Below are 54976 nucleotides of genomic sequence, written 5' to 3'. Positions count from 1 at the left end.
ACACGGTGCCGAAGGGCAAGGTGTTCGGCGTCACCGACATCGTCGTCGCGAACTTCCAGGGTGACGAAGGGGTGCTGACCATCAACTTCGGCGAACGCAAGATCACGACGATCGCGCTGGAGACCTTCCGGAACCAGGACTATCACTGGGTCACCCCCATCAGGATCGCCGAGAACGACACCGTGACCGCCCAGGTCACTTGCGCGAAGCCGGGTACACCCGCCACGGGCCTTCGTGCGCAGGAGTGCCACGAGGTGCTCAACGTGAGCGGCGTGCTCAGCAGCACCAGGTGATGCAGCATCAGGGACATGCTCCGCGAGAGAGGTCCGGATGCAAAGCGTCACGAGTTCCCGGCGTCCGGAAAGTGAACCTTCCGAACCAGCGAACACATGACCCATTTACGGCTGTATGTTCGCGTGCCATCGTCCAAATAGCCTGACAAGGCGTGAGGACGGCACCGCTCGACCCGGCGGAACTTTGGCCGAATACAGGTTTGGGCCGCGTGGGGGCACTGCCCGGGAGGGGCCGTCGGATCACATGTACCGTACGGAACACAGTTTGGACAGGGCCGTGAAGGCAGCTCAGGGGGCGGGATCGCCGTCCCGGGCCGCCCGCCGGCCCTGGTCACCCGGGTCGGACATCTCGTCGTAGAGGGTGGGCCGGTCGGTGTGACGGACTGTCAGCCCTGCCGGTCCGGCCCCCGGCCGCGGCCGAGCGCCGTCTCCAACACCCGGGCGAACACCGGGTCGTCACGGCGCCAGGTGCTGATGCGGTGCGGATGGACGCCCGTGTGCTGTGCCGCACCGGCCAGCGTCGAGCCCATCCGGATCCGGGCGAGCACGGCCCGCTGGACCCGCGCGGTCCCTTGTGCCGCGGCCTGCGCGACGGCGGCCTTGAAGGCGGGGTTGTTCCGCAGCCACGAGGCCAGCGTCGAGGCGGGTACGCTCAACTGCTCTCGCGCCTGCCGTACTTCCACGTCACCGGTACGCAGCAGGTCGAGGAACTGCACCTGCAGCGAGGCCCGTTCCTCGGGCTTGCGTGTTCTGGTGATCGGCAGGGTGAGCGCGTCGGTGACGCGCATGCCGGACGCGATGCGCTGGACCAGGGTCTGTGCCGTGACGGAGAAACGGGGGTCCGCCGCCCACGCGGCGGCGCTCTTGGTCTCGCCGAACGCACTGATCCGGGCCTGGATCCGGCGCCTGCGGGAGCGGCCGAGTTCGGTGAGGGTGACCTCCAGTTCGGTGAAGGCGGACGCGGCACGCCACGAGGCGAGGTGCTCGGCCGAGGTGGCCGGCTGACCGCCGTGCAGGAGAGCGAGCAGATGCGCGGCGGCGCCCTCGATCAGCTCCGGCGCCGGGGGCGCGCCCGGCACTCGTGGTTCGTGCGGCCGCGAGGAGAGGTGAGGAGCGCGCCCGGTGGCGTGCCCCTGGTCAGGGGCGCTGAGGTGCGTGTCGTCGGCAGTCATCGCCCGTCCAAGGTAACCGGCGTGGCGGGTCCCGACGCATGGGCCGGGACAGGTCGGGGAGGGGAGGGGGCGCCGGCATCCGGTCGCCCCCCGGGTGTTCGTCACCGGTGCTCCGCAGTGGCCGTCATGGCCGACGCCTCAGCTGATGCGAACTCCTGTGCCGCTGACACGGACGCGCGGGTCACCCGCCCGCAGTGTCACCGTGAGTTCACCGGGACGGCCCAGGTCCTCCCCCTGGTGCAGCGTGAGGACGCAGTCCCCGGAGACCAGGCCGAGTTCACGGGCGTACGCGCCGAACGCGGCCGCCGCGGCGCCCGTCGCCGGGTCCTCGACGACGCCGCCGACGGGGAACGGGTCACGCACATGGAAGACGGTGGCCGACTCCCGCCACACCAGCTGGACCGTGGTCAGGTCCAAGCGGTGCATCAGGGCTTCGAGGCGTGCGAAGTCGTACGCGAGATCCGCCAGGCGGGCGCGCGTCGCCGCCGCGAGCACGAGATGGCGGGCTCCGGCGTACGCGATACGGGGCGGGAAGGCAGGGTCGAGATCGGCCTCGGGCCAGCCGAGCGCGGCGAGTGCCTCCTCGACGTCGGCACCGGCGACCTCGTCGATGTGCGGCTCGACGCTGGTGAGCGTGGCCCGCAGCGTGCCGCCGTCCTCGGCCACCTCCACCGGCACGGTGCCGGCGCGCGTCGCGAACACCAGCTTTCCGGGACCCGTCCGTTCGGCGAGGGCGACGGAGGCCGCGACGGTGGCGTGACCGCAGAACGACACCTCGGCCTTGGGGCTGAAGTAGCGGATGGTGTACGCCCGCCCCTCACCGCCGTCGAGGTCCTCCGGGGGCGCGGTCAGGAACGCGGACTCCGAGTATCCGAGGCCGGCGGCGATGGCCAGCATCTCGTCGTCGTCCAGGGCGCCGGCGTCCAGAACGACGCCGGCGGGGTTTCCGCCGCCGGGGTCGCCGGAGAAGGCGGTGTAGCGCAGTACTTCGGCCTGTGGCTCATGTGTCGTCATGTCCGGGGCAACGCGGGCCGGACGCCCGGCTATTCCGAGCGGCACCGCCCCGCACCCGGCACCGGGGACACCCGCGTCCACCTCGGCGCCGCCGCCTTACGTGGCGACGTGCCGGGGTGGGCCGCCGTCATGTGAGCTGCTGTCCGGGCCCGGGCGGATAGTGCCCGGCGTACAGCCGAAGGCGGTCGATCTCGGTTCTCGCCGCGTATTTCTCGCACTCCGCGAGGAAGTGCCGGACGTACGGCTGGCGCCCGTGCTCCTCGAAGGCACCGCGGTCGGCATAGAGTTCGAAGAACACCCGCCGGTTCGGCGCTCCCTCGACCTCACCGCACGCGTACACCAGAGTGCCGGGCTCCTGCGCACGGATTGCCGCGGTGGTCTCCCGGACCAGGTCGTCGAATGCCTCCGCCGCACCCTCGCGCAGCGTGAAGCGGGCGCAGATGGCCACCTGGCTCATGTTCTGCCTCCTTCCTCTCCTGCCGGCCTGCCGTCCCGCCGGCCTGCTCTCAGCCGACGAACTGCTGACCGCCGTCGATGTCGTAGGTGGCACCGGTGACTGCCGTGTTGGTCATGAGGTGAACGGCGAGCGCGGCGACGTCGGCCGGTGCGACGACACGGCCGATCGGCAGCGTGGCGCGCAGTTCCTCGCGACGGGCGTCGAGGCCGTCGCCGAGGAGCCTGGCCGACAACGGCGTGTCCACGAAGCCGGCGGCGATCAGGTTGACACGGACCGGTGCGAGTTCGAGCGCGAGACCGGCGGTGAGCGCGGGCATCGCGGCGGTGACCGCGGGAGCGGTGCCGAGGCCGGCGCGCACCCGCCGGGCGCCCGTGCCGCCCAGGAGCAGCAGTGTGCCACCGGGCCGCACCCTGCCGACGACGTGCCGCGCGACCTCCACCGCGAGCGCGATGTGCCCGCTGACCGCCCGGCGTGTCTGTTCGGCGTCCATGTCCAGGAGGCGTCCGTAGGACGGGTGCCCAGCGGTGACGAGTACATGATCGATCTGTCCGGGCAGTTCCTCGAAGAACCGCTGGAGCCGTGCCGGGTCGTCGGCGTCGAAAGCGGTGGCCCCGAGTGCCCCGACCTCCGCGGCCGCGGCGCGCAGCCGTTCGGCGTCCCGCCCGGTGAGAATCACCCTCGCGCCCTCGGCGCGGGCGTGCCGGGCCGTCGCCAGCCCGATACCCGCGCTCCCCCCGATGACGACAAGGGTCTGCCCGAGCAGGGCCGGGTCACGGGGGCCGGCCGCCGGCGCCGGATCGGAACTCATGCGTACTCCTCCACGGCAGCAGCGCGGATGCGTCCAACGGGAGTGATCGGATCCTCCACCAGTGCGTGCGTGAAGAGGCGGTGATGTCGCTGTCAGCGGGCCCGTCGAGCACGTCGTCTCCACTGCCAGCCTGCACCTGATCCGGCCGCCCCGCACCTGATCCGGCCGCTCCGCACGCCCGGACCGCGTGCACCGGCGAGGCCCTGACGTGCGTATACGCCACCCGTACGGGCGAACCTGGCGGACGGGCGCGGCTGCGCCACGGCCTCCCCGTCCGGGACCCGCCCTCCGCCCGGCCCGACGCCCGCGAAGGGCGCGACCAGGCCGCACGGACCCCGGACGGACGGGTCGTGGCGCGGCAGGGAGCGGGGAAGTGAACAGCCACCCCCTTCCCCGCGTAGTACAGGGGGCGTAGTACAGGGGCAGGACGTGACGACGACGCTCGGGCGGGGACGCGCATGGTCAGCCGCGAGGAAAGCCGCCCGGCCGCATGGCACCATCTGTCCCCATGACGGCGTCCCCGGCGGTGCGGAGTGTGCGCGCGGCGGTGTTCTCCGCGCTGTGCGTGCTGCTCGCCGCCGGAGGGCATGCCCTGGCCACAGGTGTGGCCCCCGCGGTGTGGGCGCAGGTCGCCGGGTGCGTGCCGGTCTTCGCGGGCGCGTGTCTGCTGGGCGGCCGTGAGCGGTCTCCGGCCGGCATCGGCGGCGCCGTGGTCGCCGCCCAGGGCGCCCTGCACTTCCTGTTCCACGCCGCCGGGCCCCAGCACGCCGCGACGGTCATGCACGGGGTGCGGATGGCCCATGAGCATGCGCACGCGGTGACGCCCCACGCGACCCTCGCGCACATCGGGGCGGCCCTCGTGCTGACCTGGTGGCTGCGGCGCGGGGAGGCCGCGCTGTGGTCGCTGCTGCGACGGGTGGCCGCGTTCGTGCCGGGGCTCGCCGCCTGGTGGCAGGTGACCCGAGGGGCGCGGCGCCTGCCGGGCACCCGCGAGCCGGTGCGGTGGCCCGGCGCCGGGCCATGGGCGCCGAGAGGGATGCGGCTGCGGTACGCAGTCCACCGGCGGGGGCCGCCCGCGGGGGCGTTGCTCCCGGCCACTTCCCCGACAGCCACACCTCTCAGTACGGAGATCCATCCACTCATGTCCCAGAACCGCATCACCCCGCGCCGGGCCTGCGCCGTCACGGCCCTGACCGCCGCCGGGCTCTTCGCCGCCGCGGGTGTCGCCTCCGCGCACGTCACCGTCCACCCCGACAGCTACGCCAAGGGCGCCACGGACGGTGTCCTGACCTTCCGTGTGCCGAACGAGGAGGACGGCGCGAGCACCACCAAGGTGCAGGTGTTCCTCCCCACCGACCACCCGGTCCTCGGCGTGCTCGTCTCCCCGCGGGACGGCTGGACCGCGAAGGTCACCGACACCAAGCTCAAGAAGCCGGTCAAGACCGACGACGGCACCATCACCGACGCCGTCTCGGAGATCACCTGGACCGGCGGCAAGATCGCCCCCGGCCGGTACGAGGACTTCGACGTCGCCTTCGGCCAACTGCCCGCCGACACCGACCGGCTGACCTTCAAGGCCCTGCAGACCTACTCCGACGGCAAGACCGTCCGGTGGATCGAGGAAACCCAGGGCGACGACGAGCCGGAGAACCCCGCGCCGGTGCTCGAGCTCACCGCCGAGGACGCGGCGGACGGCGGAACCTCCGCGGCGGCCTCGACCGCTCGTCCGGACAACGCCGCGACCTCCGCGGCCGACACGTCCGACGACTCGACCGCCCGGGCGCTCGGCATCGCCGGCCTCGTGGTCGGCGCGGTGGGCCTCGCCGCGGCCGTGTTCGCCCTCGTGCGCGCGCGGGCCACCAGGAGCGGAGCCGCGTAGCACGCGTGTCCGTCACGCGGCCCACGTCATGAGCCGACGCCGGAACTCGGCGTGGCCGCCCGGCTCCGCGACCACCTGGTCGTCCCGCACGAGGGAGCCGTGGTGACGGCGGGCCCGGTCGTGGAGGTGGTCCTCTGCCCGCGGCTCCTGGCCGACGTCTTGGGCGTACGGGCCCATGCCGAACGCCATCCGACGGCGTCGTCCGGATCGGCCCCACGATGTGGAGATCCAGGTTGGTTGAGGCGCGGAGGCACCGGTGCAGGGCCGGGCGATCACCCGGCACCGCACGGAGATCCGTACGGCCTGCGGATTCCGGCCGTGGTCCCAGTCTCGGGGTGCGGCCTCGCGCCGAAGGTCGGTGGCTCCTTACGCTTCTCCGTCAGCGGAATGGAGCTGGAAGTCGACGACGACGCAAACAACCTGTCCGTCATCGGTGCGGCCGATCCAGACGGGGTAGGACCCGTCGCCCTGGCCGGCACGGAAGGCGATGAGGTTCGGCTCAGACTCCGTGCTGGGCAGTTCGACGCTGAAACGGCTGTCGAGGGGTATGAACAGGACCTCGTCCAATTGGTCTTCGATCACCGTCCGAGTCGCGTCCATGAAAGCCGCTGTGCCGGTGTCCACGCCCACCCCGTAGAACTGGCCCTCGCCGAGCAGCCCGAGGTCCTCGTCGGGCCGGAGGGTCATTTCGTCCACATCTCCGAAATGTTCCGCCTGGAGCCCGCCGAGCGCGCCACACTCGCCCAGGGCGTGACCGTTCGGCGCGGTCAGGGCCACACCCTGCGCATCCAGGCCGTGGGCGCAAGGCGTGTCGCGAGTACGGGAATCGTGTCGACCTGCATGCCCCCGCTACGGACCTCGGAAATCAGTCACCCGTGGCCGTGGCGAGGAGGGCGGCGGCCGGCCGGAACGGCACGGAGGACGACCGGACCGCGAAGACCGCTGACCACCGAAGCTCCACCGAAGCTGCGCCGAAGCCGGGCTGCCGGTGTGCCGTGAGCTATGCGGACCGGAACGGGGTAAAGGGACGGCGACCGGCCGACGAGCTGTGACGAGGAGACCGCCATGACCGACGACGCTTACCTGATTCTCGTGGACGACGCCGCTGAGACGCTCGGTGTGCCACCGGCCGCGGCGGGACCGCTCGCCTGCATGGAGACGCCCGCGGTGCGCGCGTGGCTCGACGCCCACGGCGCGTCGGCGCTGTCCCCGCGGCTGCGGCTGGTGCCCCCTGAGGAGACCGGAGCCATCCAGGCGGAAGTGGAACGGCTGCCGGTCCCGCTGGGCGAGGAGGAGCTGAGCCGGCTGCGCCACCGGACGGCCCCGGAACCCCTGGTGGGGGTCGAGAGCGAACTGCTCGCCTACCGGGACTGCGCAGACGGACGCGACGAGCTGCTCACCCGTGCGCTGGCCGCGGGCGTCGCACCCCACCGCATCGCCGAGCTCACCGGCGAGGACTTGAGGGTGGTCCGGGCGGCGGCGGCCGGCTGAGCGGGACCGCTGGAAGCCTCGTCCGCCCGGGGCCGGTACCACCCGGACGGACGAGGACGCGGGAAGCCTTCACGCGGTGGCGCAGGCCGCTCCGCCGAGGCTGAAGCCGCCGGGCTCGGCGAAGCTTCCGCTGTAGCTGCCCTGCAGTCCGAAGGTGACCTTGCCGCCGGGCGGGATCTGCGCGTTGTAAGGCAGGCCGCTCGCCGTGACGGCTCCCGAGGCGGGGGAGACCGTCGCGTTCCAGGAGCTGGTGATGCGCTGCCCGGCGGGCAGGGCGAAGGCGAGCCGCCAGCCGTCGACCGGGGCGGAGCCGGTGTTGGTGACGGTGACGTCGGCGGTGAAGCCGCCCGGCCAGACGTTCGTCGCGTACGTCACCGCGCAGGCCGCCGGGCCTGAGGGACCTCCGGGGCCACCGCCGGTGTCGACGGTGGAGGAGAAGGAGGTCACGGCGAGGCCGGTTCCGTTCTGCCAGGGTTCGAATCCCGCCTGGACGCTCGTCAGGTACCAGCTGTTCTGCGCGAGCCCCCGGGCGACGGCCTGCCGCGCGAAGTCCATGACGTCGAAGTTCCAGCTGGTGATGGCCGACGGGGCGACGAAGGAGAGCACGTCGTTGGAGCCGTTGTTGCCGGACCACACCTGCCACTGCCGCCCGGCGACGCTGGCGCTGCCGACCTGCGAGCCCACGGGCTGGACGGGCCCGACCTTGTTGAACCAGACCATGATCTCGGTCCGGTTGACGCCGTCGGTGCGGGGCGTGGGGTCGAGCCAGATGTCGTACGCGGCGTCGTACACGGCGTCGCTCACGTAGGTGTACGAGATCGCGGTGGGCGCGCTGGAGACGGTGCTGAGCTGGGCCGGGAGGGCGGTGCCGGGGGAGCAGTTGGTGTAGTGACAGCCGTTGTAGACCGACGGGTAGGACTTCGGGGCGCCGTTGGTGGGGACCGAGCCGTCGGCCCGGGTGACGCGGAATCCGCTGTCGGTGGCGTTGATGCACTGGGCTTCTGCTGTGCCCCAGCGGTTGTTCTGGACGACGTAGCGGCCCTGGATCGTCGTCGAACCGAACTGTTCGCAGATCGCGGTGTCGGCCTGGGCGGCCGAGGTGGTGGTGAGCAGGGCCGCCAGGGTGGCGAGTGAGGCGAGCAGCGCGCCGAACAAGCCACGCGCGCCGCGGACATGGTGCTGTGACGGTCGCATGCGGGTCCTCTCCGATGAGGCGGGGAGTCGGTAGGGGGTCACTCCCCGACTTCACATGGGAGCGCTCCCATTGGTGCCGTTGCAGGGGACTGTAGGGACTGGGTCATGGCCCTGACAAGAGTGGGGGAAGCGGCTTGTCGAATCGACCGCGAAGGCGCTGGTCACAGTGGTGTCATCGCGTGGGTGTCCCCGCGGGAGCGCTCCCGGCGTGACGGGTCACGGCAGCGGGACTCAGGCCGAGTCGCGGAGGACCAGTTCCGTCCGCAGGATGACGTGACGCCAGGCCACGGCCGGCTCCTCCAACTCCTCCACCAGCAGCCGGACCATGACCCGGCCGATCTCCGTCAGGGGCTGACGGACGGTGGACAGCCTCGGCTCGGTCCGCTCGGCCAGCGGAAAGTCGTCGAAACCGATGACGGCGACGTCCTGGGGAACCCGGCGCCCCGCCGTACGCAGCGCCCGCAGCGCACCGGCCGCCGTGGTGTCCGACGCGGCCAGCACACCGTCGATCCCCGGATGCCGTTCGAGGAGCCGGGCCATGGCACGCTGACCGCTCTCCTCGGTGAAGTCGCCCTGCGCGACCCAGGAATCGTCGGCGGCCAGGCGGGCCGACGCGAGGGCTTCGCGGTAGCCGCGCAGCCTGCACTGGGCGACGTACATGTCGAGCGGCCCGGTGATCGTGGCGATCGCCCGCCGGCCCGTCGCCAGCAGGTGCGCGACCGCGTCGCGGGCGCCTCCCGCGTTGTCCGCGTCGACATAGCTGACGCGCTCGTCGCCGGAGCGGCGTCCCAGCAGGACGGTCGGCAGCCGGGCCTCGGCGAGCATGTCGGGCAGCGGATCGTCGGCGTGCACGGACATCAGCAGCACACCGTCGACCCGGCCACCGCGGGCGTACTCCAGGAAGCGCCGCCGTTCGGCGTCCGAGCGGACCAGCGTCAGCAGCAGCTGCATCCCGGTGTCGGCCAATGCGTCACCGAGCGAGCTGACGATCCCGGAGAAGAACGGCTCGGCGAACAGCCGCCAGTCCGGCTCGGTCATCACGAGCGCGACGGCGTCGGCGCGCCGCCCGGCCAGGGACCGGGCCGCGAGATTGGGCACGTATCCGAGTTCGGCGATGGCCTGCTGCACGGTCCGGCGCGTCGAATCCCTCACTCCCGCCGCGTTGTTGACGACACGCGAGACGGTGCCCCGCCCCACTCCGGCGCGCGCGGCCACTTCCTCCAGTGTCGGCGTACCAGGGCGGCGCCTGCCCATGACCCATCTCCCCCCGCTGAATCCCCGGTTCCCCGGGCTCCACTCCACCGGCCCCGCGACCACCGTATCTCCGGGCCGCCCGGCTGTTGCCTCTTCGGCCCGGCCGCGGGTACCCGCGGCGCACTGCCTGTCGCAGGAGGCCGCATGTCCGCAGGCCGGCTCTTCGCCGGCGTGCGTACGGCGGTGCGCGACCTGCCCGTGGCCACCGCGGCGTTGATACCGTGCCCGGCCACATCGCCGACCACGAGGGCCACCCGGGCGCCGGACAGTTCGATCACGCCGAACCAGTCACCGCCCACGCCGTGCTCCATGTCGGCCGCCACATGGTGCGAGGTGACCTCGACGGCGGCACCGCCTCGCATGCGGTGGGGGAGCAGGTCGCGTTTCGGCGCGGCGCGGCGTGGCGCGTGCCGTGGCTGGGGGCCGCTCCGCCCAGTTCTGATAGGCCCTCGGAGCGGATCGCGTGGTCACCCGCGCGACGGAGCGCGGGGCGGCTTCACAGCTGGACGAGCAGGTGGCGGGGCCCGCGCAGCATGGCGTTCTGCCGGTACGGGGGCGGGTCCTGGACCAGGGCGGCCGTGCCGAGGCGGGGGAGCAGGGCGCGGAGCGCGGCCTGGGCTTCGAGGCGCGCGAGCGGGGCGCCGTAGCAGAGGTGGACGCCGCTGCCGAAACCGAAGTGCTGGTTGTCCGGCCGGGCGGGGTCGAACCGGTCGGCGTCCGGGAAGCGCTTGGGGTCGCGGTTGCCCGAGGCCAGGACCAGGATGACGGGGGTGCCCTGCGCGAGCGTGCTGCCGGCGACCTCGATGTCGGCGCGGGGGGTCCGTTCGCGCATGTGGACCGGTGGTTCGTAGCGCAGGAGTTCCTCGACCGCCGGCGGTAGCAGGTCGGGTTCGCGGCGCAACCGGTCCTGGTGCTCGGGCTGGCGCAGGAGGGTGAGGACGCCGTTGGCGATGAGGTTCACCGTGGTCTCGTGCCCCGCGATGAGCAACAGCACGGCTGTCTCGGCGAGTTCCTGCTGGGTCAGGCGCAGGTCCGGGTCCGGTTCGTTGACGAAGGCGGAGAGCAGGTCGTCGCTCGGCTTGCCACGGCGTTGCTCGGCGAGGTCCAGCAGGTATGCGCCCATCTCGACCCGGGCCTTGTCGCCCGCCTCGTGCGGCTGCGTGGCGTCGGCGTCGGGCCGGACGTCGGCGGCCGCGACCAGGGTGTTCGACCAGGCCCGGAAGAGCGGCTCGTCCTCGCGCGGCACGCCGAGCAGGCGACAGATCACCGTGACGGGCAGCGGGTAGGCGAAGTCGTCGACGATGTCGATCTGCCGGCCTGCCTCGAAGGGCTCCAGCAGTTCCTTGGTGATCCGGTCGATCTCGCCGCGCATCGCGTCGACCCGGGCCGGGCTGTGCGGGGGGCCGAAGGGGCGCATGGCCAGGGTGCGCAGCCGGTGGTGTTCGGGGTCGTCGAGCCGCAGGAACGGCGGCTTGTGCGTCGCCTCGCCACGGTTACGGGGCTCGGCACTCATCCGGGGGTCGTGGAGCAGGGCGGCGATCTCGTAGTAGGTGCCGACCAGCATGCTGCCGTCCGCCTGCCGGACCACGGGACCGGCCTCCCGCAGCTCCCGGTACAGCGGGTAGGGGTCGGGACGGCTGGCGTAGTCGGTGATGCGGGCCAGCAGGTTCTCGGAGTCCATGGACGGCTCCTCGTCGTGGGGGAGTGGATCAGCGCGCGGGCGGCACCACGGTCAGCCGGCGGTCGGGCAGGTACCCGGTGAGCGCCACGGTGGGGCCGTGGTAGAGCACGGACGGGTCCGGAACTTCGGAGGGCACCGGTACGTCGGCCGCGATCGCCCGGTCCGCCGCACCGGGCGGGGGCGGGAACGGGGCGGCCGTCTCGATCAGGTGCCGGTAGTAGTCCAGCGACTTGGCCATGTCGACGGTGACGGCCGCGGTGACCCGCCCCTTGTAGCCGTAGACCATGGCCAGGCGGCGCGCTTCCAGGGAGCCCTGGGCGATGACCACGTGGTCGGAGTAGGTGGGCACGCCGACGGACTTGATGTTGAGCCCGAACTGGGTCGACCAGAACGTGGGGATGGCCAGGTGCGGGCGTCGCAGAGGCCCGGGGCTGACCATGTTGTGGGCCGCCACCTCGGCCTGCTCGACGGCGTTGCCCCAGTGTTCCAGGGACAGCATCTGGTAGCCGAACAGCGGGTGCGGGAACCGGGAGACGTCGCCCGCCGCGAAGACGTCGTCGGTGACGATCCCGTACATGGTGAAGGCGCGGCAGCCGGCGTCACAGGCGATCCCGCGCGGGCCCGCCGCCAGCCCGGCCTCGGCCAGCCACTCGACGTTGCGGACCGCGCCCAGCGCCACCACGCACACGTCGGCGTCCACCCGGCTGCCGTCGGAGAGCTGCGCGCCGGTGAAACTGCCGTTGCCGTGCAGGGCGGTGACCGTGACTCCGGTGCGCAGGTCCACCCCGTGGTTGCGGTGCATGACGGCCGCCAGCTTCGACAAGGTGCCGCCGAGGGCGCCGACCAGCGGCGCCGGTCCGCGTTCGGCGACCGTGACCTCCAGCCCGAGTTCCCGGCAGGCGGAGGCGATCTCGGAGCCGGTGAAGCCGCCGCCGATCACCAGCACCCGCTCCGGCCCGGCGGCCAGCCGCTCGGCCAGTCCTCCGGCGTCCTCGCGGGTGCGCAGGGTGAACACCCCGTCCAGAGCAGCCTCGTCCGGGTTGGGCCAGGGGCGGGCGCGGGTGCCGGTGGTGATCAGCAGCCGGTCGTACGGCAGTGACTCGCCGTCCTCCAGCAGCACCCGTTTGGCCAACGGGTCCACACCCGTGGCGCGTACGCCGAGGCGCCACTCGGCGTCCGGGTCCCGGCGCATCGGCAGCCCGGTGGTGTCCGCCGTCGCCTGTCCGAGCAGGACCTGCTTGGACAGCGGGGGCCGGTCGTAGGGCGGGTGCGGCTCGTCCCCGACCACGGTCAGCGAGCCGGTGAAGCCCTGCTCGCGCAGCGCCTCCGCGGCTCTCAGCCCGGCCAGCGAGGCGCCGACGATGACGATCCGGCCGCTCTTGAGGTCATCGGGCACCGACGCTCACCTCTTCCCCGAGGAGAATGGCCTGCACCGGGCACGCCGCCGCGGCCTGGCGCACGCGTTCCACCTGGCTGTCGGGAACGGCCGTGGCGTACAGCAGTCCTTCCTCGCCGTGCAGCTCGAACACCTCGGGCGCGTGGAACACGCACTGTGCGTAGCCCTGGCAGCGTGTGAGGTCGACAACGGTCTGCATCGTCCACCAACTTCCTCCGTTGTCCCGCCCCCCTCCTCTCCAGCATGGCGGCAGGACCCGGGACTCGCACGGCCGCGCGGAGCAGCCCTCCGGCGCAAAGGCGAGGGGGGTTTCTGGTCTCGCGGACCGGGAGCCACCGCAGGCGGGGGCCGTGCACTCGAGGTGGGGTGGCGTGAGCCGACGCCCTGCGCGGGCCGGTCGGGCACCGCCCGGCACGCCCACGGCCTGTGCGAACGACATACGAGGTGATCATGGAAGACATCGTGGGTGCCCGGGCCCTGTCGGCCCTCACCGCCGACTGTGCACCTCACCAGGTCGCCCCGGCCCGCGGCCGGCAGGTCCGGACTCGGTTCCGCGCCTGCCCGTGCCCCGCGCCGGGGCCGCCCGACCGCCGTACTTCCTCAGGCCGCGGCGTCCGGGGACCACGGACTCACCGGCGGCCGGCCTGCCCGTCGCGGTCGGCGGTGAGCCGGCTTTCCAGGCCCGTGACGAGCGTGTCCAGCACCAGACGGAAGACGCGGTCCTCATCGGGCCCCGGCCGCTCGGATCCGCTGTCGTCGGCGGTGGGAACGGCGGGGGGCTCGATGCTCGCCCACTGGTGGAGCGCACCGTTGAGTTCGGCGGTGAGGACACCGGTGACGACGGAGCACACCAGAGCGATGGTCTCCGGGATCTCCGGGAGCGGTACTCCGGCGGCGCCCAGAATCGCGGTCAGTGCCACCAGGAACGGGTCCTCGTGCTGGATGAAGTCGGGCTGGTGGCTGAACGAGTAGGCAATGAGCCTGGGGTGGCGGTGCGCCAGCGTCCGGAAATCCGTGGCGAGCAGGCGGATCCGCTCTTGCCAGGGGGCGTCCTCCAGGGCCACGGTGCGGAATTGCGCGCCGGCCATTCTCGCCACACCGCGCAGCAGCGCCTCTTTGTTCGGCACGTGGTGGTACAGCGACATCGGGTTCGCGTCCAGCGCCGTCGCGAGCTTGCGCATGGTGAGGGCCTCGACCCCGTCCGCGTCGATGAGCCGGAGTGCGGCGGCGTAGATCCCGGCCTCGGTCAGCGGCACATCCCTCTTCCTGGTTCCCCGCGGGGAACGCTTCGGCTTTTCCATACCGTGTACGGTAGCAGTTCCGTACGGCGTATGGGGTGTGCGCGGCGGCGGCGCGCCGCTCGCGGGTGCCGAGGCCGCACTCGACTTTCCGTACGTCGTCTGGTGCTGAGCATCCCGCCCTGAGCGCGCCGTTCGGGGAGAGCTCCCCCTCGCAGACGGTGACCGGGATGCCGTGGACGTGCGGGACGCGGGCGAGCGAGCGGCCGCCGAGTCCGGTGCCGACGAGTCGACCGGCTCACACCCGGCGGCGGGGCCCGAAGACGACCAGCCGCAGCAGGGAGAAGCGCACCACGGTCATCAGGGCGAAGCTCGTCACCAGCACCAGGGCTTCCGCGGCCGGCGAGGCCGTGGGCCGGTAGTGGCGGAAGACCAGGACCGTGCCCGTGGTGACCAGGTAGGCCACCACGAACAGACCGCCTGCCGCCAGATGGGCACGGAGGGCCCGGACCGGGGAGCCGCGGAAGGTCAGCCGGCGATTGGCCTCGGTATTGAGGACGGTGACGGCGAGGAGCGACGCGAGGTTGGCCACCGGGGGCGACGCCCAGTGGCGCAGCAGCCAGTACAGCAGGGCCTGCCCGGCGGTGGAGGCGACGCCGATCACGACGAACCAGCCGGCCTGTCTGTTCAGCGTGGTGCGGCCCGGCCGGACGGAGACGCTGTGCCGCGTGCTGAGGCGTCGCACGGGTCCATCGTGAGGCCCGGCCCGGCGGCCCGGGGGATCACCGGAGGCGGCGGTTCGACCATTCGGCTGGGCACAGGCGCCCGGATGGACCTCTCGCCACGGGCAACCGGCCCCGCCTGTGTCAGCTTGTAGGTGACCTGTCGTCAGGCGTGACGCGCGGGGACGGAGCCGTCCCGACGCGAGAACCGCTCGGGAACCGGAGGAGGCGGCCGATGGCGAGTGGCGCACGGCCCTCGGGGCCCGCTCCATCGGGCGGGCGGCGGCCTCGAAGTCCGCAGGACGGGCGCACCGCCACGCGTCGTGAACGCGCCGGAGCCGCCGCGGGAGCCGCCGTGGCGGCAGTCGCCGCCCGCACCCGGGCGGCCGTGCGAGGCATCGGCCGAACGCCCCCGCCGCCCGGCCCGTTCCGTCCCGGGTTCTGGCGCAGCCCCATCCGCGGGCCCTGGCTGACATCGGTGTTCGGCCTGGTGCTGCTCATCGGCATCCCCCTGCTGTTCATCACCGGACTGCTCTCCTACGCCTCCTACAACCCCGGGCTGAGCCCCCTCAACGACGAGACGCCCGACAAGGGCGTACTGGGTTTCTACCTCTTCAGCTGGCCCACGCACCCTTACTGGCTGTACCGGCTGCTCCAAGGCGTGCACGTCACGCTCGGTGTCGTCCTGGTGCCGGTGGTGCTGGCCAAGTTGTGGTCGGTCATTCCCAAACTGTTCGAATGGCCGCCGGTGCGCTCGGCCGCCCACGCCCTGGAGCGGCTGTCCCTGCTCATGCTGGTCGGCGGGGTCGTCTTCGAGTTCGTCACCGGCATCCTCAACGTCCAGCTGTACTACGTCTTCCCGGGCTCGTTCTACCGCCTGCACTTCTACGGCGCCTGGGTGTTCATCGCCGCCTTCGTCGTCCACGTGTGCCTCAGACTCGGCAGGATGGGACGGGCGCTGCGCTCGCGCGGCCTACGCGCCGAACTGCGCACAGGCCTCGCCGGAACCGTGCCCGAACCACCCGACCCCGACGGTCTGGTGGCCGCCGCTCCCGCCCCGCCGACGATGTCCCGCCGTGGCGCCGTGGGCATGGTGGGGGCGGGGTCGCTGCTCCTCCTCGTCGTGACCGCGGGACAGAGCGTCGGCGGCCGGCTGCGAGGCACCGCGCTCCTGGCACCGCACAACCGAGACCCCCTCAGCGGCCCGAACGGCTTCCAGGTCAACAAGACCGCGGCGGCCGTCGGCGTCACGCCCGCGCTCGTCGGCCCCGACTGGCGGCTGGAGGTGCACGGAAGCGGAGCCCCACTGGTCTTCACCCGTGAGCAGCTGCTGTCCATGCCCCAGCACACCGCCGCGCTGCCGATCGCCTGTGTGGAGGGATGGTCCACCGACGACCAGCACTGGAGCGGCCTCCGGCTGGCCGACCTCGCGGCCCTGGGCGGCCTGCCCGACGCCGGAAGCGTGCTGGTCGAATCCATCCAGCCGCCCGGGCCGTTCACCAGGGTCATGCTGCGGGGAAACCAGATCCGCGATCCCCGGGCACTGCTCGCCCTCCGCGTCAACGGTTCCGCCCTCTCGCTCGACCACGGATACCCGGCCCGCGTCATCGTCCCGGCCAACCCCGGTGTGAACAACACCAAGTGGGTCCACCGGCTCACCTTCAGGGCGTGACCATGCCACGATTCGTCCGCTGGTACGGCTCCGGCCCCCTGCACCTGCTGGTGCTGATCGCCTCGTTCGCCCTCACCGGGTACGCCATGGTGCGGCTGTTCGACGTCCAGCCACTGGAGGCGGCGCTCTGGTTCGTCGGTGCGGCCCTCCTCCACGACCTGATCCTGCTGCCCCTGTACTCGCTGGCCGACCTGTCGGCCCTCTCCGTACTGCGCCACCGCACCGCCGACGGACCGACGGTGCCGTGGATCGACCACCTGCGTGTCCCCGCCTTCCTCTCCGGCCTGCTCCTCCTGGTCTGGTTCCCCCTCATCCTGCGTCTGGCGTCCCCCTACCCCGGTGCCACCGGGCTGTCCGACGACGTCTACCTCGGCCGGTGGCTGGCGATCACCGGCGTACTCTTCGCCGCCTCCGCGATCGCCTTCGCTCTGAGACTCCGCCGCGCCCGGCGGGCAGACCGCGCCGCACAGACTCCGCCCGTTCCCGGGCACGGCACCACCCCGTGACGACCGGCGAGGAGACGGCGTACGGCCCCGACGGGGACCCCTACGCGCTGGCTCTGCTGCCGGGCCGCGCACCGGTGTACCTGCGGCTGGCGGACGGGCGCCGGCTCCGGATGCCGGTGCACCGCTGGTTCGCGTCGCCCACGGCGGCCGACCGGACCGTGCTGGAGTACTGCGCCGGCCCCGTCCTCGACGTCGGCTGCGGACCGGGCCGGCTGTGCAGAGAACTCCTGAACCGGGGCGTCTTCGCCCTCGGCGTCGACATCGCACCCCGCGCGGTCGCCCTGACCACCGCCCTGGGCGGGCTCGCCCTCTGCCGTTCGGTGTTCGACCGGCTGCCCGCCGAGTCGGGCTGGCAGACGGTTCTGCTCATCGACGGCAACATCGGCATCGGGGGCGATCCGCGCGGACTGCTCCGCCGTTGCGCCGGGCTCGTCAGTTCGACGGGACGCCTCGTCGTCGAGGTCGACCGCCGCGACGTCGAGGAGTTCTGCACCGCCCGGATCGAGGACGTCCACGGCAACAGCGGTCCCCCCTTTCCGTGGGCGCGGCTCGGACGGCGAGCGCTCCACGGGGTCGCCGAAGACCTGGACCTCGACGTCACCGCTCAGTGGACGAGCGGACACCGGTGCTTCGCCGCCCTCACCCACCGGGCACCTGCCGGGACCACCGGTGCTGCGCCACGGCGGGAGCACTGACCCGATCCCGTCGAGGCGCGCCGGCCGGCAGCGCGTCCGCGTTGCCGGCGGCCCGGCGGATGGGCTAGCAGTAGCCGATCTTCTTATAGCCGACGTAGAACTCGCCCCTGTTGTTGACACTCGCGTTGGTGCCCAGACCGGTGACGTTGTGGGCACCGACGATGCGGCCGATCAGCCCTCGGGAGGCGCTGTTGATGTCGACGGTCGGTGGGGCGGCCGCGTGGAAGACGAAGGTGGCCGAGGCGTCGCCGGCGGCGCGTGTGCCGCTGGCGTAGCAGGCGCTGCCGTTGGAACGGCGCAGGACGAGGTCGCCGTTGTCCTGCATCGTCAGTGCGTAACCGCTGTTGCAGATGGCCTGGTTGACGCCCAGCGTTCCGGAGAACGAGGTGCCGACGCAGGTGACCGCCGCCGCGCGTGTGGCGCCGGTCGTCGCGTGTGCCGGGGCGCCCCCGCCGGACCAGCTCAGCGTCGCGGCGAGGGCCGCGAACCCCATGGCGGGGATGCGTGGCTTGCGTTTCATCACACTGTCCTTTCCTCGGGGACGGAAGCGACGGGGCATCCCGTCCGGCCGTCCCGGTTCGCCTGAGGCGTGGTGCCCCGTTTCGCCGGGCGGGGAGGAGCGGATCGCACGAACGATGTCCGCGCCGTGCTCAGGTCGTCGTGCAGTCCCGTTGCCCGCCCCGCCTCAGACACCGGTATAGCCCGCGGGCGTTGTGCGGCACCGGCGGAAGGCCGCCGAACAATCGAATGCCGTACAAAAGGCACTGGCCCGTGGGCCGTCGGGGTGGTGCTGCGGCATGGTCCTCCGCGCGCCGGGCTGAGCCCCGGTCCGGCCGCCTGGAGCTACGTGCTGAGGGAGAGGGCCCGGGGCCGGGTCCCAGAGCAGCGCCGTCCCGTCCTCGCCGCCGGAGGCGATGAGCCGGCCGTCGGGGCGGAAGGCGCCCGGGGCGGGACAGGGCGGCTCGAAGAGCCCGGGCCGCCGACGCCCGGGCTCTCCTCAGGCTGACGCTGGGAGAGACGGCGGTCTGTTCAGACGACCTCGAACAGCAGTGCCGCGTTGTCGTGGCACACCGCCCGCAGCCACTCCTCTCCGAGGTCCAGCCGCTCCAGGGCATGGAGCTGATGCACGTACGGGTAGGGAATGTTGGGGAAGTCGGAGCCGAGCAGGACGCGGTCGCCCAGCCCGGCGAGCAGGGGCAGCGCCTGGCGGGGAAACGGCATGAAACCCTCGGTGAAGTCGGTGAACGCCATGGTCGTGTCCAGCCGCATCTCCTTGTACCGCTCGGCGAGGCGGAGGAAGTCCTCGTACTCGGGCATGCCTAGGTGCGCGACGATCAGCCGCAGTTTCGGGTGCTGTGCCATCACCCGCGCGATCGGCCCTGGGCCGGTGTGCTTGCCGGGGGCGGGCCCGGAGCCGCAGTGGATCACCACGGGGATCCCCGCCTCGGCCAACACCCCCCAGGCGGGCCGGAGAAGTTCGTCCGCCGGGTCGTATCCCCCCACCTGGACGTGCGCCTTGAACACACGCGCGCCGGCCTCCACGGCCTCGCGGACGTACGTCTCGACGCCCGGCTCGGGATAGAGGGTGGCGGTGTGCAGACAGCCGGGGGTGCGGCCGGCGAAGTCGGCCGCCCATCCGTTCAGCCACCGGGCCATGCCGGGCTTGTGCGGGTAGAGCATCGCGGTGAAGGCCCGGACCCCGAACTCCCCGAGAATGGCTGTCCGTTCCGCTTCCTCTCTCCGATAGGTGATCGGCCACTCGAGCCGGCCGGTCAGCGGTCCCTGGGTGTCGAAGTAGTCCCAGACCTTGTGCAGGACTCGCTCGGGCATGAAGTGCGTGTGGACGTCGACCAGCCCGGGAAGGCCGAGCCGGGCCCAGAAGCGGCGGACCTCACCGGCCTCCTCGCCCACAACCATGCGGTGATCGTTCATGCCGCCACGATCGGCCCGGGCAGGGCGCCGGGTCCACCCCCTTTTTCCGTGCACGACGGAACACAGGAGGGGGCGGCACGCGAGTGTGCGGCAGTACGACGAGATCGGCGAGGAGTTCTGGGCGGACCTGATCGCGAAGCCGCCGCTGGAGACGCTGCGCTGCCGCGCCTGACCGGGAGACCGGCCGGGCACCCGGCACCGACGTGACATCAGGACCGGCCTGACGTCCGCGGGCGGGTGGGCCGTCACCCGAATGCCCGGTCAACTCCACACCGTGTTTGCGCAATGTCCCAGATCAAGGCGCTTTCGAACGTGCGAGCGGGGCTGATGTGCCGTCAGGCGGGTAAGCGCCAGTTCTCGACGGCCTCAAGGAAGGGGTAAGCCATGTCAGTGGAACCCGAACCTGCCGAAGCCAAGGTGGCGGCGGAACACGTCGCACGATCGATGATCGAGCTGTGGCAGCGGGCCCATGAAGAGGTGGCCCCGACGGTCTCCGAGGAGCAGATGCGCGGTCTGCTCGCCCTGGAAAGGGAACAGGCGGACCCGGACCGCATCGCCAGGGACATCGGTGTCAGTCCTTCGTCGATGAGGCAGCTGTTCCACCGACTGGAACAGCGCACCCTGGTGCGGCGTGTCGCGTCGGGGGAGTTCTGCCTCACCGGAGCCGGAAAGTGCGTACTCGAGGCGACGCGTCAACGCCGCCGGCAGCTCCTGGAGCAGGTACTGGTGACGGCCGCGCCGGAAGACCGGCCGGTGTTGCGTGACGCCTTCCGTCAACTGTACGGACTGGTGAGCCCGTTGGCCCGGATCCCGCGGAGCCGTTCACCCCTGTGACGCGCGTCCCGCTGTCGAGGTCCTGGCCGAGCCCCGGCAGCGGGCAACTCACCGCCGCTGAGCCTATTTCGGAATCACTTCCACTCTCGGCCCGCCGCCAATCGTGTTGATCATCACACTGTGAGTAAGTGATCGATTACACTATCTTTACGATCGTGACCGAATCTCGCCTTCCGCATGGACAAGGGATATCCGCAGACCTCACACGCATCCTCTTCGGGCCTCACGCGGAGCAGGTCCACGGGCCGTGGAAGCGCTTGTTCGACGGGCCTCGGTTCGCCTTCCAGGAGGGCCTGAGCCCGCAGGAGCGCACGGCGCTGTCGTATGCGCGACTGCGCTTCGTCAACGAAGCGGCAGCGGACCCGGTCGGTCTGGCCTCGGACATCGAGTCGCTCACGGCGATGCACGAGTGGGCCGGAGTCGTGGACCCCGGTATGGCGACGATAGCGAGCATCCACTGGAACCTGCACATCGGCAGCCTGCTGGACCATGACCCCGGCGGAAGGGACCTGTACCGGTATGCCCGTATGGATACCGTCGGGACCTTCCTGTGCACCGAGTTGGACCACGGCAACGACGCCGCGTCGCTGGAGACCACCGCCAGGTTCGATCCCGAGACCAGCGGCTTCCTCCTCGACACTCCCACCCCCGGCGCCTGCAAGTGGATGCCGAACACATCCGGCACCGGTGGCGCCAAGAACGCCGTCGTGGCGGCCCGCCTGGTGGTGGAGGACGTCGACCACGGCGTCTTTCTCTTCCTCACCCCGCTCACCGACGGCGAGGGCCGGCACTACCCGGGCGTTGAGGTGCGGCCCCTCCCGCAGACCGCGAGCGCACCGGTCGACCACTGCGCCACGTCCTTCCACGGTGTGCGCCTCCCCTTCGAAGCCATGCTGCAGGGGGAGCACGGACGCCTGTCCCGCGACGGCACGTTCGTCAGCGCGCTGGGAAATCCGCGCAAACGATTCCTCAGGTCGGTCAAGCGCGTCCACGCCGGCAAACTGTGCATGAGCGCCTACAGCCTCGGCGTGACGCGGCACGCCCTGGCCGTCGCCATGCGGCACTCCCACCGGCGGCTCACCTCCGGAATGACGACCGGCCGCAGGGTTTCCCTCATCGAGCACCGCAGCCACCACGTCTCGCTCCTCTCCGCGGTCGCCACCACCTACGCCGCGACCCTGCTGCACCGCGACGTGGTGCGGCGGTGGACGAGCGGTGGCGAGGCGCAACGTGAGGAGACCGAGCGCCTGGCAGCCGTGACCAAGGCCTGGATCACCTGGCAGGCCAGATCGGTCATGACCGAATGCCGTGAACGCTGCGGAGCACAGGGCCTGCTGCTGTCGAACGGCATCGCCTACCAACTGGCCGCGAATGAGGGGACCGTCACCGCAGAGGGCGACAACCGCGTCATCTGGGTGAAGGCGGCCGGTGAGATGCTCCTGGGCGGGTTCACCCCGACGGCGCCTTCCGAGGCGCCCGCGGCGGGCCGCTCCCTGGACGACTCGGGCTACCTGCAGGAACTGCTCGCGGACATAGAGCGCATCTGGCACAGCAGGGCCCGCGGCCGACTGCGGAACGGACGCCGCGGGGACCCCCTCGCACGGTGGAACGGAACCGTGACGCCGGCCTTGCAGCTCGTCGAAGCACACGTGCACCGCCTTGCCGCGGAGGCACTGCTGGGCGCCGTCGGCAAGGCGTCCGGTTCCCAGGCCCGGGCGGTCCTCGGACAGCTGCACCGCCTGTTCGGCTTGCGACAGGTGAGAGCGCACAGTGGCGACCTGCTGGCCGCCGGCCGCATCACCGCGGACCACGTTCACCAGCTGCCCGACGCGGAGGAGGACCTGGTCGAGGCCCTCGTACCGTATGCCTTGCAGCTGACCGAGGGCTTCGCCGTGCTGGAGGGCGTGATGGGCGGGCATCCGATGCTGCGCACCTCGGTGCCCGCCGCCGAGATGGTGCCCGCGTAGCCGAGGCGCGCCGGCGGCGGCGCGACCAGGTGGCCGCTGTGCATGCTCCCCGCCACTACGGCCGCGCAGACGCCCCCGCGGGAGACGCGGGCCTGCGGCCGTGGAAGGTGCGGCGCAGATCGCTCACCCAGGCGTCCGGGTTCTCCCAGGGGATGAAGTGGCCGCCGCGGTCGTGGGCGTTGACGTTGACGTGGTTGAACCAGTCGGCTTGCGGGCCGGTCTCGAACGCCCGGACGCGCTCCTCGGCGGTGTGGATGCCGGGCGGGTTCTCGTACGTGACGAAGGTGAGACCGACCGGGGCCTGCACGACCGGGGTGCGGTCGTGGGCGGGGGTCCAGGGGTAGCGGTTGGCATTGGCGTAGTAACGCATCGACGTGGCGATGGAGTTGTTCACCCAGTAGATCGTGGCGTGGGTGAGCAGGTCGTCCCTGGTGAAGACGGACTCGACGTCGCCGCCGTTGTCGCTCCAGGCGTTCCAGCGCTCAAGCAGCCAGGCGAGCAGTCCGGCGGGTGAGTCACTCAGCCCGTGGGCCAGGGTGGCGCCGTCGAGCATGTGCACGGCGAGGTGGGACGCCGAGCGGTGGTCCAGCTCGATGATGCGGGCGCGGACGTCGGCGGGCTGGTCGTCGGTGAGGGGCCGGTTGCGGGCGAGGTCCCAGGCCCTGGGCCCGTTGAAGAAGTCGAGCGGCAGCCCGGAGCCGATGTGGATGCCGTACAGCTGGTCGGCGTACTTGTGGCCGAGCTGGCTGGAGACGATCCCGCCGATGTCGCAGCCCCCGGCGGCGTACTTCTCGTACCCCAGGGTCTCGGTCATCAGGGTGTGCCAGAGGTCGGCGACCTTCCAGAAGTTGACGTCCGGGAAGCCGGTGAGCGGCCCGGGGAAACCGAAGCCGGGCAGGGACGGCACGATGACGTCGAACGCGTCGGCGGGGTCACCGCCGGACGCGGCCGGGTCGGCGAGCGGGTCGATCACCTTCGACCAGTGCCAGAACGTCCACGGCCAGCCGTGGGTGAGGATCAACGGGACGGGACGGGGGCCGCGGCCGGGCTTGCGCATGAAGTGCACCGGGACGCCGGCGACGCTCACCTGGTAGTGCTCGTGGGCGTTGATGGCGGCCTCGGCCTCGCGCCAGTCGTAACCGTCCCGCCAGTAGGCGACCAGCTCACGGAGATAGCTGTCCGGGACGCCGTAGGACCAGTCCCTGTTCCCCTCGTCCAGCGGCGGACGGGTCGACGCGAGCCGGGCGCGCAGGTCGTCCAGGACGCTGTCGGGCACGTGGACCGGGGTGGGCTCCAGGGGGAAGGCGTGCGGGGTGGCCATGGCGTGGTTCCTCACCGGGTAGGGGAAGCGTTCTTGTCGGCCTGTCGTCCGGCCGGGGGGCGTCGCACGGGTGGTCGCTCCCGGAACTCCGGCCGCGCGGTGACCCACCTGTGGCGAACATGGACCCGGGTCTCCCGGCCTCCTGTCAGGAGACCCGCGCCACTCCCGCGTAGATGCCGCTGCCTTCCGGCTCATGAGCGGGGCGAGAGGTGACCCACTCCGTCGCCGTCACCATGCCGGGCGGAACGAGCTCCAGCCCGTCGAAGAACCGCTCCACTTCCGTCCGCGTCCGGAAACCGAGCTGGATGCCGCCCTTGGCGTACTCGGCGGTCACCTGTTCGGCGAGCTCCGGGTACAGATCGGAAGCGGCGTGCGAGAGCACGAGGTAACTGCCCGGGGGCAGAGTGGCCACCAGATTGCGGACGATGCCGTGTGCGTCCCGCTCATCGGGGATGAAGTGCATCAGCGCTATCAGCGACAGCGCGATCGGGCGGCTGAAGTCCAGGACCTGGCGGGCGTGTTCGACGATGTCTTCCGGCTGTCGTACGTCGGCCTCGATGTAGTCGGTCGCGCCTTCGGGGCGGCTGACCAGCAGGGCCTCGGCATGTCGCAGGACGATCGGGTCGTTGTCGGTGTACACGATCTTCGCCGTCGGCAGGATCTTCTGCACGATCTGGTGCAGGTTGGGCTCGGTCGGGATTCCCGTGCCGATGTCCAGGAACTGGTCGATGCCCTGCCCGGCGAGCCAGGCGGCCGCCCGGTGCATGAACTGACGGTTCTGCCGTGCCGCGTCCTTCGCCTCCGGCGGGAGCTGGTTGCCCACCGCCTCGTCGACCGGATAATTGTCCTTGCCGCCCAGGAGCCAGTCGTAGACGCGTGCCGGGTGTGCCTTGCTGGTGTCGATCGGCACAGGCGGCTGAGAGGCGGTCGTCATGGCAACTCCAAGGCGCTTGCGAACGGTTCGGACCTGTACCTGATCACCTTACTGATCGTTTCAGAATGAGGCTGCCCTTCGGCACCCAGGTCCTCCTGGTGCGGTCCGACGCCATCAGCTGTCTGCGGCACGCCTCTTCGCTGTCCGGGGTCGGCCACCCGGCGCATTCGCCGTGGCCCAGAACTTCCGCACCATACGCTCGGGTGGTTTATCCGGCGCACCCGTCCGGCGACCACCCGCCCTCATCTAACTTCACTGCGTAGTCATACGACTGCGAAGAGTGAATGGAGACTGCGGATGCGTTCGACGTCTACGGGCCGACTGGCAGCCCTCACCTCGACGGTCCTGCCGGCCCGTCCCAGGGGGGCCATGCGGCACTCCGTCTCCCGCCTGCGAACGGGTGCACTGGCCGTGGGGCTCGCACTGGCGGTGTCCGCGCTCGTGCCCTCGGGCTCCGCTGGTGCGGCTGACAGGTACGAGTGGGCCGCGCTGGGGGACTCGTACACCGCCGGCGGGTTCGTCGGGGACCCGCAGCCTCCGCTCGGCGATGCGGCGCGGGACGGCTGCGACCGCACCAGCGACGCCTACCCCGGCGTTGTCGAGCGGGAGCTCGACGAGTTCCCGCCTGGCAAGTACGTCCACCTGACCAACGTCAGCTGCGGCAACGCCACCATCACCGACATCGCCAACACCAAGCAGACGCCGATCAGCCCGGTCCAGCCCCCCGTCGGAGGCTGGCCCGCAGTGGACCCGCAGATCAAGCGAGCGAAACTCAACGACGAGACCGACGTCGTCACCATCGGCGTCGGCGGCAACAGCCTCCCCTTCGGCGGCATGCTCCTCAAGTGCCTCGAACTGGGCGCGACGCCCGGCAAGTCCTGCCGCGAGTACTACACCAGTCCTCCCGAGGGGGAGGAGAGCATCCAGGACAAGCTCGCCCGGGTCCAGGACGAGTACGTCGAGATGCTGGCCAAGGTGCACCAGGCCGCGCCCAACGCCAAAGTGATCACGGTCGGCTATCCGGCCGTCCTGCCGGAGGAGGGCGGTGACTGCAACCGCCCTGCCCTCACCGAGCTGGGCTCGATCAAGCACACCGACGTCGACTGGCTCCGTGACGACGTCCTCAAGCAGCTGAACAACACGATCCAACGGGTCACCTCGTTCTTCGGCGACTCCTACGTCGACGTCTACTCCTCCAGCGTGGGCCACGACGCCTGCCAGCCCGCGGGCACCAAGTGGGTCGAGGGCATCTGCGGCGACGCCGCGGACTACTGGCCCGCCAAGCTCCCCGGCACGCTGCTGAACTGCGGTCTCATCGGCAAGCGTGTCACCCTGGTCCACCCCAACGCCGCAGGATACGAAAACACCGCCGCCCACGTCGAACGAGCCATCCGCATCGCCCTCCTCGATCGCTGACCAGCGGGCGTCAGGGCGTCAGCACGCGGGCGCGGCAGACGGCGGGGGTGCCCCAGGCGTCGCGCAGGGGACGCGCCTTGCGGATCCACAGGGACAGGTCGAGTTCCTCCGTGTAGCCGACGGCGCCGTGGAGCTGGAGGGCGGTGCGGGCGGCACCGTACGCGGCCTCGGCCGCCGCAACCTTCGCGGCGGCGATCTCCCGGGCGGCGGACGCCGAATCGCCGGTCCTGCCTGTGCCGGCGCCTCCCGCCGGGACGCGGGCGGCCGTTTCCCGAGCCAGGGCCAGGGCGGCCGAATACAGCAGGGGCTGGGCGAACTCCAGGGCGATGAGCGTGTCGGCCAGGCGGTGCTTGACCGCCTGGAAGGAGCTGATGGGGACCCCGAACTGGGTGCGCCGCTTGACGTGGGTGACGGTCCGGTCGAGCAGGGCGCGCCCGAGGCCGAGACACTGGGCGGCGGTGGCCAGGCCCGCGACCCCCGCGGCGTGCGCGGTGGCGGCCGCCACCGCCGGCCCACGCGCGAGCACGGCTCCGCCGAGGGGGCGGGCCAGTCGGCGTGCCGGGTCGGCGGACGGCTGGACGGGGCCGGCGCTCTCGGCCAGGCGCAGGGTGTCATCGGTGACGACCAGTACCGCGTCGGCGGCGTGCGCGTCGAGGGCGTAGGGGCCGCCCGGGTCCGGCGCGCACAGGGAGAGAACCGCCTTGCCGGAGGCGATCCGGGGCAGCCACGCGGTCGCCGTGGGAACGTCGCCGAGGCGGTCGAGGAAGTCGAGGAGAGCACTCGCGGCCACGGTCTCGACCAGCGGCCCGGGAACGGCATGGCGGCCCAGCTCGGTGAAGGCGACGGCCAGCTCGACCGGCAGCGGGCCTAGGCCCTCGTGCCGTTCCGGTACGGCGAGCGCGAGGACACCCGCCTCCGCGAGCCGGGTCCAGAGCGCGCGACCGGGCGCGTGGTCCCCGCGCGACCAGGCCCGGACCGCACCGGGGGTGTCCGCCGCCGTCAGCATGCCGTCCAGCGAGCGGGCGAACTCCCGCTGTTCGTCGTCCAGGAGGAACCGCATCACCGGCGTCCCTTCGGCAGGCCGAGCAGCCGCTCAGCGATGATGTCCCGCTGGATCTCGTTGGTGCCGGCGTAGATCGGACCGGCGAGCGAGAAGGTGTGGCCCTCGGCCCAACTGCCGTGCGCCGGGGCCTCGGTGGCCTCGTCGGACAGTTCGCCGTACGGGCCGAGCAGGTCCAGCGCGGTCTCGTGGAGGGCGATGTCCAGCTCGGACCAGAACACCTTGTTGAGGCTGGACTCGGCGCCGATCGATGCTCCGGCGGCGATGCGCGAGGCGTTGGCGTAGGTGAACAGGCGGTAGGCGCGGGCGCCGATGACCGCGTCGGCGACCCGGTCACGCAGGGCGGTGTCGGACGGGTCGGCCCGCTCGCGCCACAGCTCGGTCAGCCGGCCGGCGGCCGCGGTGAACCGGCCGGGGCTGCGCAGGGTCAGGCCGCGCTCATTGCCGGCCGTGCTCATCGCGACGCGCCAGCCCTGTCCGGGTGCGCCGATCACGTCCTCGTCAGGCACGAAGACGTCGTCCAGGAACAGTTCGGCGAAAGCGGGCTTGCCGTCCAGTCGCCCGATGGGCCGCACGGTCACCCCGTCGGCGTCCAGCCGGAACATGACGTACGTCAGACCGTGGTGCGGCTTGTCCGCGTCCGGATCGCTGCGGAAGAGACCGAAGGCGCGGTCGGCGAAGGCCGCCCGGGACGACCAGGTCTTCTGCCCGCGCAACCGCCATCCCCCGTCGGTCCGTACGGCAGTGGAGCGCAGGTTCGCCAGGTCCGAGCCGGCCTCGGGCTCGGACCAGGCCTGGGCCCAGACGACCTCGCCCGAGGCCATGGCGGGCAGGACCCGGGCGCGCTGTTCGGCGGTGCCGTGCGCGAAGAGGGTGGGGGCGAGCAGGTTGATGCCGTTCTGGCTGACCCGGCCCGGGGCTCCGGCGGCGTAGTACTCCTCTTCGAAGACCAGCCACTGGAGGACGGAGGTGCCCCGGCCGCCGTACTCCGCGGGCCAGGAGACCACCGACCAGCGGTCCGCGAACAGGGTTCGCTCCCAGGCGCGGTGGGCCGCGAAGCCCTCTTCCGTCTCCAGGGACGGCAGGGGAGCGGTGGGCACGTGGGCGGTGAGCCAGGCGCGGGCCTCGGTCCGGAAGACCTCGTCCGCCGGGGAGAAGTCGAGGTCCATCAGTCTCCCGCCGCCTTCGTCGCGCCCAGGCCGGCCTCGTGGGCGCGCCCGGTGCTCGTCCGGTTCCCGGTGCGGACGATCAGCTCGCCCACCCGGGCGAAGCGGCTCTCCGCACCCGCCTTCTCGACGCTGCCCTTGTGCTCGGCCGAACTGCCCCTGCGAGCAGCCGAGTTGTCGTTGCGTTCGTCCGAGCCGCCGGTGTGTTCGGAGCGGACCGGTGCCGTCGGTGCGGGGCGGGCAACGGACATCCGACCTCCTTCCCTAACAAGTGTTTGGTAGGTTAACGTACGGACTCCGGGCCGTCGAGAAGTGGAGAAGTCGAGCCCGTCAGGGGCCGCCGCCCATGAATGCCCCGGCACGTCCGCACGCGAGCCCGGAGGAGGGCCGCCCGTGAGTACACCTCCCCCCTACGTGCCCGGTCACGGCCTGCTCGCCGGCCGCACCGCCGTCGTCACCGCCGCCGCGGGTGCCGGCATAGGCGGCGCGACCGCCCGGCGGCTGCTCGAGGAAGGCGCCCACGTCGTCGTCTCGGACGCCCACACCCGCAGGCTGAAGGAGTCCGCGGCGGAGCTGGCCGCCGAGTTCGGGGCGGACCGGATCGCGGCCCTGCCCTGTGACGTCACCGACGAGGCCCAGGTCGCCGCGCTGTTCGACCTCGTCGAGGAACGGCACGGACGCCTCGACGTCGTCGTCAACAACGCCGGTCTCGGCGGCACCGCCGACCTGGTCGACATGGCCGACGAGCAGTGGGACAAGGTCCTCGACGTCACCCTCAACGGCACCTTCCGCTGCACCCGCGCCGCGCTGCGCCGGATGAGGGCCACGGGTTCCGGGGGCGTCGTCGTCAACAACGCCTCCGTGACCGGCTGGCGCGCCCAGCGTGGGCAGGCCCACTACGCCGCCGCCAAGGCCGGCGTCATGGCGCTCACCCGGTGTGCCGCGCTGGAGGCCGCCGGATACGGGGTGCGGGTCAACGCGGTCTCCCCGAGCCTGGCCATGCACCCGCACCTGGTGAAGGTCACCACCCCGGAACTGCTCCAGGAGCTCACCGCCCGCGAGGCGTTCGGACGGTACGCCGAGCCGTGGGAGGTGGCCAACGCGATCGTCTTCCTCGCCAGCGACTACTCCTCGTACCTGACGGGTGAGGTCCTCTCGGTGAGCAGCCAGCACCCGTGAGGCGGACACGGCCGCATCCGAAGAGCAGCGGGCAGGCCGTGCTGGAGGGCATCGCCGTGCGCGCCCCACACGACAGCGTGGACACCAGGGACGAGGACAAGGAGCCGCCATGGCCGAGGCGTACATCGTCGAAGCGGTACGCACACCGGTCGGCAGGCGGAACGGCGGACTGTCCGCCGTCCACCCGGCCGACCTCGGAGCCCATGTACTGAAGGCGCTGATGGAGCGCTCCGGAGCGGACCCCGCCGCCGTCGAGGACGTCGTCTTCGGCTGCCTGGACACCGTCGGCCCGCAGGCGGGAGACATAGCGCGCACCTGCTGGCTGGCCGCCGGCCTGCCCGAGGAGGTGCCCGGGGTGACCGTGGACCGCCAGTGCGGCTCCTCCCAGCAGGCACTGCACTTCGCCGCCCAGGGCATCCTGTCCGGCACCCAGGACCTGGTCGTCGCGGGCGGCGTGCAGAACATGTCGCTGGTCCCCATCGCCTTCGCCAGCCGCCAGGCCGCCGCGCCGCTCGGCCTGACCGAGGGCCCCTACGCCGGTTCCGAGGGCTGGCGGGCCCGCTACGGCGACCAGCCCGTCAACCAGTTCCACGGCGCCGAACTCATCGCCGCGAAGTGGGGCATCTCCCGCCGGGACATGGAGGAGTTCGCGCTGCGCTCCCACCAGCGAGCGCTCCGCGCCATCGACGAGGGCCGCTTCGAGCGCGAGACCGTGCCCCATGGAGCGGTGACCACCGACGAGGGGCCGCGCCGCGACACCACGCTGGAGAAGATGGCGGCCCTCAAGCCCGTGGTCGAGGGCGGCCTGCTGACCGCCGCCGTCTCCTCGCAGGTCTCCGACGGTGCCTCGGCGCTGCTCCTCGCCTCGGAACGGGCCGTACGCGAGCACGGCCTGACCCCGCGCGCCCGCATCCACCACCTGTCCGTGCGCGGCGAGGACCCGATCCGGATGCTGTCCGCGCCGATCCCGGCGACCGCGTACGCCCTGAAGAAGGCCGGGATGACGCTCGACGCCATCGACCTCGTGGAGATCAACGAAGCCTTCGCCCCGGTCGTGCTCGCCTGGCTCAAGGAGACCGGCGCCGACCCGGAGAAGGTCAACGTCAACGGCGGCGCCATCGCGCTGGGCCACCCGCTCGGGGCGACCGGTACCCGGCTGACCACCACCCTGCTGCACGAACTCGAGCGCACCGGCGGCCGGTACGGTCTGCAGACGATGTGCGAGGGCGGCGGCCAGGCCAACGTCACCGTCATCGAACGCCTCTGACCGCCCGCTGTCACCCGCGCCTGCCGCCGGATCGGCCGTTCGGCGGACGGGGTCGCGACGTCGGCGTCCGTCAGGTGAATCGACGAGCACGGCGGTGGTGCGCCGGATGCGGCGAGCATGGAGTACGGCGGTCACCCGGCCCGGGGGAATCGGGGGAGCCCCGCGAGGGTGGCCTGTGCCTCGGCCATGACCCGGTCGACCAGTTCGGCGCAGGACGGCAGGTCGTCGATCAGCCCGGCGACCTGCCCGGACGCCATCACGCCGAGGTCGGTCCGGCCTTCGACCATGGACGCCTTGAGCAGCATCGGCGTGTTGGCCGCCAGCAGGATCTGACTCCACCTCATGTCCCGGCCGTGCCGCATCGCCAGCCCGTCCCGGACCACCTGCCCCCAGCTCATGGCGGACTGGCGCCGGAAGGCCGCTGCGTGCCGGAGTGCGCGCAGCAGCGAGGAGACGCGGCCCGAGCGCTCCAGCGCGTCGACCAGCTCGGTGCGCAGCATCCGGTGCGGGAGACCGTCCACCTTCGTGGTGACGACGACGTCCGTGACCGCCGCGGCGAGGTAGCGGGCCTTCACCGCGTCGGGCACGGTGCTTTCGGAGGTGAGCAGGAAGCGGGTGCCCATGGCGATGCCGGCCGCGCCGTACGCCAGCGCCGCGACCAGGCCGCGCCCGTCGTGGAAGCCGCCGGCCGCGACGACCGGGATGTCCACGGCGTCCACCACCTGCGAGAGCAGCACCGTGGTGGCGACACTTCCGGTGTGCCCGCCGCCCTCGCCGCCCTGCACGATCACCGCGTCGGCGCCCCACGCCGCGACCTTCTCGGCGTGCCGTCTGGCCCCGACGGACGGCACCACGACGACACCCGCGTCCTTCAGCCGGGTGATCAGTTCGCGGGACGGGGCGAGGGCGAACGAGGCGACCCGTACCCCTTCCTCGATGATGATGTCCGCACGCTCGGCCGCGTCCCCGGCGTCCGCGCGCAGATTGACTCCGAAGGGAGCGTCCGTACGGGACTTCACCTCGCGTACCGCGCCGCGGAGCTGATCGACGGTCATCGTCGCCGAGGCGAGGATGCCGAGCGCGCCCGCGTCCGCCGTGGCCGAGACCAGCCGGGGACCGGCCACCCAGCCCATCCCGGTCTGCACCACCGGGTGCCGGACCCCGACCAGTTCGGTGAACGGGGTGGCGATCGTGACGTCGCTCATGCGGGGACCTCGCGGTCGCGCAGCCCCTCCGGGTCGATCTCCTCGCGGATCAGCCGCAGTTCCCCGGCGCTGGGCTCGCGGGTGTACGGCACCTCGTCGGGGACCGTCAGCGCGAAGCCGGTGGCCCGCGTGACCTGCCCGACCGTGACGCCGGGATGCAGCGAGCGCAGCCGCATCGTACGGTCGGGCGTGTCGAAGTCGAAGACGCCCAGGTCGGTGACGACGTCCGCGATGCGGTGGTAGCGGGTCGCGGTGGGACCGGCCGCGGCGGCCCGGTCGTAGCCGACCCCGCAGACCATGTCGACCCGTTCGACGAACACCCGCGTCGAGTGCCTGGGCACCCAGTAACTGGTCGGATTGTTCAGGGTGTTGACGGGCGCACCGCGCACGCCCAGCAACTGGCGCCTGGGCCGTTCCCAGTCCCCGATACAGCTGATGTTCTGGTTGCCGAACCGGTCGAGCTGACTGGCGCCCATCATCACGTGCCGACGCCCGCTCGCCACCAGGGCGAGGTGCTGACGGTACGGCAGCCAGCCCTCCACCACCCCGGGCGGGGCCCCCACCGCCGGCACGTCCGCCATGAGCAGTGCCTCGCCGTCGGTCAGCAGCAGGTCGGGCGAGAAGGTGAGCCGCGCCAGCCGGGCCCCGATCGCCGGGACGGTGCCCATGGGGGCGGCCAGCACCTCGCCCGCACCGCGCCAGACCTCGGCGCACGCCACCACGCAGTACTCGGCCCTCGTCGCCGTGGCCGCCGTCGCACCGCCGCCGCTCATGCTTCCTCCTCGTGGAAGGCCGCCACCGCGGCCTGGTACGCGGCCTCGTCGCCGGACAGGAAGCGCCGGGTGAACGCCTGCCAGGCCCCGGGGTCGCGGGCCGCCTGGACGTAGGCGCGCTGGAACCTCTCGTCGCGGTCGTGGTCCGGCACGCAGGAGGTGAAGTGGGCGCCGTTCGGGGCCTCCGTCACACCGTTCACGAAGGCCCGCTTGACCAGCAGCGACTGCGGCCCGGCGTCCTTGAGCAGCTCGGAGGTCCGCACGATCCGCTCGCACGAGACGTAGGCGGTGTCGGCGGCCTCGCAGAACAGATCGTCGAAGTACGGGTCGGGACCGAGGTACTGGCCGTTGCCGTGCGCGTCGGCGCGATTGAGGTGCACCAGCGCGGCGTCCAGGCGCAGCGCGGGCACGGCGACCAGTTCCTCGCCGTCCCCGTAGGGGGAACGGACCGTCCGCAGCCAGGGGTTGACGCGCAGTACGTCCGAGCCGAGCCCGGCCCGGACGGGCATGAACGGCAACCGGTGCGCGGCGGCGGTCAGCCCCCACATCAGCATGGCCTCGTCCAGCTCCACGAGTTCGAAGGCACCGCGCTGCCGCGCCGCTCCGAAGTGCGGCTCCAGGGGGACGGAGTCGAGGGTGACGAAGCCCGCGACCAGTTTGCGGATCTTCCCGGCGGCGGCCAGCAACCCGACGTCCGGGCCGCCGTACGACACGACGGTCAGGTCGGTGACGTCCGAGCGCAGCAGCGCCCGTACCAGCGCCATCGGCTTGCGTCGCGAACCCCAGCCGCCGATGCCGACCATCATCCCGCTGCTGAGGCGGCCGACGACATCCTCGGCGCTCATCGTCTTGTCCCTGCTCACGCCCGCTCCTTGTCCCCGCTCACGTCGGCTCCTTCTCGCTGCTCCCGGCCGCCCGCCGTGTGTCCGCTCGCTCCGTGCCGAAGGAGTCGCGGACCCGGTCGGCGACACCGCTGAGGTTCGCCTCGAAGGTGAAGCCCTGCTCGAAGCGGTAGCTGCGCCGGACGTCCACCGGGTCGATGCCGTTGATCGCGGCCTTGGCCAGCCGGATCAGCTGCCCGTCCTTGGCGGCGATCTCCCGGGCCAGGTCCAGCGCCGCCGCCCGCAGTCCCGCGCGCGGCACGACCCGCCACACCGAGCCGTGCCGGAGCAACTCCTCGGCGCTGACGGTGCGCGAGGTGTAGTACAGGGCCCGCATCAGGTGCTGGGGGACCAGCCGGGCCAGATGGGTGGCCGCGCCGAGCGCGCCACGGTCCAGCTCGGGCAGACCGAACGCCGCGTCGTCGGAGGCGACGATCGCATCGGCGTTGCCGGCCAGGCCGACACCGCCGCCCAGGCAGAACCCGTGCACGGCGGCCACCACCGGCACCTCGCAGTCGTACACCGCGGCGAAGGCCTCTCGGCAGCCGCGGTTGGCGCCGAGGAGGGCGTCGTGCCCGGCCGAGCGCTGGATCTCCTTGATGTCCACCCCCGCGTTGAACCCGCGACCGTCGGCGGTGAGCACCACGCAGCGCACCTCCGGATCGGCACCCGCCGCGCGCACCGCGGCGGCCAGGTCGTACCAGCCCCGCACGGGAAGGGCGTTGACCGGCGGGAAGTCGACGGTGACGACGGCGACGCCCTCTTCCGGGGCGGAGGTGGAGACACCCATGAGCGGATCAGCTACCTTTCCACCAAACGTTTGTTAGGCGGAAGATAGCAGCGGTTCGCCCGCTCCGGGAGGTGTCCCTTGGCCGTGACCATCGATCTGTCGGGTTCCGTCGCCGTCGTGACCGGTGGCACGCGCGGCGTCGGCGCGGGGATCTCCCGGGCGCTGCTGGAAGCCGGCGCCGAGGTCGTGACCTGCGCGCGCCGGCCCCCCGACCGGGCCGTCGAGGCGGCGGGCCGCGCGGCCCGCTTCCACCCCGTCGACCTGCGCGACCCGGGCGCGGTCGGCGCGTTCTTCGACCGGGTGCGCGACGACCACGGACGGCTGGACCTGCTGGTCAACAACGCCGGGGGCACCGGGTTCCGGCTGCTCGCCGACGGTGGCGCCGCCCGCCACGCCCGCGTCGTCGAACTCAATCTCATCGCGCCCGTGACCGCCTCCCTCGCCGCGTACGAGGTGATGCGCCGTCAGGCGGGGGGCGGATCGATCGTCATGATCGGCAGTGTCAGCGGGACCCGCCCGTCACCGGGCAGCGCCGCGTACGGAGCCGCCAAGGCGGGTCTGGACCACTTCGCCCGCTCCATGGCGGTGGAATGGGCGCCACGGGTCCGGGTCAACACGCTCGTCCCCGGCATGGTGCGCACCGAACTGTCCCACCTGCACTACGGGGACGAGGAGGGCATCGCCGCCGTCGGCCGTACCGTGCCGCTCGGCAGGCTCGCCGAGCCCGCCGACATCGGCGACGCCTGCGTCTTCCTCGCCTCCGACCTCGCCGCGTACATCAGCGGCACCAGCCTGCTCGTCCACGGTGGCGGAGAGCGGCCCGCCTTCCTCGACGCGGCCACCGTCAACAACTGACCTGCTCCGGCACGCCGTCGCGGCCTTGGGCCGCCGCCCACGGAGCCGGGACGGCAGCCCGGCCGCCCGGAACCCGGCCGCCCGGAACCCGGCCGCCCGGAACCCGAGTCCGACACAGCCAACGCCCACCGGGAGGGAACACACACCATGACAGGACTGTGCAGCGGACGCGTCGTCGTCGTGACCGGGGCGGGCCGCGGACTCGGCCGCGCGCACGCCCTCGCCTTCGCCGCCGAGGGGGCCAAGGTCGTCGTCAACGACCTCGGCGTCGGCCTCGACGGCACGGGCGGGGACACGGGACCCGCCCACCAGGTCGTCGACGTGATCGCCCGAGCGGGCGGAGAGGCGGTCGCCCATGCCGGCGACATCGCCACCGCCGACGGCGCGGCCTCGCTGATCGCCACCGCGCTGGAGACCTTCGGCCGCCTCGACACCCTCGTCAACAACGCCGGGTTCCTGCGCGACCGCATGCTCGTCAACCTGGAGGAGGACGACTGGGACGCGGTGATACGGGTCCACCTCAAGGGGCACTTCCTGCCGCTGAAGCACGCCGCGGCGCACTGGCGCGCCGAGGCGAAGGCGGGCCGCGGGGCCGTGGCCCGCGTGGTCAACACCGCCTCGGGGGCCGGGCTGCTGGGCAGCGTCGGCCAGGGCAACTACTCGGCCGCCAAGGCGGGCATCGTCGGCCTCACCCTCGTCGCCGCCGCCGAACTCGGCCGCTACGGCGTCCAGGTCAACGCCGTCGCCCCCGCCGCCCGCACCCGGATGACCGAGCGGACCTTCGCCGAGACCATGGCCGCCCCGGAGGGCACGGCGTTCGACGCGATGGCCCCGGAGAACGTCTGCCCGCTCGTCGTCTGGCTGGGCTCCGCCGCCTGCGCCGGGGTGACGGGACGCGTTTTCGGGGCCGAGGCCGGCCGGCTCACCGTCATGGAGGGCTGGCGACCGGGCCCCACGGCGGACAAGGGCGCCCGCTGGACCCCGGCCGAGGCGGGGGAGACTGCGCTGAAGCTCCTCGCGGAATCCGAGCCTGCGCAGCCGGTCTACGGGTCCCACTGAAGGCGGGACCCGCAGCTCCTTCCCCGGGCGGTCCTCCGGCCAGGTGTGGCACGCGAGGGGCCCCCGGCGGCCGCACCTGTCCCCGAGTCCGGGGCCCGTGGTCCTTGGCCCTGTGTCGGGCCGCAGCTGTCCCCCAGTTGGGGGCGCGTGCCCGTGGCCCGTTGCCCATAGCCCGTAGCCCCGGGCCAGGCCCCCCGCCCCCGAGGGCGCGGCCCGCAGCCCCAGGCCGCTCCCGGGGCCGTAGGGTCTGCCGCCCCTTCCACGTGCCGCCCCCCCCGGCAGGGCCCTGCCCAAGATCCGCTGTACGACCGGCCGCAAGCCCCCCGGGAGGCCGCACCCCCAGCCCCCCAGCCCATCACCCCAACCGGGAGCCGAGCGCTACCCGTGCTCAGTGGAGCCGGCTCAGCCTCGCGGGAGCCCCGACTCCCCCCTGGAGGAGCCCCAACTTCCCCCCGGACAAGGCGGCGCGCGATCGGGCCCGCTGCGGCATACTGACCCCGCCCGTTCAACAAACTGTTTAAGGAGGACAAGGTTGGCAGCCCGCTTCAGGCCGGTCATCGAGGTGGGGGCGCCCCATCTCGCCCAGGGGGAAGACCTCTGCCGCGCCTTCCAGGACGCCATCGCGCCCGCCACCGTCAACTACGACTTCGGACACATCCGCGACGCCGCCGCCGCGCTTCCCGACAGCGACATCGTGAAGATGGTCCGTGGCTGGGGGCTTCAGGAAGAGGCGCCGGTCCTGGTGATGGTGCTCTCCCTCAAAGAGGCGGTCCGTCAGGCGCTGCCGCCCGGAGCGGCGGAGGCCTCGTTCTGGGACACCATCGAGCGTGAGCTCGTGGACGCTTTCACCGGTCTCGCCGCGCAGGAGGGCGGTCCGGGACTCGCCTACTACGAGGAAGGCCCGGACCGCACGCGCTATTACCGCGATCTGTTCTTCGCTCTCCAGGACGAGGACACGGGCGGTGATCTGTACGCCGTGGCGTTCTGCGCCGACGTCACCGTCGGCATGGACAAGGCCCGCGTGGGCGCGCTGGGACTCACCGACACCGCGCCGTTCGCGGTGCGGCTCAACGCGATCGTCGTACGTCAGAGGCTCGCCGACGCCGCCTGACCCCCGGGGCTGCCGGGCTCAGCTCATCGTGACGTCCGAGTACCGGTCCTGCGCGGAACTGTCCCACCTGACGTCGACCTGGCAGCGGACCGGCTGGCCGGTCGCGGTCAGTTGGTTCGCCGCGATGGCTCCCGACGGGTCGGTGAGGGTGCTGTACAGGCCTCCCGCGGGAGCGGCCCCGCCCCGAGCGAATCCGAGAGTGCTCGGCGCCACGGTGGTCGGGTAGAACACCGCGTCACCCGTGATCCGGTAGGTGCCCCGCGTGGTGTCCTTGCGCTTCTTTCCCGGGATGATGGCAGCGAGCGAGAAGGTGTCCTCCCCGCCGTCGGAGACGTTGCCCTGTGCGTCGACCTCCCACAGCTCCCAGTAGCGGCCGACGGTGGCGTACACATGCGAACTCTTGGCTGTGACGTAGGCGTCGATGTTGGCGCTGGGCAGGGCGACCCACGCCGAGCCGTCCCACTGTTCCACGGTGAAGGTCCGGTTGATCTCCTGGATGATCAGGCCCTGTTGGGGCGGATTGACGCTCAGCTGCCGCCTGCGCTCGAAATAGCCGCACTCGCCCTCCAGGTCGTCCCCCGACAGGTGTGTGAGGGCGACCTGCGACGCCACCTGCGCGCCGGCACCGGTGTTCCCGGTGGCGGGAGCACGCTGGACAGGCGCGTGTGAGTGGTCTTCCGTTCTCGCGCCCCCGAGCGACACGGAGCCGGACTGCGGGCTGCTGCCCTCCGCCGCGGCGGGCAGAGGCCGGCGTAGAGCCGCTGTGGCGTTCGCCTCGGCCGCGCGCTCGAAGTGGTCGGAGGGGTCCGACACACGGAGCCCGGACCCGTTCTCCGTACCGGCGACCGGGCCCTGGCGCTGCTGGATCACATGGGTCAGTTCGTGGGCGAGGGTGTGCTTGTCACCGCCGCCGCGGCCGAGCACCACGTGGTCGCCCGAGGTGTAGGCGCGGGCGCCGATCTCCACCGCGGACCGGGCGGCCGAGGCGCCCTCGTGGATGCGCACGGACTCGAAGTTCGACCCCAGGCGCGCTTCCATCTCCGTGCGCACCGGTTCGGCCAGCGGCCGGCCGGGGGAGCGCAGCACCTCGTGCACGCTGGAGCGCTGCACCGGCGCGGCCTCGGCCGCCGTCTCGGTCTCGGTGTCCTGGTGGTCGCAGGAGGACTGGTGGACGTGCCGCTGCAGCTCGATCATCCGGGCGACCGCGGCGTTGCCGATGGCGCGTTGGAGGAACGGTGCCGTCGCCGGAGTCACCGGCGTGCCCGCCCGGACCTCCTGATCCGTCACGGACGGGCCGTGACCGGCCCTGGAGTCCGGGGCTTTGCGCGGCGACGCCCCGTCGTTCCGCGGATCGTGTGTCCTACCGTGCACAAGCCCCTCCTGCCGCCACGGCACCGCACCACCGCGAATGCCCGAAGCAAGCCGTATCAGCCTGCCGCGCGCCGGAGAAGGCCCGTAGGTGCAAACTCAAGGGCAGCCGCGGGTCCTGCGAGATGGCGAGTGTCCGTGCCGTCCGCATCCGGCACAGACCCCCGACCTCGCCCGCGGGACGGGCCGGTGCCGCCGGTGGCCGAGTCGGCGACCTCCGTCCGGGGGGCCGGTGCCTTCGACGGTCGCTGTCCACCAACGCTGCCCGGGGTACGAGCCGATGCCTCCCATGGCAGGGGCGCGCGCGGCGACGCAGCGCGGACCTGTGCGCTCGCGGTGTCGATGCCGTGCATCGGCAGACAAACCTGCCCTGCTCCGCTCACCAACGTGGTCGACGTGCCCGGTGGAGCAGGCCCGTGGGACCGCGTCCATGGCCACTGCCGTCATGCACCCTGTCCCGCCACGGCCGCCTCCTGGGCCCCGACCCGGCCGGCTCCCGCGCGTCACCCTGTTCCCGCACATGATCGGGGGGATGTTCGTCAGCTCAGCCCGCAAGCGCCCGGAGCCGGACCCGGACCCGGGCCCGGGCCCGGGAAAGCTCACCGCCCGCCGTGCGCCGGCGGGGAGCGGTGGTGCAGCCGGGCGGCCAGGATCGCGACGTCGTCCTCCGCGTGCCGGGCGTCGAGGCGGGCCAGCGTCGTGTCGAGGACGTCGTCGACGGCCGGAGCGGCGTCGAAGCCGACGTCCGCCAGCCGTTGCAGGGACTGGTCGATGTCCTCGCCACGGCGCTCGACGAGTCCGTCGGTGAAGAGCAGCACCGTCTGCGACGGGTCCAGCCGGTAGGTGGTCGATTCGTAGCCGCCCAGGCCCGTGCCCAGTGGCGGGCCGACCGGCACCCGCAACAGTGAGGCGCGGCCCGCACCGTCGATCACCGCGGGCGGCAGGTGACCGGCGCTGGCAAGGGTGACCTGGCCCCGGTTGGGGTCGACCTGTGCGACCAGGCAGGTCGCGGGCCTGCGCTCGGGCTCGTCGGAGGCGAGGTCGTCGAGCTGGCGCAGCACCCGGTGCGGTGGAAGGTCGGCGGAGGCTATGTAGCGCAGGGAGGAGCGGTAGGCGTTCATGTCGACGGCGGCCTCCAAGCCGTGTCCCATGACATCACCGACGACGAGCAGCGTACGGCCGAAGTGGAGCCGGACGGTCTCGCACCAGTCCCCGCCGATCAGGGCGTTCTGCCCGGCGGGCAGATAGCGGATGGCCACGTCCAGGTTGGGGTGCGGCCGGCCGGGCTCGGACAGCAGCGCGCGCTGCAGCTTGCCGACCATGCCGCTCACCGCGTCGTACTCCCGCGCGTGCCGCACATGAGAGGCGGCCAGCTCGGCGAGGAACGCCACGACCTGCGTCTCCGCCTCCGTGAACGGCGTCTCCTCGCGGGCGCTCACCAGCACGCCGTAGCAGTGGCCGGGCACGGCCAGCGGCACACAGAGCGCACGGCCGGCGTGCCCCACCACCGGACGCGGGGAACCGTCGCCTGTCTGGCCCGCCACCTGCTGCGACGCCGCCGCGGTCCACCAGGGGGCGGGGAGGAGCGCCGGGTCCCCGGCGACGTCCTCGTACTGCGAGAGGGTTCCGGCGACGAGGCGCAGCACGGCCGCCGAGCCTCCCACCTGCCCGGCGACCTCCCGGATCAGCTCGGCATACGTGGTGTCCTCGTCGAGTGTGCTGCCGATGCGCACCGCGGAGCGCAGCGCGCTCAGCTGGGGCGCCGCGTCGACGCCCAGCTCGGATGAGCCGCCGGGGTCGAGGGGATCCGCCGGCGTCGGTCGAAGGGACGACTCGTGACCTCCCGCCACGCTCACCACCCTAGACGCAGGGCACTCGGCATGGGTAACACCATCGTTCCAGAAGATCGCGCGCTCTTCCGGCCCGTGCGGGGCCGTGATCCTCACCGCGGGCGTCACCAGCTGACCGCGCGGTCTCACGGGCGTCACCAGCTGACCGTGCCGGTCTCGCGCCCCGCGGAACGGCTCACAGGCAGAGCCCCCGGACCGAGCGTCCAGGGGCCCTGTCCGTCCCGCACGGGCACGACCGCTCAGCCGCTCAGCCCAGCTCGGCTCCCCTGGCCGCGGCCTCCTTTTCCGTCCGGGCCTGCCCGGTGGCGAGCGTGCCGCCCGCGCTCTCGAGGTGGGCCCGCACGAACCACTGGAACTGCTCCAGATCGCGCAGCTGCTCGATCAGCAGATCCTCGGTGGCGGTGTCGAGGTCCCCCGCCTCCTTGATCGCGGCACGGACGCCCTCGATCACTCCCGTGTAGACGAGGTCGAGCGCGCCGAGATGGGCGATCGCGTCGGCCCGGCCGATGGAGTAGTCGTCCCAGGTGCGTTCGGCGACGAGCGCTCCCGGCGTGCCCGGCGCGACACCGCCGAGCGTGGCGATGCGCTCCGCCACGTCGTCGGCCATCTCCCGCACCCGGTCCACCTGCGGGTCGATCATCTCGTGAACGGCGATGAAATGCGGTCCGACGACATTCCAGTGCACGTGCTTCAGCGTCAGGTGAAGATCGTTCAGCGCGTGCAGACGCAGCCGGAGGGAACCGATCAGCCGGCCGGCCGCCTCGCGCTCGATGCCGGGGACCGTGTACTTCGGGGTCAGATCCTGCGTCATGCCTCACCTCGGTTTTCGTCGGGGTACGTCACTGCATCAGCACGGTTGCCCCGATTCGGCCTGGTCAGACCTGGATGTGCGGCGGTCGCGGCTCCGGTCGCGCCCGAGTCAGCCGGCGCCCAGCGCGTCGACGGCCTCCTGAACGCTGGCGTGCAGTGTGAAGAGCTGGTCGAGTCCGGCCACGCGGAAGAGCTGGACCATGGCCGGGCTGAGTGCCGCGACCGAGAAGGAGGAGCCTGCGGCCAGGGCCCGATGGTAGGCCGTGATGATCATGGTCATCCCGGTGGAGTCGCAGTACGCCAGTTCCGACAGATCGGCGATGACGCCCGGGCCGGGAGCGCGCAGCACGTCCTCCACGGCCTGACGGAGCCTGGGGCCCGTGTAGTGGTCCAGATCCCCGGCCAGGCGGAGTACCACCAGCCCTGACCGGGAGGGATGCGCGCTGATGGCGAGAGCGCCCTCTGTCTCGTTCACCGTGTCTCCTGTGCGGTGAGTCGATCGGACGGGGCAGCGGATCGCGCCCGGCCCCCGTCGCGTGCGACGAGCATGCCTCCTCCGTCCCGGTGCTCACGTGATTATGTGCTACCTGCACAGGTTTCCCGGCCGGCCTGGATTATCCTACGGAATCGCGACTGCCCGCCTGGACATACATGGTTTTTCGCTGACGGGTCATGTGTTCGCAGGGCTTGAGGGATCTCTGCCACAACGCGGCGGTCGTCGCCCGTGCGGGGGCAGGCGGGGACCGGTCGGCGTCGGGCGGCGGTTCCGGGGGCAGACAGGCAGGGGCACGCGGTCGGGGAACGGGCGCGGGCCGGCGGCGCTGAGGGCCGCGGAGTGGGTTCGGCATGAGGGGAAGGTTGTCGCGTGGCGAGTTCGGACGACGCTGAACACGGGCCGCCGACGGCGGCCGACGGCGATGTGTTCGCCGCCGACCGCGAGGTCGGCAGCCACCTCGCCGAGGTGGACTGGACGGCCACGCCCCTGGGTCCGCCGCGACAGTGGCCGCAGAGCCTGCAGACGGCCGTCAGCATCCTGCTGTCCTCCCGGTTCCCCATGTGGATGGCCTGGGGGGAGCAGCTGACCTTCTTCTGCAATGCCGCCTACCGGCGCGACACGCTGGGCCGCAAGTACCCGTGGGCGCTGGGCCGGCCCGCCAACGAGGTGTGGGCGGAGATCTGGGACGACATCGGCCCGCGCATCGAGACCGTGCTCAGCACCGGCGAAGCCACCTGGGACGAGGGGCTGTTGCTGTTCCTGGAGCGTTCCGGCTACAGCGAGGAGACGTACCACACGTTCTCCTACAGCCCGTTGCGCGACGACGCCGGTGACGTGGTGGGCATGCTCTGCGTGGTCAGCGAGGACACCGACCGGGTGATCGGCGAGCGGCGCATGGCCACGCTGCGGGACCTGGGCTCGGACCCGAGCGTGATCCGTACCGAGCAGGAGGTGCTGGCCTTCGCCGACCGGCAGCTGACCACCAACCGGCAGGACCTGCCCTTCACGCTGACCTACCTGTTCGACGGCGACACCGCCCGGCTGGCCGGAGCCACCGGCATCGCCCCGGGTCACCCGGCCGCGCCGGCCGTCATGACGGTTGACGACCCCGACGGTGTGTGGCCTGTCGCGGCCCTGGCCAGAGGCGAGGCGGTCCCCGTGCCCCTCACCGGCGACGCCTTCGCCGAACTGCCGGCCGGCGGCTGGCCCGAGCCACCGGTCCAGGCACTGGCGGTCCCGCTCCTGCAGCAGGGCAGCGCGCCGTACGGCTTCCTCGTCGCGGCCCTCAACCGCTACCGCGTCCTCGACCAGGGCTACCGGGGTTTCATCGAGCTGACCGCGGGACACATCGCGTCCGGCATCGGCAGCGCCCGCAGCTATCAGGCGCAGCAGCGGCGGGCGGAGGAACTGGCCGAGCTGGACCGGGCCAAGACCACTTTCTTCTCCAACATCAGCCACGAGTTCCGGACCCCACTGACCCTGATCATGGGTCCCGTCGAGGAACTGCGCGCCCGGTTCCCCGGCGCGGAGGACCCCGTACGGCGGGAACTCGACGTGGTCCACCGCAACGGGCTGCGGCTGGGCAAGCTGGTCAACACGCTCCTGGACTTCTCCCGTATCGAGGCCGGTCGGATGCAGGCCCGCTACGAGCCGGTCGACCTGGCCGTGGTGACCGCCGAGCTGGCCAGCGTCTTCCGCTCGGCCGTGGAGAAGGCCGGGCTCGCCTTCGACGTGGACTGCCCGGACATGGACGAGCCGGTGTACGTCGACCGCGGCCTGTGGGAGAAGGTGGTCCTCAACCTGCTCAGCAACGCGCTGAAGTTCACCTTCGACGGTGCCGTCCGGGTGAGCGTGCGGGGCGAGGACACGCAGGCCGTGGTGACCGTGGCCGACAGCGGCATCGGGGTGCCGGAGGCGGAGATGCCCCGGCTGTTCGAACGGTTCCACCGCATCGAGAACGCCCGCTCCCGCTCGAACGAGGGCAGTGGCATCGGGCTGGCCCTGGTGCGGGAGCTGGTCGGCCTGCACGGCGGCACGATCACGGCCGAGAGCACCGAGGGAGCGGGCACGACCTTCACCATCCGGCTGCCGTTCGGTACCGCCCATCTGCCCGCCGAGTCCGTGGTGTCCGAAGCGGGCGCCGGCGCGGCCACCGGCACCGCCGACCCCTATGTCCAGGAGGCCATGCGCTGGCTGCCCGGGAGCGACACCGGCGTGGCGGCCGACGACACGGTCGCGCGGGCAGAGGTGAACGGCGCGATGCCGAGCGCCGGGCCCGCCGTCAGCGCCCGCGTGCTGGTGGCGGACGACAACGCCGACATGCGCGAGTACCTCACGCGGATTCTGGCCGGGGCGGGTTACGAGGTCAACGCCGTCACCGATGGCGTCGAGGCCCTCCGCTCCGTCCGCCGCGACAGCCCCGACCTCGTCGTCAGCGACGTGATGATGCCACGGCTGAACGGACTGGAACTGGTGGCGAGGCTGCGCGGAGACGCCCGTACGGCCTCGGTGCCCGTGCTGCTGCTGTCGGCCCGGGCCGGTCAGGAGGCGTCGATCGAGGGGCTGCACGCCGGCGCCGACGACTATCTCGTCAAGCCGTTCGCCGCCGCCGAACTCCTGGCCCGGGTGCGCGCGAACGTCGAACTGGCGCGGCTGCGCAGCCACCACGTCCGCTGGCGGGCGGCGCTCATCGACTCCCTCCAGGAGGCGTTCTTCGTCTGCGACGAGTCCGGGGCCGTCGTGGAGATCAACACCGCGTTCTCCGACATCCTCGGCTACGGCCCCGAGCACCTGCCGTACGCCCCGGTCCATCCGTGGTGGCCGGACGCCGCCGCCGAGCCCGAGGCGCACCGGCAGGTCGGCCACGCCTTCGCCGACCTGCTGGAACGCGACCAGGGTTCCTACACGATCCCCGTCATCCACCGCGACGGCCACCGGCTGTGGGTGGCCATCACCTTCAACAAGGCCCAGGACCCGGACACCGGACGCCAGGTCACCGTCGGTACCTTCCGTGACGTGACCGCCGAGCACTACGCCGTCCAGCGCGAGACGGCACTGGCCGCGCTGACCACCTCCCTGTCCCGGGCGGTCAGCCTGCCCGAGGCGCTGTCCGGCGCCCTGGAACAACTGAAGACCCTGTGGCGCGCGCGGAGCGTGGTGGCCGCCGTCTTCGAGCGCACCGAGGTGCCCACCTTCACCTCCACGGAACCGGACCTGCGCTGGGAGGGGCTGCCCGCGGGACGCCGGGAGGCGCTCGCCGGACTCCGCCACCATTCACCGCTCACCCCGGTGGCCGGGGACACCGGGGCCGGAGTCCTGCTGGAACACCCCGACGGCCCGCTGGCCCTGTGGATCGACCTCGGGGTTCACCGGCCCTTCACCTCCGAGGACCAGCTGCTGCTGTCGCTGCTGGCCGGGCACCTCGCCCAGGGCCTGGTCCGGGCGCACCAGATCGACCAGCAGCGGGAGACCGCGATCGCGCTGCAACGGGCCATCCTCGGCCCGGCCAGCCTCCCCGAGGGCTTCGCCGTCCGGTACGAGCCCGCCAGCCGCCCGCTGGAGGTGGGGGGCGACTGGTACGACACCGTCGCCCTGGCGGACGGGCGGATCGGCATCGTCGTCGGCGACTGCGTCGGACGCGGACTGGAAGCGGCGAGCGTGATGGGGCAGCTGCGCAGCGCCTGCCGGGCGCTGATGCTGATGGATCCCAGCCCCGGCCGGACGCTGACGGCCCTGGACCGGTTCGCCGCGAGCGTCCCGGGCGCCATGTGCACCACCGTCTTCTGCGGTGTCCTCGATCCCGCCACGGGGCAGCTGACCTACTCCAGCGCCGGACACCCGCCGGGCATCGTCGCCCACCCCGACGGCACCACACGGCTGCTGGACGAGGGACGTTCCCTGCCACTGGCCGTACGACCGGGCCGGGAGCGTCCGGAGGCCGCGTGCGCCCTGCCCGCGCGGGCCACGCTGCTGCTGTACACCGACGGGCTCGTCGAACGCCGCCGACGCCCGCTCAGCGTCGGGATCGACCAGGCGAGCGAAGCCGTGCTGGAGGGCCGCGACATGCCGGTCGACACTCTCGCCACCGAGGTGATGTCGCGGCTCGCACCGGCCGGCGGCTACGACGACGACGTGGCGCTGCTGCTGTACCGGCACCCGGCGCCCCTGGACATGTCCTTCCCGGCCGAGTCGTCCCAACTCGCCCCGGTGCGCAAGGCCTTGCGCAGCTGGCTCGCCCAGTGCGACCTGCCCCCGAACACCGTGCAGAACATTCTCGTCGCCGCCGGGGAGGCGTGTGCCAACGCCATCGAGCACGGCCACCGGCACGCCCCGGGGGAGGCCGTACGGCTGCGGGCCGAAGCTCTGGTCGACAGCCTGCGCCTGACGGTCGCCGACAGCGGCCGGTGGAAGACTCCGCAACCCGAGCTGAACGCCCACCGCGGCCGGGGCGTGGGCCTCATGCGGGCCATGATGCAGCAGGTCACCATCACGCCCGGCCCGTCCGGCACCACCGTCGACATGCAGATGAGGATCGCCTGATGACCACCCCCCTCACGCTCACCACCGGACGGCGGCCGGACGGTACTCCGCATCTCGCGGTCAGAGGCGAGATCGACATGAGCAATGCCGGATCCCTGGCCGACGCCCTCGATGCCGGCTCAGGGCCCCTCGTCCTGGACCTGACCGAGGTGGAGTACCTCGACAGCGCCGGGCTCAGCGTGCTCTTCACCCACGCCGACAGACTGGAGCTCGTCGTCCCGCCGCTGCTGGAGTCCGTCCTCACCGTCTCGGGGCTCGCCGCTCTGGTCACCGTTCACGGTCTCAGCCCCGACGACGCGTCCCAGCCGTGACCGGTGCCCCCGCGAACCCCGCGGGCGCTGCCCGCCACCGTCCCCGACGCCGCCGCCGCCGACGGCGTCACCGCCCGCGCCCAGACCACCGCAGTGCCCGCGCCTTCCGGCCAGGAGTGATGACCAGCGTGTCCGACACCCTCCACATGACCGTCCAGCACACCGGCGAAGGCCTCGCCGTCGTCGCCGTCGCCGGTGACGTGGACCTGCATACCGCGTCCGCCCTGCGCGCGCACGCCCTCGCCGTCGTCGACCAGGGCCTCCCGCATCTCGTCCTGGACCTGACCCACGTCGACTTCGTCGACTCCACCGGCCTCAGCACCCTCATCCACCTCCTGCACGCCACCCAGCAGGCAGGCGGCTCGCTCCGCCTCGCCGAAGTCCCCGACCGTCTCCTGCGCATGATCACCATGACCGGCATCTCCCAGCTGCTCCCGGTCCACCCCACGGTCGCCGACGCACTGGCCGCCCGGACCGCCGCCGGTACATCCGGTGATGCCGACGCGGACGCCGGCACACGCGACTGACCGGTCGTGCGGAGGGCGGGGAACCGGGCAGCCGTCTCGTCACCGGTGCCTAGCGGCCTCGACGGTCAGCAGTTTCTCGGCACCGCCTTCGAGGAACGCGATCTGCCCGACGCCACGGGCCGAACCTGCCGACCGGCAGATTCGGCCCGAAGAGCGCTGGATCGGGATCGCGCCCAGCCCCTGGATCAGTCTCGCGACCCAGGCCGACCGTCGCCGTGAACGGTGTTCAGGCAGACCCGGGCTGAGCATCCTTCAGCGTTCGGCACCCTGTGCTTCCTGCGGCCTGGCAGCGATCACCTGGGTGTTCTGCGGCCCGTCGGCCGACTCCGGGGTGCTCTGCGGCCTGTCGGCGAGCTTGAGCCAGACCACCCCCACGATGATCAGGCCCAACCACAGCGCCTGGACCGTGCTGAGCTTCTCGTCGAAGAAGACGGGACCGAGCACTGCCGCACCGGCTGCCCCGATCCCTGCCCAGACGGCGTACCCGATGCCGACATCGATGGTCTTCAGCGCGACGCTCAGTGCCCAGAGCGTCAGAAGGAAGAACACGACGGCGACCAGCGACCACGTCAGGCGAGTGAAGCCGTGGCTTCCGCCGACGGAGAGCGCGTAGCCGATCTCGAAACCTCCGGCGAGGAGGAGAGTGAGCCAGGAGTTGGCCGAGGAGGGACTGTTGTTGGACATCGACGCGGATCCTTTCGTGAAGCGGTCGGATGACGGGGATGGTCAGGCGGCGCCACTGAGCTGGAGGCCGACGACCCCGGCGATGATGACGGCGATGCCGAGCGCCTTGCGCCAGTTCAGGCGCTGGCCGAAGAGCAGGGCTCCGAGAAGGGTGATCCCGATACCGGCGACGGACGTCCAGATGGCGTAGCCGACGCCGACGTCGAAGGTCAGCAGGGCCTTGCTGAGGAAGAAGGTTCCGATGGCACCGCTGACCAGGGTCGCGATGGTCCACGGGCGGTTCTTGAAGCCTTCGGCCTTGCCGGCCGCGATGGCGACGGCGATCTCGAAGACGTCCGCGATGGCGAGGTAGACCCACTGCATGGGTGGTCCTTTCGTTCGGTGGAGACCGGCGTCGCGAGGCCGCGCCGGCGGGTTCGCCGTACCGGGGGAGTGGCGGGCAGGCGAAGCGGTGGTCCGCCAGGAGGCCGGGCGGAGTGGACAACGGCCGGCTCAGGGTCGGCCGGCGTGGACTCGGTCGCCGTCGCGACCGCGAGCCGGTTCGCGAGCCGTTTCGCGGGCGGACGACGGCCGGGCGAGGGGCGCGGTGAAGGCGGCCTCGCTGCCGTCAGAGAGCGGTTGCGGGCGCCGCTGTCTTCACCGCAGTGCGCTGAGGGCTTCTCTCAGCACCCGTCGGTACCGCAGGCGGCACCACGGGCGACCGCCTGTTCGGCCTGCACGTCGAGTACGGCCTTGCGGATCCGGGACACGGAGGGCACGCCTTCCAGGCGGTGGCGTTCGTCGACGATGATCGTTGGGACGACGGAGATGCGGTACGCCTCGGCGGTCCGCAGCGCCGCCCGGTGGGTCTCGGTGTAGGTCCCGGCTGTCAGCGCCTCGGTGAAACCGGTTTCGTCCAGGCCCAGTTCGGATGCGATGTCGGTGAGGACGTCCAGTCGGCCGATGTCCCGGTTCTCCCGGAAGAAGGCCCGCAGCACGCGCGGGGTGTATTCCGCGCCCTTGCCGTGTTCGGCCGCGTACTGGTAGCCCTCGAACGCCAGCCGGGTGTACGGCTGCGGTGACACGGTGGGCAGGGTGATGTCGACGTTCATGCGGCGGGCCATCGGGTAGACCGAACTGGCCCAGATGGCGGGCAGGTACTCGTCCTCCGGCCGCAGCGTGGGGGCCGGGTGGGGCCGCAGTTCGAACGGCATCCACTCGATCTCGACGTCGAGGTCGTGGGTGGCCTCGTGCAGCGGGCCCTCGGCGAGCATGCAGAACGGACAGACGTAGTCCGACCAGACTTTGAGTTTGACCTTGGTTGCTGCCATCTCGTTCACATCCGCCTCCGGTTGATGGCGAGGTAGTCTTCGAACGGCTTCGTCCCTTCCGGGATCTGCAGCGCGGAGACCCTGATCGGCCACATGGCCGGGTCCTCGGCGAAGATCGAGTAGGACCCGGAGTAGTCGAAGCCGTACTGCGCGGCCGTCTTGCGGTCGACCACGTGGACGATGTGGCCGACGTTGAAGTACAGCGACGCCATGTAGCACAGCGCGCAGGGCTCACCGGAGGCGATCAGCGTGGCCCCGGCGGTGGCGTGCAGCCCGTACCTGGCGGCGGCTTCGCGCAGCGCGACCACCTCGGCATGGGCGGTGGGGTCGTTGTCCTCGCGTACGCGGTTGAAGCCGGTGCCGAGGACGCGGCCGTCGTTGACCACCACTCCGGAGAACGGGATACCGCCCTCGGCGACGTGTTCGCTGCTGAGCCGTACCGCCTCCCGGGCGTACTCGGTCAGTTCGCGCTCTGGGATTTCGTAGTGGGACACCTTTACTCCCCGGCTCGGACCGTGGTTCGGGCGGGCGGGCTGGCACCGCCGGTGATCGAAGGATGGACCCTCGATCCTTGCTTGTACGTGCATGTTGTTGGATCCCATGCGTTCCGGCGGAAAGGTCGAGCCGGCGGATAAAGCTTGCATGAACATGTATCTTGTTGTCAACGCGCCGCCTGAGAGGAAGCTGCCTCATGACCACGATCTCCTTTGCGTCGGCCGCCTCGTCCGACCAGGCCATGTGGGGCAGAGTCCTCACCCTGCACGCGCACGTGGAGCGCCAGCTCACCCAGGCCCTTCAGCGCAGACACGGAATAGGGCTCTCCGAATTCCGCGCCCTGGAGTGTCTCGTCCAGGCCGAGGACGGCGAGCTGCGCATGCAGGAACTCGCCGAGAAGGTCGGGCTCGGGCAGAGCTCGGTGACCCGGCTGGTCGGCAGGCTCTTCACGGCCGGCTATGCCTTCAGGGATCTGTGTCCCGACGACAAGCGCGGTGTCTACGCCGTCATCACCGACGAGGGAAAGAAGCGCTACGCGGACGCGCGCGGTACCTACTCCGACGTCCTCAGTGCCGCGCTGAACACCGCCGGCGCCACCCCGGAGCTGGCCGGGACGGTCCAGGCGCTGCGCAGCGCCCTCTGAACGGCACTGCCGTCCCCCTCGGGCTCCGCCCGGGAAACCGTTTGCCGAAAGCCGTCCCCCGGGGGCGGCTTTCGACGTTTCCGTACCCGGGCGAGCATGTCCCGGTAAACGTGCGACGCCACGCGGCACACCCTTCTTTAAGCGCTGCGACACCTTCGTGGAAGCCGTTGCATCTGCCCGAAACGCATCGTTCACCAAGCAAACGAGGGCGCCTCGAACCGACCTGGTTCCAGTGATGTGCATCACTGAGCGGCACGGCAGTTACATGCTTGACTCTGCATGCACCACCGGTACGGTTGGTCGCGAATTGCTCACGGGGGGTGAAGCGTCGGGCCGGCTGGCCAGCCGGTCGCCGGGCTTCGCGAGTCGGTCGGCGCCACTTGGGCGCACACACCCCCCTTGGGCATGTCCGTTGACATGTACAGGTGAATGAAAAGGGGGGACTGTGCCTTTACCACGCCTTCTCGACACGCTGACCGCGTACGCCCGGCGCCGGCCCGACCAGGTGGCCCTGATCCGGGGCGAGCAGCAGGTGACGTACCGCGAACTGGTCGACCTCGCCGAGGACTTGTCCGGCGCCCTGGACGGTCTCGGGCTCGACCGGCGACAGCCGCTCTGCGTGCCCGCACACAAGACACCCGCGACGATCGCCCTGCTCATCGGCGCCTTCCGGGCCGGGTACGCGGTCCTGGCGCCCTCACCCGAACTGGGTTCGGCCGCCCGTGCGGCGCTCGCCGTCCAGGCCCGGTGCTCCCACGTGCTGACCGTCGACGACCAAGGGCTGCTCGACACCGCCCCGGTCGTACCGGACGAGGAGGCCGCACGGGACTTCGACACCGTGGACCCCGACACCGCGTCCCTGCTGCTCACCACCTCCGGCTCCACCGGTACGCCGAAGATCGTGCCCATCCCGGGTGCCGCCTTCGAGCGGTTCGCCGACTGGGCGGCCGACCGGTTCCGCCTCACCGGGCAGGACACCCTGCTCAGCTACGCGCCCCTGAACTTCGACCTCTCCCTGCTCGACGTGTGGGCCGCGCTGCGGCTGGGTGCCCGGGCCGTCCTCGTCGAGCAGGAGTTCAGCGCGGACGCACGTCACCTGCAGGAGCTGGTGACCCGGCACGAGGTCACCTTCGTCCAGGGCGTGCCCATGCTGCACCGGCTGCTCACCCAGGACGGTGCCGTCCACCCGGCGGTCCGCACGGTGATCTTCACCGGGGACGCGATGCCGCAGGCGCTGCTGCGGCAGCTGGGCACGGCCTTCCCCGGCGCCGGCTTCCACAACGTCTTCGGATGCACCGAGACCAACGACAGCTTCATCCACGACGCCGACCCCGCGCAGGCCGGGGAGCAGACCCCCATCGGCCGGCCACTGCCCGGCGTGCGGGCCCTGCTGGTCGACGACGAGGGACGGGTCCTCGACGGTCCCGGGACCGGTGAACTTCTCGTGACCACACCGTTCCAGACCTTCGGTTACCTGCAACGCTCCCGCAACGAAGGGGTGTTCGTACCCGCCCCCGACGGCGGCGGCGAGGTCTTCTACCGCACCGGCGACCTCGTCACCCGGGACGCCGACGGCCTGCACTGGCTGCGCGGGCGTACCGACTTCCAGGTCAAGGTCCGCGGGGTGCGGACCAATGTGCAGGAGGTCGAGAACGTCCTGGCGGCCCACCCCGAGGTCGCCGAGGCCGCCGTCGTGGCGATCCCCGACCCCGAGGCCGGCTACCGGCTGCACGCCCAGGTGACCCGCCGGGCCGGCACCTCGCTCACCTCGCTGCGGCTGCGCTCGCACAGCGCCGAGCGCCTGCCCCGCCACGCCATCCCGTCCTCCGTGCACGTGGGCGACGCCCCGCTGCCGCGCACGTCCACGGGAAAACCCGACCGCAACCTCATCAAGGCAACACGACAGAAGGGAAATCCCGCATGAGCTCCCTGGCGGACCAGATTCGCGGCTACGTCGTCGCCGAGTTCCTCGACGGAGAGGACACGGCGGACCTGACCGCCGAATTCGACCTCATCGACAACGGCGTCGTCGACAGCCTGGGCGTGGTCCGGATCGTCTCGCACCTCTCGCGGGCCTACTCGATCCCGATCGACGACATCCCCCTGAAGCCGGACAACTTCCGCAGCATCGGCGCCATTTCGGCGTTCGTCGAGGACGCGACCAAGACCACCGTCTGAGTCGTCGTCCGGCTCCTCGCAGTACACCGCAGACAACTCCCGGAGCGCTTCCAAAAGAACGTCCGGTAGACCCATCACACACCCAGGAGACTGCCATGATCGTCCGCAGCACCAGCGACCTCGCCCCCGTCGAGTGGGGCAACGGCACCAGCCACCGCCTGCTCACCGAGGCCGACGGCATGGGCTTCACCGTGTGCGAGACGCTGGTCCGCAAGGGCACCACGAGCGCCCTGCAGTACCGCCGTCACCTCGAGGCCTGCTACTGCACGGGCGGCTCCGGCGAGGTCGTCACCGCGTCCGGTGACCGCTACAAGATCACCGAGGGCACCATCTACGCCCTCGACCAGAACGACGCCCACTACCTCATAGCCTCCGACTACGAGGACCTGAGATTGATCTCCGTGTTCAGTCCAGCTCTGCGCGGCGACGAGAAGCACACGCTGTCTCCCGACGGCTTCTCCCAGTACTGAGTTCCGCGATCCGGGGCCCCGCCCGCACCGGGGCGGGGCCCCGGCCCCGACCAGCGACGTACCGGAAGGCAGCACAGCTATGACACCCGCACCGTCCGCACCGCGGACCGCCGGCACCGAGTCGGACCCGTACGCCCTCGTCGCGCCCTGGGCGGACGAGCTCAACCACGACGTCGAGGAGTGGGACGCCCGCGAGGAGTTCCCCTGGGAGAAGTGGAAGACGATCCGGCGCTCGGGACTGCTCACCGTACCGTTCGAGGCGCGGTACGGCGGCCGTGGCGGCACCCTCACCGACACGATGCGCGCCCTGGAAGGCCTCGGGCGCGTCTGCCGCGACGCCGGCCTGGGCTTCTCCGCCTCCACGCAGATCGTCAGCGTCGGCGTCCCGCTCCAGGCGTTCGGCTCCGAGGAGCTCAAGTCCCGGTTCCTGCCGGGGATCGTCACGGGCGAACTGGTCACCGCGCACGCCATCACCGAACCGGGCAACGGATCCGACGCCCTGAACATCTCCACCACCGCCACCCGGGACGGCGACGACTACGTCATCGACGGCGGCAAGATGTTCATCACCAACGCCCCCATCGCCGATCTCTTCCTGCTGTACGTGCGCACCGGCAAGCCCGGCCCGTTCGGCCTGAGCGTCTTCCTGGTCGAGCGGGACACCCCCGGCCTCCGGGTCGGCGAGCCGCTCGGCAAGATGGGCCTGCGCACCTCCCCGCTGAGCGAGGTGACCTTCGAGGGGCTGCGGGTGCCCGCCGCCCGGCGCATCGGCCAGGAGGGCGCCGGCTTCCTGATCCTCGACCATGTGATGAAGCGGGAGATCCTCTTCTCCTTCTCGCTCACGCTCGGTGAGATGGAACACCGGCTGGAGCGAGTGCTCAAGTACGCCAAGTCCCGCCGCCAGTTCGGTGAACCGATCGGCGCCTTCCAGGGCGTCGGGCACAAGATCGCCGACATGAAGATCGCGGTGGAGACCGCCCGCAAGTGGCTCACCGACACCGGCGCCAAGGTGGAGGCCGGTCAGGACGCCGCGATCGACGTCGCCGCGACCAAGACCGTGGTCAGTGAGGCCAACAAGCGCACCGCGCTCGACGCCGTCCAGATCTTCGGCGGCCAGGGCTATCTCACCGCCACCGGCATCGAGCGGGACGTCCGCAACGCGGTCGGCGGAACCATCTACTCCGGCACCAGCGAGATCCAGCGCAACCGCATCGCCTCCCTCCTGGGCCTGTGAACCGGGAGCTGACGAAAGGGTCACCATGAACGCCCTCACGCCGGACGACCTCCGACGGCTCACCGCGCCCACCGACTTCCTCGACCACGACAGCGACGCCGTACAGTCCTTCGTCGACGAGGCGGTCACCGACCGCGGAGCGGACAAGCGCCGCCTGGCCGTCGAGCTGTACTACGCCGTCCGTGACGACGTCTTCTACGAGGTGTACGGGGCCGACCTGTCCCCCCAGGGACTGCGGGCCAGCCACACCGCGTCCACCCGCAAGGGCTTCTGCCTGCACAAGTCGGCGCTGTACGCGGCGGCCTGCCGGGCCGTGGGCATTCCCGCCCGCGTCCACTACGGAGATGTGCGCAACCACCTCGCCTCCGACCGGCTGCGCTCCCACATCGGCGGCGACGTCTTCTTCCACGGGCTCAACTCCGTCCACCTGGACGGCAGATGGGTCAAGGCCACCCCGGTGTTCAACAAGATCCTGTGCCGGCTGTACGGCATGAAGCCACTGGAGTTCGACGGCACCGCCGACAGCCTGCACCACCCCTTCGACGACCAGGGCCGCCAGAGCATGGAGTTCCTCGTCGACCACGGCGGATTCGACGACGTCCCCTACGAGTTCGTGATGACGAACATGCGCCGCAAGCACCCCGGCTTCCTGAACGACACCGGTACCGGCACGGTCCGCGGCGGCTCGCTGGCCGCCGAGGCGTCCGCCTGACACCGCCCGACGACGAGGAGACACCGAGATGAGCACCATCCGAGCGGAGAAGGACGGCTGGGAGGCGCGGGCGCGCATCGGCGTGGTCGTACCGCACGCGGACGTCGGCCCGGAGTCGGAGTTCCAG

Annotated in this window: 57 protein-coding genes and 1 pseudogene (2 of these 58 running past the window's edge); 25 read left to right on the top strand and 33 right to left on the bottom strand. The window is 71.7% G+C overall.

All coding sequences use genetic code 11. The annotated features are described in order from the left end of the window. Positions 1–293 carry the 3' end of a hydrolytic protein gene (locus AB0B40_RS12450; protein ID WP_345046496.1) on the top strand. Its footprint begins 1072 nt before the window's first position, so the window shows 293 of its 1365 coding nt (coding positions 1073–1365); its start codon lies off the left edge, out of view; its stop codon occupies positions 291–293. A gap of 386 nt (positions 294–679) precedes the next feature. On the opposite strand, the gene AB0B40_RS12445 is transcribed toward AB0B40_RS12450, so the two are convergent. The 4 genes from AB0B40_RS12445 to AB0B40_RS12430 form a co-directional block, all read right to left on the bottom strand. Further along, positions 680–1465 (bottom strand): hypothetical protein, encoded by a 786-nt coding sequence (locus AB0B40_RS12445; RefSeq protein WP_362263863.1) that lies wholly within the window; start codon positions 1463–1465, stop codon positions 680–682. A 138-nt stretch (positions 1466–1603) separates the two neighbouring features. Further along, the gene (locus AB0B40_RS12440; protein WP_362263862.1) at positions 1604–2479 is read right to left on the bottom strand and encodes a PhzF family phenazine biosynthesis isomerase; all 876 of its coding nucleotides are present in this window, start codon (positions 2477–2479) and stop codon (positions 1604–1606) included. 127 nt (positions 2480–2606) lie between these two features. After that, a complete protein-coding gene (locus AB0B40_RS12435) occupies positions 2607–2936 on the bottom strand; it encodes an antibiotic biosynthesis monooxygenase (RefSeq protein ID WP_345046492.1) in 330 nt (109 codons plus the stop codon). Between the two features lie 49 nt (positions 2937–2985). Further along, positions 2986–3744 (bottom strand): SDR family oxidoreductase, encoded by a 759-nt coding sequence (locus AB0B40_RS12430; protein WP_362263861.1) that lies wholly within the window; start codon positions 3742–3744, stop codon positions 2986–2988. Positions 3745–4885: 1141 nt separating this feature from the next. Between AB0B40_RS12430 and AB0B40_RS12425 the strand changes: the two genes are divergently transcribed. Further along, a complete protein-coding gene (locus AB0B40_RS12425; protein WP_345046610.1) occupies positions 4886–5623 on the top strand; it encodes a YcnI family protein in 738 nt (245 codons plus the stop codon). A gap of 12 nt (positions 5624–5635) precedes the next feature. Here AB0B40_RS12425 and AB0B40_RS12420 read toward each other — a convergent pair whose 3' ends face one another. Further along, on the bottom strand, positions 5636–5812 hold the full coding sequence (locus tag AB0B40_RS12420) for a hypothetical protein (protein ID WP_362263860.1): 177 nt from the start codon (positions 5810–5812) through the stop codon (positions 5636–5638). Between the two features lie 177 nt (positions 5813–5989). Then, complete coding sequence (locus AB0B40_RS12415; RefSeq protein WP_345046487.1) at positions 5990–6400, bottom strand: DUF4241 domain-containing protein; 411 nt, start codon at positions 6398–6400, stop codon at positions 5990–5992. A gap of 288 nt (positions 6401–6688) precedes the next feature. Between AB0B40_RS12415 and AB0B40_RS12410 the strand changes: the two genes are divergently transcribed. After that, the gene (locus tag AB0B40_RS12410; protein WP_345046485.1) at positions 6689–7114 is read left to right on the top strand and encodes a DUF6003 family protein; all 426 of its coding nucleotides are present in this window, start codon (positions 6689–6691) and stop codon (positions 7112–7114) included. 69 nt (positions 7115–7183) lie between these two features. Here AB0B40_RS12410 and AB0B40_RS12405 read toward each other — a convergent pair whose 3' ends face one another. The 8 genes and pseudogenes from AB0B40_RS12405 to AB0B40_RS12370 all read right to left on the bottom strand — a co-directional run bounded on the left by AB0B40_RS12405 (position 7184) and on the right by AB0B40_RS12370 (position 14622). Then, positions 7184–8308 (bottom strand): cellulose binding domain-containing protein, encoded by a 1125-nt coding sequence (locus AB0B40_RS12405; RefSeq protein ID WP_362263859.1) that lies wholly within the window; start codon positions 8306–8308, stop codon positions 7184–7186. A 231-nt stretch (positions 8309–8539) separates the two neighbouring features. Next, entirely contained in the window at positions 8540–9562 is a 1023-nt protein-coding gene (locus tag AB0B40_RS12400; RefSeq protein WP_362263858.1) for a LacI family DNA-binding transcriptional regulator, read from the bottom strand. Between the two features lie 164 nt (positions 9563–9726). Continuing rightward, a pseudogene (locus tag AB0B40_RS12395) lies at positions 9727–9948 on the bottom strand (SpoIIE family protein phosphatase); the annotation flags it as partial. A gap of 110 nt (positions 9949–10058) precedes the next feature. Continuing rightward, positions 10059–11243 carry a cytochrome P450 gene (locus tag AB0B40_RS12390; protein WP_345046480.1) on the bottom strand — a complete coding sequence of 395 codons (1185 nt, stop codon included), beginning with the start codon at positions 11241–11243 and terminating at the stop codon, positions 10059–10061. A 28-nt stretch (positions 11244–11271) separates the two neighbouring features. Further along, the gene (locus AB0B40_RS12385) at positions 11272–12639 is read right to left on the bottom strand and encodes an FAD-dependent oxidoreductase (RefSeq protein WP_345046479.1); all 1368 of its coding nucleotides are present in this window, start codon (positions 12637–12639) and stop codon (positions 11272–11274) included. After that, positions 12629–12838: a ferredoxin gene (locus AB0B40_RS12380; protein WP_345046477.1), complete on the bottom strand. Its 210-nt coding sequence runs from the start codon at positions 12836–12838 to the stop codon at positions 12629–12631. The genes AB0B40_RS12385 and AB0B40_RS12380 overlap by 11 nt, the downstream gene beginning before the upstream one ends. A gap of 430 nt (positions 12839–13268) precedes the next feature. Beyond that, entirely contained in the window at positions 13269–13940 is a 672-nt protein-coding gene (locus AB0B40_RS12375) for a TetR family transcriptional regulator (protein WP_362263857.1), read from the bottom strand. 235 nt (positions 13941–14175) lie between these two features. Continuing rightward, positions 14176–14622 carry a GtrA family protein gene (locus AB0B40_RS12370; protein ID WP_345046474.1) on the bottom strand — a complete coding sequence of 149 codons (447 nt, stop codon included), beginning with the start codon at positions 14620–14622 and terminating at the stop codon, positions 14176–14178. A 332-nt stretch (positions 14623–14954) separates the two neighbouring features. Between AB0B40_RS12370 and AB0B40_RS12365 the strand changes: the two genes are divergently transcribed. The 3 genes from AB0B40_RS12365 to AB0B40_RS12355 are packed head-to-tail and all read left to right on the top strand — an operon-like array spanning position 14955 to position 17472. Then, positions 14955–16271 carry a molybdopterin-dependent oxidoreductase gene (locus AB0B40_RS12365; RefSeq protein ID WP_345046472.1) on the top strand — a complete coding sequence of 439 codons (1317 nt, stop codon included), beginning with the start codon at positions 14955–14957 and terminating at the stop codon, positions 16269–16271. 2 nt (positions 16272–16273) lie between these two features. Then, positions 16274–16777 (top strand): hypothetical protein, encoded by a 504-nt coding sequence (locus tag AB0B40_RS12360; protein WP_362263886.1) that lies wholly within the window; start codon positions 16274–16276, stop codon positions 16775–16777. Then, a complete protein-coding gene (locus tag AB0B40_RS12355; RefSeq protein WP_362263856.1) occupies positions 16774–17472 on the top strand; it encodes a methyltransferase domain-containing protein in 699 nt (232 codons plus the stop codon). Before AB0B40_RS12360 ends, AB0B40_RS12355 begins: the two co-directional genes overlap by 4 nt. Positions 17473–17536: 64 nt before the next feature. Here the strand turns inward: AB0B40_RS12355 and AB0B40_RS12350 are convergent, their stop codons facing one another. Together AB0B40_RS12350 and AB0B40_RS12345 are read right to left on the bottom strand one after the other, a co-directional pair. Beyond that, positions 17537–17992: a hypothetical protein gene (locus tag AB0B40_RS12350; protein WP_345046469.1), complete on the bottom strand. Its 456-nt coding sequence runs from the start codon at positions 17990–17992 to the stop codon at positions 17537–17539. Between the two features lie 509 nt (positions 17993–18501). Continuing rightward, on the bottom strand, positions 18502–19404 hold the full coding sequence (locus AB0B40_RS12345) for an amidohydrolase family protein (protein WP_362263855.1): 903 nt from the start codon (positions 19402–19404) through the stop codon (positions 18502–18504). Here AB0B40_RS12345 and AB0B40_RS12340 point away from each other — a divergent pair. The 3 genes from AB0B40_RS12340 (at position 19403) to AB0B40_RS12330 (ending at position 22205) form a co-directional block, all read left to right on the top strand. Then, the gene (locus AB0B40_RS12340; RefSeq protein ID WP_362263854.1) at positions 19403–19576 is read left to right on the top strand and encodes a hypothetical protein; all 174 of its coding nucleotides are present in this window, start codon (positions 19403–19405) and stop codon (positions 19574–19576) included. The two genes, AB0B40_RS12345 and AB0B40_RS12340, sit on opposite strands and share 2 nt — an antisense overlap. A 212-nt stretch (positions 19577–19788) precedes the next feature. After that, complete coding sequence (locus AB0B40_RS12335; RefSeq protein ID WP_345046465.1) at positions 19789–20238, top strand: hypothetical protein; 450 nt, start codon at positions 19789–19791, stop codon at positions 20236–20238. A gap of 188 nt (positions 20239–20426) precedes the next feature. Then, positions 20427–22205: an acyl-CoA dehydrogenase gene (locus AB0B40_RS12330; protein ID WP_345046607.1), complete on the top strand. Its 1779-nt coding sequence runs from the start codon at positions 20427–20429 to the stop codon at positions 22203–22205. Between the two features lie 55 nt (positions 22206–22260). Here AB0B40_RS12330 and AB0B40_RS12325 read toward each other — a convergent pair whose 3' ends face one another. After that, complete coding sequence (locus AB0B40_RS12325) at positions 22261–23526, bottom strand: epoxide hydrolase family protein (RefSeq protein ID WP_345046464.1); 1266 nt, start codon at positions 23524–23526, stop codon at positions 22261–22263. 145 nt (positions 23527–23671) lie between these two features. Then, complete coding sequence (locus tag AB0B40_RS12320; protein ID WP_345046462.1) at positions 23672–24460, bottom strand: SAM-dependent methyltransferase; 789 nt, start codon at positions 24458–24460, stop codon at positions 23672–23674. A 297-nt stretch (positions 24461–24757) separates the two neighbouring features. Here AB0B40_RS12320 and AB0B40_RS12315 point away from each other — a divergent pair, with 297 nt between their 5' ends. Further along, positions 24758–25876 carry an SGNH/GDSL hydrolase family protein gene (locus AB0B40_RS12315; protein ID WP_345046460.1) on the top strand — a complete coding sequence of 373 codons (1119 nt, stop codon included), beginning with the start codon at positions 24758–24760 and terminating at the stop codon, positions 25874–25876. A gap of 10 nt (positions 25877–25886) precedes the next feature. Here AB0B40_RS12315 and AB0B40_RS12310 read toward each other — a convergent pair whose 3' ends face one another. From AB0B40_RS12310 to AB0B40_RS12300, 3 genes are read right to left on the bottom strand one after another with little or no spacing between them, the layout of a single operon-like run. After that, positions 25887–26936, bottom strand: coding sequence for an acyl-CoA dehydrogenase family protein (locus AB0B40_RS12310; protein ID WP_345046459.1), 1050 nt, complete (start codon positions 26934–26936; stop codon positions 25887–25889). Then, positions 26936–28105, bottom strand: a complete 1170-nt coding sequence (locus tag AB0B40_RS12305) for an acyl-CoA dehydrogenase family protein (RefSeq protein WP_362263853.1) — start codon at positions 28103–28105, stop codon at positions 26936–26938. The genes AB0B40_RS12310 and AB0B40_RS12305 overlap by 1 nt, the downstream gene beginning before the upstream one ends. Continuing rightward, positions 28105–28353, bottom strand: a complete 249-nt coding sequence (locus AB0B40_RS12300; protein WP_345046456.1) for a hypothetical protein — start codon at positions 28351–28353, stop codon at positions 28105–28107. The genes AB0B40_RS12305 and AB0B40_RS12300 overlap by 1 nt, the downstream gene beginning before the upstream one ends. Before the next feature lie 142 nt (positions 28354–28495). On the opposite strand from AB0B40_RS12300, the gene AB0B40_RS12295 reads away from it, so the two are divergent. Then, entirely contained in the window at positions 28496–29281 is a 786-nt protein-coding gene (locus AB0B40_RS12295) for an SDR family oxidoreductase (RefSeq protein WP_362263852.1), read from the top strand. Positions 29282–29390: 109 nt separating this feature from the next. After that, positions 29391–30548: an acetyl-CoA C-acetyltransferase gene (locus AB0B40_RS12290; protein WP_362263851.1), complete on the top strand. Its 1158-nt coding sequence runs from the start codon at positions 29391–29393 to the stop codon at positions 30546–30548. A gap of 131 nt (positions 30549–30679) precedes the next feature. Here AB0B40_RS12290 and AB0B40_RS12285 read toward each other — a convergent pair whose 3' ends face one another. Genes AB0B40_RS12285 through AB0B40_RS12270 form a run of 4 tightly spaced genes read right to left on the bottom strand, consistent with a single transcriptional unit; the run spans position 30680 to position 34197 of the window. Beyond that, a complete protein-coding gene (locus tag AB0B40_RS12285; RefSeq protein ID WP_362263850.1) occupies positions 30680–31753 on the bottom strand; it encodes a nitronate monooxygenase in 1074 nt (357 codons plus the stop codon). After that, positions 31750–32526: a CoA-transferase gene (locus tag AB0B40_RS12280; RefSeq protein WP_345046450.1), complete on the bottom strand. Its 777-nt coding sequence runs from the start codon at positions 32524–32526 to the stop codon at positions 31750–31752. The genes AB0B40_RS12285 and AB0B40_RS12280 overlap by 4 nt, the downstream gene beginning before the upstream one ends. Then, positions 32523–33371, bottom strand: a complete 849-nt coding sequence (locus AB0B40_RS12275; RefSeq protein ID WP_362263885.1) for a CoA-transferase — start codon at positions 33369–33371, stop codon at positions 32523–32525. The genes AB0B40_RS12280 and AB0B40_RS12275 overlap by 4 nt, the downstream gene beginning before the upstream one ends. A gap of 37 nt (positions 33372–33408) precedes the next feature. After that, positions 33409–34197, bottom strand: a complete 789-nt coding sequence (locus AB0B40_RS12270) for an enoyl-CoA hydratase family protein (RefSeq protein ID WP_345046448.1) — start codon at positions 34195–34197, stop codon at positions 33409–33411. Between the two features lie 78 nt (positions 34198–34275). On the opposite strand from AB0B40_RS12270, the gene AB0B40_RS12265 reads away from it, so the two are divergent. The 3 genes from AB0B40_RS12265 (at position 34276) to AB0B40_RS12255 (ending at position 37222) form a co-directional block, all read left to right on the top strand. Then, positions 34276–35052 (top strand): SDR family oxidoreductase, encoded by a 777-nt coding sequence (locus AB0B40_RS12265; protein WP_345046447.1) that lies wholly within the window; start codon positions 34276–34278, stop codon positions 35050–35052. Positions 35053–35199: 147 nt separating this feature from the next. Beyond that, positions 35200–36111 (top strand): SDR family oxidoreductase, encoded by a 912-nt coding sequence (locus AB0B40_RS12260; RefSeq protein ID WP_345046445.1) that lies wholly within the window; start codon positions 35200–35202, stop codon positions 36109–36111. A 532-nt stretch (positions 36112–36643) separates the two neighbouring features. Next, a complete protein-coding gene (locus AB0B40_RS12255; RefSeq protein WP_362263849.1) occupies positions 36644–37222 on the top strand; it encodes a Type-2Aa cytolytic delta-endotoxin in 579 nt (192 codons plus the stop codon). 18 nt (positions 37223–37240) lie between these two features. Here the strand turns inward: AB0B40_RS12255 and AB0B40_RS12250 are convergent, their stop codons facing one another. The 4 genes from AB0B40_RS12250 to AB0B40_RS12235 all read right to left on the bottom strand — a co-directional run bounded on the left by AB0B40_RS12250 (position 37241) and on the right by AB0B40_RS12235 (position 41725). Continuing rightward, a complete protein-coding gene (locus AB0B40_RS12250) occupies positions 37241–38416 on the bottom strand; it encodes a DUF4157 domain-containing protein (protein ID WP_345046604.1) in 1176 nt (391 codons plus the stop codon). Between the two features lie 773 nt (positions 38417–39189). After that, positions 39190–40440 carry a PP2C family protein-serine/threonine phosphatase gene (locus AB0B40_RS12245; protein ID WP_345046443.1) on the bottom strand — a complete coding sequence of 417 codons (1251 nt, stop codon included), beginning with the start codon at positions 40438–40440 and terminating at the stop codon, positions 39190–39192. 247 nt (positions 40441–40687) lie between these two features. Further along, on the bottom strand, positions 40688–41251 hold the full coding sequence (locus AB0B40_RS12240; RefSeq protein ID WP_345046441.1) for a DNA starvation/stationary phase protection protein: 564 nt from the start codon (positions 41249–41251) through the stop codon (positions 40688–40690). A gap of 108 nt (positions 41252–41359) precedes the next feature. Next, on the bottom strand, positions 41360–41725 hold the full coding sequence (locus tag AB0B40_RS12235; protein WP_345046440.1) for an STAS domain-containing protein: 366 nt from the start codon (positions 41723–41725) through the stop codon (positions 41360–41362). A gap of 390 nt (positions 41726–42115) precedes the next feature. Between AB0B40_RS12235 and AB0B40_RS12230 the strand changes: the two genes are divergently transcribed. The 3 genes from AB0B40_RS12230 (at position 42116) to AB0B40_RS12220 (ending at position 47123) form a co-directional block, all read left to right on the top strand. Then, positions 42116–46285: a SpoIIE family protein phosphatase gene (locus AB0B40_RS12230; protein WP_362263848.1), complete on the top strand. Its 4170-nt coding sequence runs from the start codon at positions 42116–42118 to the stop codon at positions 46283–46285. Next, a complete protein-coding gene (locus AB0B40_RS12225; protein WP_345046437.1) occupies positions 46285–46596 on the top strand; it encodes an STAS domain-containing protein in 312 nt (103 codons plus the stop codon). The genes AB0B40_RS12230 and AB0B40_RS12225 overlap by 1 nt, the downstream gene beginning before the upstream one ends. 119 nt (positions 46597–46715) lie before the next feature. Then, on the top strand, positions 46716–47123 hold the full coding sequence (locus AB0B40_RS12220; RefSeq protein ID WP_345046436.1) for an STAS domain-containing protein: 408 nt from the start codon (positions 46716–46718) through the stop codon (positions 47121–47123). 252 nt (positions 47124–47375) lie between these two features. On the opposite strand, the gene AB0B40_RS12215 is transcribed toward AB0B40_RS12220, so the two are convergent. From AB0B40_RS12215 to AB0B40_RS12200, 4 genes are all read right to left on the bottom strand, one after another. Next, a complete protein-coding gene (locus AB0B40_RS12215) occupies positions 47376–47807 on the bottom strand; it encodes a multidrug efflux SMR transporter (protein ID WP_345046434.1) in 432 nt (143 codons plus the stop codon). A gap of 42 nt (positions 47808–47849) precedes the next feature. Continuing rightward, positions 47850–48170 carry an SMR family transporter gene (locus tag AB0B40_RS12210; RefSeq protein WP_345046432.1) on the bottom strand — a complete coding sequence of 107 codons (321 nt, stop codon included), beginning with the start codon at positions 48168–48170 and terminating at the stop codon, positions 47850–47852. 299 nt (positions 48171–48469) lie between these two features. Further along, positions 48470–49117: a DsbA family oxidoreductase gene (locus AB0B40_RS12205; RefSeq protein WP_345046430.1), complete on the bottom strand. Its 648-nt coding sequence runs from the start codon at positions 49115–49117 to the stop codon at positions 48470–48472. A 5-nt stretch (positions 49118–49122) separates the two neighbouring features. Beyond that, positions 49123–49611, bottom strand: coding sequence for a nucleoside deaminase (locus AB0B40_RS12200; RefSeq protein ID WP_345046429.1), 489 nt, complete (start codon positions 49609–49611; stop codon positions 49123–49125). 197 nt (positions 49612–49808) lie between these two features. Between AB0B40_RS12200 and AB0B40_RS12195 the strand changes: the two genes are divergently transcribed. The 7 genes from AB0B40_RS12195 to AB0B40_RS12165 form a co-directional block, all read left to right on the top strand. Next, a complete protein-coding gene (locus AB0B40_RS12195; RefSeq protein WP_345046427.1) occupies positions 49809–50255 on the top strand; it encodes a MarR family transcriptional regulator in 447 nt (148 codons plus the stop codon). Positions 50256–50700: 445 nt separating this feature from the next. Next, positions 50701–52179, top strand: coding sequence for an AMP-binding protein (locus tag AB0B40_RS12190; protein WP_362263847.1), 1479 nt, complete (start codon positions 50701–50703; stop codon positions 52177–52179). Next, positions 52176–52433, top strand: coding sequence for an acyl carrier protein (locus AB0B40_RS12185; protein WP_345046425.1), 258 nt, complete (start codon positions 52176–52178; stop codon positions 52431–52433). The genes AB0B40_RS12190 and AB0B40_RS12185 overlap by 4 nt, the downstream gene beginning before the upstream one ends. A gap of 95 nt (positions 52434–52528) precedes the next feature. Then, entirely contained in the window at positions 52529–52903 is a 375-nt protein-coding gene (locus tag AB0B40_RS12180; RefSeq protein ID WP_345046423.1) for an ectoine synthase, read from the top strand. Positions 52904–52982: 79 nt separating this feature from the next. Next, a complete protein-coding gene (locus AB0B40_RS12175) occupies positions 52983–54137 on the top strand; it encodes an acyl-CoA dehydrogenase family protein (RefSeq protein ID WP_345046422.1) in 1155 nt (384 codons plus the stop codon). Positions 54138–54162: 25 nt separating this feature from the next. Beyond that, entirely contained in the window at positions 54163–54849 is a 687-nt protein-coding gene (locus AB0B40_RS12170) for a transglutaminase-like domain-containing protein (RefSeq protein WP_362263846.1), read from the top strand. Between the two features lie 28 nt (positions 54850–54877). Then, on the top strand, positions 54878–54976 hold the 5' end (the start) of the coding sequence (locus AB0B40_RS12165; RefSeq protein WP_362263845.1) for a maleate cis-trans isomerase. 711 nt of this gene lie beyond the right edge of the window; the window shows 99 of its 810 coding nt (coding positions 1–99); it begins with the start codon at positions 54878–54880; its stop codon lies beyond the right edge, outside the window.

The sequence above is a fragment of the Streptomyces sp. NPDC042638 genome, from assembly GCF_040647235.1.
GTDB lineage: Bacteria > Actinomycetota > Actinomycetes > Streptomycetales > Streptomycetaceae > Streptomyces > Streptomyces rameus.
Note: the sequence above shows the minus strand (reverse complement) of the source record. Positions and strands in the feature narration are given on the sequence as shown.

Bases quoted from the DNA above. Each gene is read 5' to 3' on its own strand.
- AB0B40_RS12360 (WP_362263886.1), top strand. From the start codon at position 16,274: ATGCCACGATTCGTCCGCTGGTACGGCTCCGGCCCCCTGCACCTGCTG.
- AB0B40_RS12225 (WP_345046437.1), top strand. From the start codon at position 46,285: ATGACCACCCCCCTCACGCTCACCACCGGACGGCGGCCGGACGGTACT.
- AB0B40_RS12195 (WP_345046427.1), top strand. From the start codon at position 49,809: ATGACCACGATCTCCTTTGCGTCGGCCGCCTCGTCCGACCAGGCCATG.
- AB0B40_RS12220 (WP_345046436.1), top strand. From the start codon at position 46,716: ATGACCAGCGTGTCCGACACCCTCCACATGACCGTCCAGCACACCGGC.
- AB0B40_RS12320 (WP_345046462.1), bottom strand. From the start codon at position 24,460: ATGACGACCGCCTCTCAGCCGCCTGTGCCGATCGACACCAGCAAGGCA.
- AB0B40_RS12410 (WP_345046485.1), top strand. From the start codon at position 6,689: ATGACCGACGACGCTTACCTGATTCTCGTGGACGACGCCGCTGAGACG.
- AB0B40_RS12445 (WP_362263863.1), bottom strand. From the start codon at position 1,465: ATGACTGCCGACGACACGCACCTCAGCGCCCCTGACCAGGGGCACGCC.
- AB0B40_RS12280 (WP_345046450.1), bottom strand. From the start codon at position 32,526: ATGAGCGGCGGCGGTGCGACGGCGGCCACGGCGACGAGGGCCGAGTAC.
- AB0B40_RS12170 (WP_362263846.1), top strand. From the start codon at position 54,163: ATGAACGCCCTCACGCCGGACGACCTCCGACGGCTCACCGCGCCCACC.
- AB0B40_RS12275 (WP_362263885.1), bottom strand. From the start codon at position 33,371: ATGAGCGCCGAGGATGTCGTCGGCCGCCTCAGCAGCGGGATGATGGTC.
- AB0B40_RS12270 (WP_345046448.1), bottom strand. From the start codon at position 34,197: ATGGGTGTCTCCACCTCCGCCCCGGAAGAGGGCGTCGCCGTCGTCACC.
- AB0B40_RS12380 (WP_345046477.1), bottom strand. From the start codon at position 12,838: ATGCAGACCGTTGTCGACCTCACACGCTGCCAGGGCTACGCACAGTGC.
- AB0B40_RS12310 (WP_345046459.1), bottom strand. From the start codon at position 26,936: ATGCGGTTCCTCCTGGACGACGAACAGCGGGAGTTCGCCCGCTCGCTG.
- AB0B40_RS12305 (WP_362263853.1), bottom strand. From the start codon at position 28,105: ATGGACCTCGACTTCTCCCCGGCGGACGAGGTCTTCCGGACCGAGGCC.
- AB0B40_RS12335 (WP_345046465.1), top strand. From the start codon at position 19,789: ATGTCAGTGGAACCCGAACCTGCCGAAGCCAAGGTGGCGGCGGAACAC.
- AB0B40_RS12375 (WP_362263857.1), bottom strand. From the start codon at position 13,940: ATGGAAAAGCCGAAGCGTTCCCCGCGGGGAACCAGGAAGAGGGATGTG.
- AB0B40_RS12420 (WP_362263860.1), bottom strand. From the start codon at position 5,812: ATGGCGTTCGGCATGGGCCCGTACGCCCAAGACGTCGGCCAGGAGCCG.
- AB0B40_RS12340 (WP_362263854.1), top strand. From the start codon at position 19,403: ATGCCGCCACGATCGGCCCGGGCAGGGCGCCGGGTCCACCCCCTTTTT.
- AB0B40_RS12430 (WP_362263861.1), bottom strand. From the start codon at position 3,744: ATGAGTTCCGATCCGGCGCCGGCGGCCGGCCCCCGTGACCCGGCCCTG.
- AB0B40_RS12435 (WP_345046492.1), bottom strand. From the start codon at position 2,936: ATGAGCCAGGTGGCCATCTGCGCCCGCTTCACGCTGCGCGAGGGTGCG.
- AB0B40_RS12185 (WP_345046425.1), top strand. From the start codon at position 52,176: ATGAGCTCCCTGGCGGACCAGATTCGCGGCTACGTCGTCGCCGAGTTC.
- AB0B40_RS12285 (WP_362263850.1), bottom strand. From the start codon at position 31,753: ATGAGCGACGTCACGATCGCCACCCCGTTCACCGAACTGGTCGGGGTC.
- AB0B40_RS12440 (WP_362263862.1), bottom strand. From the start codon at position 2,479: ATGACGACACATGAGCCACAGGCCGAAGTACTGCGCTACACCGCCTTC.
- AB0B40_RS12260 (WP_345046445.1), top strand. From the start codon at position 35,200: ATGACAGGACTGTGCAGCGGACGCGTCGTCGTCGTGACCGGGGCGGGC.
- AB0B40_RS12350 (WP_345046469.1), bottom strand. From the start codon at position 17,992: ATGAAACGCAAGCCACGCATCCCCGCCATGGGGTTCGCGGCCCTCGCC.
- AB0B40_RS12390 (WP_345046480.1), bottom strand. From the start codon at position 11,243: ATGGACTCCGAGAACCTGCTGGCCCGCATCACCGACTACGCCAGCCGT.
- AB0B40_RS12345 (WP_362263855.1), bottom strand. From the start codon at position 19,404: ATGAACGATCACCGCATGGTTGTGGGCGAGGAGGCCGGTGAGGTCCGC.
- AB0B40_RS12240 (WP_345046441.1), bottom strand. From the start codon at position 41,251: ATGACGCAGGATCTGACCCCGAAGTACACGGTCCCCGGCATCGAGCGC.
- AB0B40_RS12290 (WP_362263851.1), top strand. From the start codon at position 29,391: ATGGCCGAGGCGTACATCGTCGAAGCGGTACGCACACCGGTCGGCAGG.
- AB0B40_RS12250 (WP_345046604.1), bottom strand. From the start codon at position 38,416: ATGATCGAGCTGCAGCGGCACGTCCACCAGTCCTCCTGCGACCACCAG.
- AB0B40_RS12175 (WP_345046422.1), top strand. From the start codon at position 52,983: ATGACACCCGCACCGTCCGCACCGCGGACCGCCGGCACCGAGTCGGAC.
- AB0B40_RS12325 (WP_345046464.1), bottom strand. From the start codon at position 23,526: ATGGCCACCCCGCACGCCTTCCCCCTGGAGCCCACCCCGGTCCACGTG.
- AB0B40_RS12210 (WP_345046432.1), bottom strand. From the start codon at position 48,170: ATGCAGTGGGTCTACCTCGCCATCGCGGACGTCTTCGAGATCGCCGTC.
- AB0B40_RS12215 (WP_345046434.1), bottom strand. From the start codon at position 47,807: ATGTCCAACAACAGTCCCTCCTCGGCCAACTCCTGGCTCACTCTCCTC.
- AB0B40_RS12180 (WP_345046423.1), top strand. From the start codon at position 52,529: ATGATCGTCCGCAGCACCAGCGACCTCGCCCCCGTCGAGTGGGGCAAC.
- AB0B40_RS12315 (WP_345046460.1), top strand. From the start codon at position 24,758: ATGCGTTCGACGTCTACGGGCCGACTGGCAGCCCTCACCTCGACGGTC.
- AB0B40_RS12405 (WP_362263859.1), bottom strand. From the start codon at position 8,308: ATGCGACCGTCACAGCACCATGTCCGCGGCGCGCGTGGCTTGTTCGGC.
- AB0B40_RS12300 (WP_345046456.1), bottom strand. From the start codon at position 28,353: ATGTCCGTTGCCCGCCCCGCACCGACGGCACCGGTCCGCTCCGAACAC.
- AB0B40_RS12425 (WP_345046610.1), top strand. From the start codon at position 4,886: ATGTCCCAGAACCGCATCACCCCGCGCCGGGCCTGCGCCGTCACGGCC.
- AB0B40_RS12400 (WP_362263858.1), bottom strand. From the start codon at position 9,562: ATGGGCAGGCGCCGCCCTGGTACGCCGACACTGGAGGAAGTGGCCGCG.
- AB0B40_RS12205 (WP_345046430.1), bottom strand. From the start codon at position 49,117: ATGGCAGCAACCAAGGTCAAACTCAAAGTCTGGTCGGACTACGTCTGT.